General features: G+C 58.6%; 38 protein-coding genes, 1 tRNA gene and 1 pseudogene. 21 read left to right on the top strand and 19 right to left on the bottom strand.

Annotated features, from left to right (window positions below):
* From QLG10_RS23260 to QLG10_RS23235, 6 genes are all read left to right on the top strand, one after another.
* Positions 1–189: hypothetical protein (locus tag QLG10_RS23260; protein ID WP_282488114.1), on the top strand; the 189-nt coding region annotated here is incomplete at its 5' end.
* A 1,148-nt stretch (positions 190–1,337) separates the two neighbouring features.
* Complete coding sequence (locus QLG10_RS23255) at positions 1,338–1,721, top strand: hypothetical protein (protein ID WP_282488113.1); 384 nt, start codon at positions 1,338–1,340, stop codon at positions 1,719–1,721.
* A 16-nt stretch (positions 1,722–1,737) separates the two neighbouring features.
* Positions 1,738–2,286, top strand: coding sequence for a hypothetical protein (locus QLG10_RS23250; RefSeq protein WP_282488112.1), 549 nt, complete (start codon positions 1,738–1,740; stop codon positions 2,284–2,286).
* Positions 2,283–2,456 (top strand): hypothetical protein, encoded by a 174-nt coding sequence (locus QLG10_RS23245; RefSeq protein WP_282488111.1) that lies wholly within the window; start codon positions 2,283–2,285, stop codon positions 2,454–2,456. Before QLG10_RS23250 ends, QLG10_RS23245 begins: the two co-directional genes overlap by 4 nt.
* A 519-nt stretch (positions 2,457–2,975) precedes the next feature.
* Positions 2,976–3,599, top strand: coding sequence for a recombinase family protein (locus QLG10_RS23240; RefSeq protein WP_282488116.1), 624 nt, complete (start codon positions 2,976–2,978; stop codon positions 3,597–3,599).
* 546 nt (positions 3,600–4,145) lie between these two features.
* The gene (locus tag QLG10_RS23235) at positions 4,146–5,204 is read left to right on the top strand and encodes a diguanylate cyclase (RefSeq protein WP_282488110.1); all 1,059 of its coding nucleotides are present in this window, start codon (positions 4,146–4,148) and stop codon (positions 5,202–5,204) included.
* Positions 5,205–6,072: 868 nt separating this feature from the next.
* On the opposite strand, the gene QLG10_RS23230 is transcribed toward QLG10_RS23235, so the two are convergent.
* From QLG10_RS23230 to QLG10_RS23210, 5 genes are all read right to left on the bottom strand, one after another.
* Entirely contained in the window at positions 6,073–6,255 is a 183-nt protein-coding gene (locus QLG10_RS23230; protein ID WP_282488109.1) for a hypothetical protein, read from the bottom strand.
* A 122-nt stretch (positions 6,256–6,377) separates the two neighbouring features.
* Entirely contained in the window at positions 6,378–7,403 is a 1,026-nt protein-coding gene (locus QLG10_RS23225; RefSeq protein WP_282488108.1) for a HAMP domain-containing sensor histidine kinase, read from the bottom strand.
* Between the two features lie 10 nt (positions 7,404–7,413).
* Positions 7,414–8,874 carry an ATPase domain-containing protein gene (locus QLG10_RS23220; RefSeq protein WP_282488107.1) on the bottom strand — a complete coding sequence of 487 codons (1,461 nt, stop codon included), beginning with the start codon at positions 8,872–8,874 and terminating at the stop codon, positions 7,414–7,416.
* Positions 8,871–9,305 (bottom strand): hypothetical protein, encoded by a 435-nt coding sequence (locus tag QLG10_RS23215; protein ID WP_282488106.1) that lies wholly within the window; start codon positions 9,303–9,305, stop codon positions 8,871–8,873. Before QLG10_RS23215 ends, QLG10_RS23220 begins: the two co-directional genes overlap by 4 nt.
* 566 nt (positions 9,306–9,871) lie before the next feature.
* Positions 9,872–10,147 carry a hypothetical protein gene (locus tag QLG10_RS23210; protein WP_282488105.1) on the bottom strand — a complete coding sequence of 92 codons (276 nt, stop codon included), beginning with the start codon at positions 10,145–10,147 and terminating at the stop codon, positions 9,872–9,874.
* An 11-nt stretch (positions 10,148–10,158) separates the two neighbouring features.
* Between QLG10_RS23210 and QLG10_RS23205 the strand changes: the two genes are divergently transcribed.
* The gene (locus QLG10_RS23205) at positions 10,159–10,377 is read left to right on the top strand and encodes a hypothetical protein (protein ID WP_282488104.1); all 219 of its coding nucleotides are present in this window, start codon (positions 10,159–10,161) and stop codon (positions 10,375–10,377) included.
* A gap of 126 nt (positions 10,378–10,503) precedes the next feature.
* Here the strand turns inward: QLG10_RS23205 and QLG10_RS23200 are convergent, their stop codons facing one another.
* Entirely contained in the window at positions 10,504–10,830 is a 327-nt protein-coding gene (locus QLG10_RS23200; RefSeq protein ID WP_282488103.1) for a hypothetical protein, read from the bottom strand.
* A gap of 329 nt (positions 10,831–11,159) precedes the next feature.
* A tRNA-Val gene (locus QLG10_RS23195) sits at positions 11,160–11,236 on the bottom strand.
* Between the two features lie 183 nt (positions 11,237–11,419).
* Here QLG10_RS23195 and QLG10_RS23190 point away from each other — a divergent pair.
* The gene (locus QLG10_RS23190; RefSeq protein ID WP_110753898.1) at positions 11,420–12,703 is read left to right on the top strand and encodes an FAD-binding oxidoreductase; all 1,284 of its coding nucleotides are present in this window, start codon (positions 11,420–11,422) and stop codon (positions 12,701–12,703) included.
* Positions 12,704–12,765: 62 nt separating this feature from the next.
* On the opposite strand, the gene QLG10_RS23185 is transcribed toward QLG10_RS23190, so the two are convergent.
* Together QLG10_RS23185 and QLG10_RS23180 are read right to left on the bottom strand one after the other, a co-directional pair.
* Positions 12,766–13,200, bottom strand: coding sequence for a DoxX family protein (locus tag QLG10_RS23185; protein WP_020800379.1), 435 nt, complete (start codon positions 13,198–13,200; stop codon positions 12,766–12,768).
* Between the two features lie 103 nt (positions 13,201–13,303).
* A complete protein-coding gene (locus QLG10_RS23180; protein WP_110753900.1) occupies positions 13,304–14,725 on the bottom strand; it encodes a transglycosylase SLT domain-containing protein in 1,422 nt (473 codons plus the stop codon).
* Positions 14,726–14,961: 236 nt separating this feature from the next.
* Between QLG10_RS23180 and QLG10_RS23175 the strand changes: the two genes are divergently transcribed.
* Positions 14,962–15,768 carry a TatD family hydrolase gene (locus QLG10_RS23175; protein ID WP_188263583.1) on the top strand — a complete coding sequence of 269 codons (807 nt, stop codon included), beginning with the start codon at positions 14,962–14,964 and terminating at the stop codon, positions 15,766–15,768.
* Positions 15,769–15,804: 36 nt separating this feature from the next.
* Here the strand turns inward: QLG10_RS23175 and QLG10_RS23170 are convergent, their stop codons facing one another.
* Entirely contained in the window at positions 15,805–17,034 is a 1,230-nt protein-coding gene (locus QLG10_RS23170) for an acyl-CoA dehydrogenase (RefSeq protein WP_033041303.1), read from the bottom strand.
* A gap of 163 nt (positions 17,035–17,197) precedes the next feature.
* On the opposite strand from QLG10_RS23170, the gene QLG10_RS23165 reads away from it, so the two are divergent.
* From QLG10_RS23165 to QLG10_RS23155, 3 genes are all read left to right on the top strand, one after another.
* A complete protein-coding gene (locus tag QLG10_RS23165) occupies positions 17,198–18,127 on the top strand; it encodes a LysR family transcriptional regulator (protein WP_110753905.1) in 930 nt (309 codons plus the stop codon).
* A gap of 207 nt (positions 18,128–18,334) precedes the next feature.
* Positions 18,335–18,736 (top strand): MerR family DNA-binding transcriptional regulator, encoded by a 402-nt coding sequence (locus QLG10_RS23160; RefSeq protein WP_110753907.1) that lies wholly within the window; start codon positions 18,335–18,337, stop codon positions 18,734–18,736.
* 143 nt (positions 18,737–18,879) lie between these two features.
* Positions 18,880–19,779, top strand: a complete 900-nt coding sequence (locus QLG10_RS23155; protein WP_188263584.1) for a hydroxymethylglutaryl-CoA lyase — start codon at positions 18,880–18,882, stop codon at positions 19,777–19,779.
* 387 nt (positions 19,780–20,166) lie between these two features.
* Here the strand turns inward: QLG10_RS23155 and QLG10_RS23150 are convergent, their stop codons facing one another.
* Both QLG10_RS23150 and QLG10_RS23145 read right to left on the bottom strand, forming a co-directional pair.
* The gene (locus QLG10_RS23150; RefSeq protein WP_158539265.1) at positions 20,167–20,373 is read right to left on the bottom strand and encodes a hypothetical protein; all 207 of its coding nucleotides are present in this window, start codon (positions 20,371–20,373) and stop codon (positions 20,167–20,169) included.
* 22 nt (positions 20,374–20,395) lie between these two features.
* Positions 20,396–22,093: an AMP-binding protein gene (locus tag QLG10_RS23145; RefSeq protein ID WP_282488102.1), complete on the bottom strand. Its 1,698-nt coding sequence runs from the start codon at positions 22,091–22,093 to the stop codon at positions 20,396–20,398.
* Between the two features lie 212 nt (positions 22,094–22,305).
* Here QLG10_RS23145 and QLG10_RS23140 point away from each other — a divergent pair, with 212 nt between their 5' ends.
* The 4 genes from QLG10_RS23140 to QLG10_RS23125 all read left to right on the top strand — a co-directional run bounded on the left by QLG10_RS23140 (position 22,306) and on the right by QLG10_RS23125 (position 27,976).
* The gene (locus QLG10_RS23140) at positions 22,306–23,469 is read left to right on the top strand and encodes an isovaleryl-CoA dehydrogenase (RefSeq protein ID WP_008031893.1); all 1,164 of its coding nucleotides are present in this window, start codon (positions 22,306–22,308) and stop codon (positions 23,467–23,469) included.
* A gap of 12 nt (positions 23,470–23,481) precedes the next feature.
* Positions 23,482–25,089: a carboxyl transferase domain-containing protein gene (locus QLG10_RS23135; RefSeq protein ID WP_282488101.1), complete on the top strand. Its 1,608-nt coding sequence runs from the start codon at positions 23,482–23,484 to the stop codon at positions 25,087–25,089.
* Positions 25,090–25,205: 116 nt separating this feature from the next.
* A complete protein-coding gene (locus QLG10_RS23130; protein WP_282488100.1) occupies positions 25,206–26,021 on the top strand; it encodes a gamma-carboxygeranoyl-CoA hydratase in 816 nt (271 codons plus the stop codon).
* Entirely contained in the window at positions 26,021–27,976 is a 1,956-nt protein-coding gene (locus QLG10_RS23125) for an acetyl/propionyl/methylcrotonyl-CoA carboxylase subunit alpha (protein WP_110753921.1), read from the top strand. Before QLG10_RS23130 ends, QLG10_RS23125 begins: the two co-directional genes overlap by 1 nt.
* A gap of 38 nt (positions 27,977–28,014) precedes the next feature.
* On the opposite strand, the gene QLG10_RS23120 is transcribed toward QLG10_RS23125, so the two are convergent.
* Positions 28,015–28,653 (bottom strand): XRE family transcriptional regulator, encoded by a 639-nt coding sequence (locus QLG10_RS23120; RefSeq protein WP_188263587.1) that lies wholly within the window; start codon positions 28,651–28,653, stop codon positions 28,015–28,017.
* 129 nt (positions 28,654–28,782) lie between these two features.
* Between QLG10_RS23120 and QLG10_RS23115 the strand changes: the two genes are divergently transcribed.
* Complete coding sequence (locus tag QLG10_RS23115; RefSeq protein WP_282488115.1) at positions 28,783–29,124, top strand: DUF3077 domain-containing protein; 342 nt, start codon at positions 28,783–28,785, stop codon at positions 29,122–29,124.
* 419 nt (positions 29,125–29,543) lie between these two features.
* Here QLG10_RS23115 and QLG10_RS23110 read toward each other — a convergent pair.
* Positions 29,544–29,867 (bottom strand): annotated as a pseudogene (locus QLG10_RS23110) (gamma-glutamyltransferase); the annotation flags it as partial.
* 326 nt (positions 29,868–30,193) lie between these two features.
* Here QLG10_RS23110 and QLG10_RS23105 point away from each other — a divergent pair.
* Positions 30,194–31,345 carry a M14-type cytosolic carboxypeptidase gene (locus QLG10_RS23105; protein WP_110753925.1) on the top strand — a complete coding sequence of 384 codons (1,152 nt, stop codon included), beginning with the start codon at positions 30,194–30,196 and terminating at the stop codon, positions 31,343–31,345.
* Positions 31,346–31,488: 143 nt separating this feature from the next.
* Here QLG10_RS23105 and QLG10_RS23100 read toward each other — a convergent pair whose 3' ends face one another.
* Both QLG10_RS23100 and QLG10_RS23095 read right to left on the bottom strand, forming a co-directional pair.
* Positions 31,489–32,034 carry a cytochrome b gene (locus QLG10_RS23100; protein ID WP_282488099.1) on the bottom strand — a complete coding sequence of 182 codons (546 nt, stop codon included), beginning with the start codon at positions 32,032–32,034 and terminating at the stop codon, positions 31,489–31,491.
* Complete coding sequence (locus QLG10_RS23095; protein ID WP_282488098.1) at positions 32,031–33,107, bottom strand: catalase family peroxidase; 1,077 nt, start codon at positions 33,105–33,107, stop codon at positions 32,031–32,033. The genes QLG10_RS23100 and QLG10_RS23095 overlap by 4 nt, the downstream gene beginning before the upstream one ends.
* A 159-nt stretch (positions 33,108–33,266) precedes the next feature.
* Between QLG10_RS23095 and QLG10_RS23090 the strand changes: the two genes are divergently transcribed.
* Both QLG10_RS23090 and QLG10_RS23085 read left to right on the top strand, forming a co-directional pair.
* The gene (locus tag QLG10_RS23090) at positions 33,267–33,773 is read left to right on the top strand and encodes a sigma-70 family RNA polymerase sigma factor (protein WP_188263590.1); all 507 of its coding nucleotides are present in this window, start codon (positions 33,267–33,269) and stop codon (positions 33,771–33,773) included.
* On the top strand, positions 33,770–34,522 hold the full coding sequence (locus QLG10_RS23085) for an anti-sigma factor (RefSeq protein WP_110753934.1): 753 nt from the start codon (positions 33,770–33,772) through the stop codon (positions 34,520–34,522). The genes QLG10_RS23090 and QLG10_RS23085 overlap by 4 nt, the downstream gene beginning before the upstream one ends.
* A gap of 160 nt (positions 34,523–34,682) precedes the next feature.
* Here the strand turns inward: QLG10_RS23085 and QLG10_RS23080 are convergent, their stop codons facing one another.
* From QLG10_RS23080 to QLG10_RS23070, 3 genes are all read right to left on the bottom strand, one after another.
* Positions 34,683–38,357, bottom strand: a complete 3,675-nt coding sequence (locus tag QLG10_RS23080; RefSeq protein ID WP_282488097.1) for a translocation/assembly module TamB domain-containing protein — start codon at positions 38,355–38,357, stop codon at positions 34,683–34,685.
* Positions 38,354–40,081 (bottom strand): autotransporter assembly complex family protein, encoded by a 1,728-nt coding sequence (locus QLG10_RS23075; protein WP_110753938.1) that lies wholly within the window; start codon positions 40,079–40,081, stop codon positions 38,354–38,356. Before QLG10_RS23075 ends, QLG10_RS23080 begins: the two co-directional genes overlap by 4 nt.
* A 63-nt stretch (positions 40,082–40,144) precedes the next feature.
* Entirely contained in the window at positions 40,145–40,795 is a 651-nt protein-coding gene (locus QLG10_RS23070; protein WP_282488096.1) for a GNAT family N-acetyltransferase, read from the bottom strand.
* A 184-nt stretch (positions 40,796–40,979) separates the two neighbouring features.
* Here QLG10_RS23070 and xthA point away from each other — a divergent pair, with 184 nt between their 5' ends.
* A complete protein-coding gene (gene xthA, locus QLG10_RS23065; protein WP_110753940.1) occupies positions 40,980–41,792 on the top strand; it encodes an exodeoxyribonuclease III in 813 nt (270 codons plus the stop codon).
* Positions 41,793–41,924 lie beyond the last annotated feature (132 nt).

Raw genomic sequence — 41,924 nt, 5'->3', positions numbered from 1 at the left:
GCTCTTGCTCTTGCTCTTGCTCTTGCTCTTGCTCTTGCTCTTGCTCTTGCTCTTGATATTAACTGTGCAAAACACTGTAGAAGTTATTACTCTGTGGCGTATACGCCACAAGATATCCATGCACAATTCAGATCAAAGGCTTTTGGGACTTTTTGCCCTGCCCCACTTCATTCACCAACTCGCCGGTAGGCAGTATTACTACTTCTAGGCATGCACCATGCCGATAGGCATTGGATACCGCTCTATACGTTAATAAAATAGAGGGGCAAAAAGCCACTTGCTCTTGCTCTTGCTCTTACTCTTGCTCTAAACCTTGCAGATATACCTTGTGGCGTTAGCCACGATTAATGACTGCAGGAAGGTTAGCGGTGACATAGTCGCAGGATATAAGTCAGTGCCAATGGGCACAGCTTCCCTTGCACAGTACTAAGCAAGATTAGGGGATGGGTTCACCCCATCTTCTCCCTGTGCTATGTACAGTTGTTATTTCGTGCCCTGAAGCACAGACAGGGGCATTACAAGAGGTAGCCTTAGGGGCCAGAGTGTCTTTGACGTTGCCGTCATCGTATATGCTCCGATCAGATAAAAAGCTTGCAAGGCTAATTTTCCTAGTTCCACCTACCACCTAAAGGCTAGAGGCGGAATTGATGCAGTCAAACAAGTAAGCACAACTCACAAAGCCGAGATAAATGCAACTATTTTTCCATGAATGTATTGACAATATGCACTTTACATGATACTATTTACTAGTAAATCGAGATACCCGCCAATACCTCTCGCAACACTAAAAACATCCCCGACTGCTACGACTCTGTTAGGACCACTCCTTTCCCGACCGAGTTGTTTTGCTCTGTTTCCGATCCAGACGCAGATGATCGGAAGTTGCATTTGAAAAGCTGTACCGGATAGTAGGCTTCGATTGGTTTAGCCAACTTCATGGTAATCCCTGGCCAGGGGTGCAGCGTAAACTGGCCGCCAATCCACAGATTTGCTTCGCAATGGAGCAATATTGCACTGACCCATAACAGTGCAACTAGGCAGTACCACTACCCCGTAATCTCATCCCGAGAGACGGGGTTTATTTTCCCGCAACAAACTCAACCAAACATACTATAGGTAACTAACATGGTTAATAAACGCCGACCGCTACGCCTTCACACCTGCTCGTCTTGCAGCCGCAACTTCTACAGCCGCTCTCCCCTTAGCCGCTTCTGCTCAGTGCAGTGTCAGGTACGAACCTGGAGAGCCAACAACAAAGCCACTCAGCAGGAACTAGAGCAGCAGTTCATCTCCCAGGAGCTTGAGAAACCTAGCCTCCCAGAACAAGGAGCTGCTTGATGGATAACAGCACATTGTGGCTCGAAGTAAGCAAGAGCAACGGAGCGATTTTATCTTACGTCCTGGAGCAACCAACCACTGCATCCGACAAGGTGGATTATGTCCAAGCGACTAAGGACGAATTGACGTACTTATCAGCCCTTGAGGATGCCGTGTTCGCCCCAGGCATGGTGGCAACTGTACGTGATCTACAAGAGCATAGAGCCCGCGTAAATGCGGCCATAAAGGCGAAGGCAACACCACCTACCAAGTCCGCTTCTAAGGCCCCAGAACAGCCCACCAAGGGCGATAGCAAGACTAGCAGCACCAACCCAAAGACAAATAACGAAAACGCCAAGGCAAGCCTTATAAGCGCCCTACGCAAGTACCGCTCACGCAAGTAAACCAAGGAAAACCGATATGAATATTACACCGCAATATAACTATGGCACTGACGTTGTCGAGTTCTTCAAACACGATGATGAAGCTTTACAGAACCTCATCGCACAGCGAGAGGTGGATTACTTTCGCCGTAGCGAATCCTTGCTCCACCCACAGATCGGGGTCCAGGTAAGTTGGTCTAGTGATCAGCCAATGGGTGTGGCTCTTAAGGACCTAACAGTATTATTGTTGAAAGGCTATAAAGTAGTAACAGCCTACTCCAAGCCTCTTGACTTCAACGTGCAACTTCGTAAGCCAGATTCTCTTATTGATTTTGATCTAATTGAAATCGCAGACCAGGCGAAGGCTGACTACGACGAAGAGCGACATGCCCGGAATGTGGAAGAAACGAAGCGCCAGATTGCTTTTACTGTAGCTCGGGAGATGCGGGAAGCAGAGGCAACAGCAGCCAAAGCTGCAGCAGATAGGTTGGCTGCTATCCAGGATGTCGCGCTGGCTGAACTGCTACAAGCGTACGCGCAACCAGCCAAGCCTAAGACCAAGAAGGGGGAAGAGGTCGTAGCGTGAGCCAAGAGAATCCCACAAGGCTGCTGGGTGTGAACTTCACGGACGATGAGTTCCACCTACTTAACGGCCACGCTCGCAAGCACAAGATGCCCCTTCGTGACTTCGTAGAATACATGATCCGCTTCTACATCAACTCAATGCAAAAGCAACAACCGGTCAAGGTGAAGTAATCGAGTATCTATTCCTCCTAGTTGGCCCAGCAACATCTAAAGGCACTTTGTGGCACGTCAAAGCCCCTATTTTCGGGGGCTCAGCCGTGAAAGGATCAAACAAAGCTCCCTCGACACGCGGTTCCCGCAGTCATGGCAGATTTCCTCACACGGGAGCGATCACAGCCTCACGATTCGCCGGATCGGCCTGCACTACACCCTAGCGGACTACGCCACTCAACAGCTTGCACCACACCCGGCGACCTACACGCCACTTACACAGTCGTTACACACCACCTGATCGGTTACCACGGCATGGCCAGTGGCGGCAGTCCGACCAGGGCGAGTCACCAGGCACCAGAGCGGCGGCACGAACCCGCTCACTTGGTTGGTCAGCCAAGGGCGAACCTACCATTTATCTATAGCTATCCGAGATGGCGATAAATAGGCGTGCGATCATATCAATCACCAATTGATTGGTAGTTAAACGATAGGTTATCATTAGACTATTGCGAATCATGACAAAGGATAAAAACCATGATCAAGGCCCATCTCTACCTTCGTGCTTCGACTAACTATCAGGACGCAGAGCGAGCTAAACAGTCCCTGCTGGACTTTGCCCAGGGCAAGAGCCTGCAAGTGGCAGGGATCTATTCAGAGAACATCAGCGGCACCAAGCTGGAGCGTCCTGAGTTGTCTCGCCTGCTGGCCTTGGCCTCGGCTGGTGATTTGCTGCTGGTGGAGTCGGTAGACCGCCTATCTCGCCTGACGATGGCTGAGTGGGATTCTCTGAAATCCACGATCAAATCTAAGGGGCTGCGTCTGGTTGTTGCTGATATGCCGACCACTCACGAGATGCTTACTCTGAAAGATGATGGTGACATTGGCACCCGCATAATGCGGGTTATCAATGAGATGCTAGTGGATCTCATGGCGACGATGGCCCGCCTAGATCAAGAGAAGCGGGTAGAGCGTATCAAGCAGGGATTAGATAGTAAGCGTGCCCGTGGTGAGAAGGTCGGGGGCAAGGGCCGCAACCAGAAGAAGTGGGATCAGGTAGCCGACCTGCTCAAACGTAACGGTAACACTATGGAAGAGATAGCAAAGCTGGCTGATGTGGGTATCGCCACTGTGTACCGGATCAAGAAGGAAATAGCTCTGTAAGCTCCCTTGAGGCGATTGCAGCGATTTTAGGCTGACATCCTTTTATCCCGTGGATATTCTAGATTTCTACCGCCTATGCGGCCCTCGGGAGCTTATACGGATTAAGCAGCCCGCCACACTAAGCAGAGTTTCACCAATCGCCAGATACGGCCTGTGATATTCCCGGCAAGGATTCACGACCAGAAGTTGCACAGGACAAGCTGCCGAAAAAAATTTTCAAGGTATCAGCGGATTCCAAAAAGCAGCTTACGACCGATAGAGAACGGCAAAAACAGCCCGTCAGATGTGCCTATAAAACCAGCCAGAACCGATTCAGAAGTCGCTCTGCTGACGATTCAATCTTATGATCGAAAGGCCAGCGAGATTTGTACGATCGTGGAAGGCCAGGAGCCAGAGCGGCTTGCCTAAGCTTTGAGAGTGCTAGCAAGGTCGATCTTCACCCTCGCGTTAATATTGAAGAATGTTTATGCGAATTAAGCGATTAGCGGCGACTCCTGCAGTAGACAATAACGATCGAGGGATCGAAACATGGATGTTAATGGGATAATGGAAAATAAAGTTGGCAAAGGACTGTCTTTTGCCAAACGAATCTACCTGCCACGCGTTATTGGCCTGGGGATTGGCATGCTGAGCGTACTGGCCGCCATTGCGCCGCTGGGACTGCCGGGATGGGTATGGGTACTGTTGCTTTTCAACGGCTTGGTTTGGCCGCATCTGGCTTATCAATTGGCCGCCCGTGCTAATGAGCCGTACCAGGCAGAGCGCCGCAACCTGCTCTACGACTCAGTTATGGGCGGGTTCTGGACCGCGACCATGCAGTTCAATCCGTTGCCTGCCGTTACCATCCTTTCGATGATGACGATGAACAACGTAGCTGCAGGTGGCCAGCGTTTATTCGTACAAGGCGCGTTGGCCCAAGTTGTCGGAATTCTGCTTGCGATATCACTGTTCGGCCCGCAGGTGCAACTTACCGTAAGCCCCCTACAGATTTACGCCTGCTTGCCGATGCTGACGTTCTACCCATTAGCACTGGGCTGGGTCTGTTATTGCCTGGCCATTAAGCTCGCCGACCACAAACGCCGTCTTAGCGCCCTGAGCTGTACCGATAGCCTCACCGGCCTGCTAAATCATGGGGCGTGGAAGGATTTGCTTTACCTGCAGTTTTTCACCTGCCGGCAGGAGAGCCTCGAAACGGTGATCGCGATTATTGATGTCGATCACTTCAAACAGATCAACGACACTTACGGCCATCTCGTTGGCGACAGCGTGCTACGCCAGCTGAGCGCCGAACTGAAGAAAAACCTTCGCAAAGGTGACATAGCCGGTCGCTGTGGAGGAGACGAGTTCTGTGTGATCCTGCCCAACAGCCCACTGAGCCAGGCCGGCGAAATTATGGAGAGACTACGAGGGGCAATGGGCAACTACCGCAATGAGCAACTGCCTGAGCTGCGAGTCAGCGTGAGTATCGGCTTGGCATCGTGGTGCAGTGCAATGAACGATGCCGCAGATTGGCTCAACGAAGCCGACAAGGCGCTGTATGCGGCCAAGAACAGTGGCCGCGACAAGATCCATTTCACCTTAGGCGACATCGTCAACACACCTTGAATCATCCTTCACCGGCATGGCGGCAGCGGTGCCCTTCTGCGAGTATCAACAGCCAGGCCCTGAGGTCACCAAGGAGCTACCTAAACTGACCATCTAGCGAATCAAAGCACCCACCTGTCGATTCCAATTCCGAAAGGCTTGATGTACTGGCCATATGCCGCTAAACCTTGTAGCGACGATCAGCATTTAGGTGATGAAATGGTATCGAGATTCGTTGTTGTTCCTGGGATACCAAAGGAAACGGGATCAGTACGTAATGGCTCCCGCTTTTACTCCACCATGGCGCCGTGCGGATACAACATCTACGACAACAAGGAAAAGACTCGACTACCCGAGTCATTCCCAACACGAATGGAAGCTGAGGCTGAGTGCGAAGCGAAAAACTCAGAGCAGCTATTCCACTCAATGTCCTGACTGCCGCACCAGAGACGATTTCAGAACTATTTAAGTCTTGCCCAAGAGTTTCTGGAACCTTACCCGTTAGCAGCTACTCACTCTAGTAGGCCGTATGTCTGAAAAGGTGGATTATGACGGCGAGCGAGGATCTGATTGATTGGAACGGCCGCTGGAAAATCACTAACGGCGTCGTGTCTTGCCGATCCTGCCAAGCACAGCAGAAAGAAATTGATCGTAGTGAAGCGTTCGTCCATTCCTCAGCTTGTGGCTACTCGGGACAAAGGCGTAACCCGTGGGATGACTTGGACGCGATCTGCAAAAAGTTCGGTGGAACCAGCTAGACCTTCATCAGTAAGCAACGCTCTATGACTGGCATTGCAGTGACAGCTTTGGATCGTTTTCAGCCGGTTGCCACAGACAGAAAACGGCCAGAAGCGGTCAATCACATGCACCAGAATACGTCACTACAGGCTTACGATTCGGTGAAGCGCTGATATAGGACTTTCAGCGCCTTTTGATACTCATCTCCAGTAAATCTGTACCTGATTTTACCGATAGCATCCGCCGCATCAATTACCGCTTGTGCGTCGTCTTGATCATTCTTCGCCGCCCACTCTCTCGCTGCCCTGATGACGGACACTTCAGTAATTTCCATGATTGTACTCGGCATAATTTTTAAGTCTGACGTTGCTACCTGCCGAACAGTTCAGCAGAAAAATTCCGCTGATGCGCTAACCGAAAATTGACCGTTGTGGACGTACGAGACTGTAAGAAAAGCTAAGGATTCAAAAGCGGTATTTTCACCACGAACTCGCTTCCCTTGCCTTCCCCCGCACTCATGCCAGTTACTGTTCCGCCATGGGCTTCAACCAACTCGCGCACCACCGTCAGACCAATACCCAAGCCTGCGCCATTGAAACCCACCGCGTGAACATCCTGGACAAACGGCTCAAAGATGAAGGGCAGTGCCTTGGGGGTGATACCAATGCCGGAATCCCGGATGCAAATTTGCAGCAGATTGGCTTCAACAGAAACTGCAAGTGCGACCGTGCCGCCCTTCGGCGTGTACTTGGCCGCGTTACCCAGCAGGTTACCGAGAATTTGCGTCAGCCGCACAGGATCGCCGTTCACCGCTAAACGAGATTCCAAGAGTTCTGAGCTAAAATTTAAGCCGTGAGCGAGCATGACCGGGGTACAGATTTCAATTGCCTCATTAATGATGTCAGCCATGTAGGCAACTTGGCAATTGAGGCGAAATTTTCCGGTGGTAGCGCGAGCAATGTCGAGTAAATCTTCCACCAATCGGGACATCTGCTGCACTTGGCCTTCAATCAATAGCTGCATGCGTGGCAATTCTTCGCGAGGAACCCTTACTAGCCGGCCAGCAATCATGCTTATGGGCGTCAGTGGATTTCGCAGTTCGTGGGCCACTTTAGAGAGGACGTTGCGCTGCTGCTCCAGTGCCTGCTCAGCTGCAACTTGTAAATCTTGGGCGCTAAGCGCTGCTATCACCAATTGCTCGTTGGCTTCACGCATCTCCAAGTACAGATGCTGTTCTGCCTGGGCGTTTTTCTGATCTTCAACATCCGACTGCGCCGATAAAATTGCCAGCACCAACTGTTGATTGGCCTCAATGAGTTGCTCGACTTGTACGCTATCAACAAGCTGGTTGCTAGCGTGGCTGAGTTCCTTATGCAACGCCGCGAGTACCGCACGAGCCGCGACCGTTTTTCGGCCAAGGAGGAACAGTTCGCGTGCAGCAGTGGCTACAGCCTGCTCATTCTTGCCGTTGGCCTCACTCATTGTTTTTCGCTCATCCGTCGACGTTGCTCAAACGCTGCCTTGTCGGTCGCCCACCGAGCAAACCTTCTTGCTCCGGCAGCATGTCGCCGATGTGCAGCCCGTTATCGTCTATAGAGTACTGACGTAACTCGTCAGAGTGCGCACTGGCTCGGACCTTGACCACGGCCATGATCCGCAGCAACCGGCTCTCCACTTCAATATAGCGCTGGACGATGATCGCATCGGTCAAAAAAGCCGTCCCGTAAGGGCTGAAACGCAGATCGGTGTAACGATCTTCCAGTTCCGACGTCATCAACACACTGACCCCTGAATGGGTCAACGCTGTGACCATACGCGACAGCGACTCACGGAAGTCCTCACGGAAGGTCGGCGCCACCGCCAGTTCGAAGCCGGACAGCGAATCAATAACCACACGGGTGGCTTTCAAGCGGGTAATCTCGCCAAGCAGCATTTGGACAATCTCGTCAATCGACAGATCGGGAGCGCGACTGTCTACCAGGCCGACCTTACCACTGCGAATCAAATCCGACAGGGTGGCATTCTGCGAGTGATTGGGTCGTTGCTCGAACACCGCGATCACGCCGGTTTCGCCATTCCGCGCCCCTTCGGCGAGGAACGTCGCGGCCAAAATGCTTTTGCCGGACCCCGACGGCCCGGCCACCAGCAACGAATACCCCCGAGGCAGGCCGCCGCCGAGCATTTCGTCAAGCTGCGCTACCCCCATCTTCAGGCGATTGATCGGCAACGCCTGCGGTAATTCCGCTGGGCTGAGTACTACGGGTGCAAACACCTTGATCCCGGGCGTCGCGATGCGGAAGGTGTGCAGGCCCGGCAGCGTCGGTTGACCGCGCATCTTCATGATTTCCAGTTTGCGCACCATCGAGTTGCGTTGAACGCTCTGACGCAGCCAGATCAGTCCATCGGCCACTGTGAAAATTGGGTTTGTATCGGTTTCCGTGAAGTACTCGCCGATTAGGAAGGTCGTCGCCTGCCAGGTTGTCATCAACATCCCCAACTGCTGAACGAACTGCGGCAGGTTGTTGTTGGGGTTGTCCTGGGTCTGGCTGGCCAGCACCACAGAGCGGAACGAATCGACGAATACCAGCGCCGGCGAGTGCGTTTCGACCTCGCTGACGATGCGCCGCAAAACCTCATCTAGGTCCCCGGCCAGGGTGTCGTCGGCCAGGTTGATATAGCGGATCGAGTGGTTGATCGCCTCGCTGTCGAAGAAGTCGAATTGCTGCTGATAGCGCAGCATCTTCAGTGGCGGTTCACCGAGCACGGTAAAGAACAGCGCCGGGCGTTCGGGCGTCGCAAGGTTGAACATTATCTGATGTGCCAGTGTGGTCTTGCCGCAACCGGGCGGGCCGGCGATCAGATTGAACGAAAATTCCGGCAATCCTCCGCCTAGCACCTCGTCCAGTCCTGGCACGCCGGTGGCCAGGCGGTTGATAGTCACTTTGGTGCTCATGGCGAATTTTCCTGCAAGGGGGAGTCGCTCAAAGAAGGTTCCCACACGCCACTCAGCAAACGTGCGGTGAGCGAGGGTCCGATCAGCGTGGTCAGAAGCTCGTAGAGGGTGGTCAGCAACACTTCACCGAAAAACAGCGCATCGATGTCAGTCTGCTCGACGATTACGGATTTGAGGGCAATCAGGTCCATCGCGGCCGGCAGACTTTCATAGGTGCCGGCGAGGCGCGGATGGGCAGAGGCGCACAAATGCAAACTGCGCCGGTAAAGTGCGACAAACCCATGCTGGCCAATAATCGGCGTCAGGGCTGCGTCCATAGCCTGCAATATCGCAGCAATCGCTTCGGCGATGCTTGCAGTGTCAGCATTGGGACCAATACGGTGCGCCAGAGAAGCTACGATCCGGCGGCTCTCTTCGCTAAGCGTGGACATGGCTGGCTGATTTTGATGAGCAGAGTCTGATAGTACACCCTATAGCGAGCTATCTAGGTCTCATCTGGCGCAGGATTATCATTTCGGTCATTTGAGTCGCGGAATGGGCCTTTTGCAGAACAATCTGATTGGCTGCTTTGGGTCGTTTTCTGCCCGTCGCGAGGAGCAGAAAACGGCTAGGAGCCGCGGTCAGGATTGATCTCGGCTGGGTTGGTGACGGTGTCACCGTCACGAGCGAAAATAGGGGCCAGTCAGGCGCCGCCCTCCGCGACCGGGTACGGCAGCTTGTTGATTTTTCTCAAAGTTAGAGGCTCCAGATATCGTTTAATATCTGAGACGAACCAGAGAGCGGTGTCTGTAATGCTAGAAGTTGGCGCGTATACGCTGACGTGTCCAAATTGCGGCGCTGATCTTCAGCCTGCCGTGCATCGGTTCGCCTCGTTTAAAGATTTACTCAGATTGAAGTGTTTCGAGTGCGGACTGGATGTCACTGGCGACGAGATTCTTCAACTTTATGACTCTCTTGAGTATCAGCTCAGGCAATTCAGACCAAGGAAATAGGCACATCATGTATTACTGCTACCTGCATCAATCCCCGCCTTAGCGAGCTCATGGACCTGTCGCGACCATTTTTCAGTGACGACAATTTCAGGTCGCGACACATAGCTGCCACTAGCGAAAGGCAGCGATGGATCGTCTTCTGCCGTTGATCCAAAGGAGGCTTGCTGGTCGAATCGGTCCACAGAACTGGTCAGATCAATCGCAAGCAAGGCCCCTGAGCAATCACCCACCCAGCCCCAGCCAGCGGCAACATGATCTAGGCTTCCCGCATCATCACTCAAGGACGATACCTATGTCAGATAACCAAGATGCGAAGATCGCAACAGCGGATGCCCTGACGTTGCTCCTGCACAACCAGCACGCCATATGTGCGGCCATTGAAGAGATGACGAAGTGGCTAGCTGAGAATGGAATGGGGCTTGCCGCCGCCAACGCAATGGCGGCTATGGAAACGCTGGACACCAATGCTCAATGCATCACAGACGCCATCATGCGGATACGCCAGTCGTAGCCCCTCGCCTTCTAACAGAGCAAAGCGCTGGGCCTGATCTACTTTCCGCCAGCGAGTCTTGATCCCATCTAGAACTGCACCATTTTTGTGGTGGAGGTGGACTGAGTCCAGTGGAAAGCGGTTTGGTTAACCTTGGATGGGAATCTCGATAGCCATCTTGGTCGTACCTTTGAGGAATTCACGGTCCTCACAAATTATGTCGAAGCCGATGTATTCAATGCCCACCATTTGCTCGATAAGTTCCGATTGCGTCCGAACGTCTGTAACAACCGTGGCAGCACCCGTCCCTTGCAAGGCGGCTCGGAACCTTTCGTATCCGGTGTAAGCGCCATAACCATTCTTGGCGTTCAACTGTCCGCAGATATGCTGTTGTTGCCAATCAAGCCTCAAGTCTTTGAACAACACTGCGTCAGGGTCTTTGTACCTTGCAGCAATGCTCTTTTTTTGCCGCATTCGCCACCGTCAGTAAGCGTTGTTCTTCTGAGTCTTGGCATCCTGCGAGTGCTAGCAGGCAGGCAGAGATAGCGAAAACCGTTTTCATAGTCGCGTTCCGATGCGAGTTAAAGGCGGCATCCTACCGCGCGCTATGGCTGCTTGCCATCACTCCACACCCTTAATGTAGAGGAAGAGTTTCACCCCAGGAACGGACGCTTACGGCGTTCACATTGCCCAGTGTGAACGAACCCGTTATTTTGTGAACGTTCTGCATAAATCCTGGACAACAAAAAAGGGCCCACCTTTCGGTGAGCCCTTCCAGACCGCCCAGCAGAGCGGATTTTGTTTGGTAGGCGCGATTGGACTCGAACCAACGACCCCCACCATGTCAAGGTGGTGCTCTAACCAACTGAGCTACGTGCCTGCTGTGAGGCGGCATTCTACGGAATTCCGGGAGGGTGTCAACACCTTTTTTCGAGCTAACCCTATGAATATGCAAAATATTTAATTTTGCTGCGGCGAAGAAGATTTTCCGGTGGCTGGCGGCGGTTTTTCAACTCGGGTAGGATCGACGCAATCGTTAAATTTATTAAACAGAGGCTACAGGATGGCGAACACCCCTTACCCAGAGTCCTATTACGCCGCATCGGCCAATGCGGTGCCGCCGCGCCCGTCTTTGCAAGGCGAGGTCGAGACTGATGTCTGCGTGATCGGCGCCGGTTACACCGGACTGTCCTCGGCGTTGTTCCTACTGGAGCACGGTTTTCGGGTGACGGTGCTGGAAGCGGCCAAGGTGGGTTTCGGTGCGTCGGGGCGCAACGGTGGGCAAATCGTTAACAGCTACAGCCGCGATATCGATGTGATCGAGCGCAGTGTCGGCCCCCGGCAGGCCCAGATGCTGGGGCAGATGGCGTTCGAAGGTGGGCGGATCATTCGTGATCGGGTGGCCAGGTACAACATCCAATGCGATTTGAAGGACGGCGGCGTGTTTGCCGCCATCACCGCCAAACAGATGGGCCACCTGGAATCCCAGAAGCGTTTGTGGGAACGATTCGGGCACACGCAGTTGGAGTTGCTCGACCAGCGCCGCATTCGCGAGGTCGTGGCGTGCGATCAATACATCGGTGGCATGCTCGATATGAGTGGCGGGCACATCCATCCGCTCAACCTGGCGCTGGGCGAAGCGGCGGCCGTGGAGTCGTTGGGCGGCACCATTCATGAGCAGTCGCCGGCAGTGCGCATCGAACGCGGAGCCAGCCCGGTCGTCCACACGCCGCAGGGCAAAGTCAGGGCCAAGTTCATTATCGTGGCGGGCAACGCCTACCTGGGCAACCTGGTTCCGGAGCTGGCGGCCAAATCGATGCCTTGCGGCACCCAGGTGATTACCACCGAGCCCTTGGGCGAAGAGTTGGCGAAAAGCCTGCTGCCCCAGGACTATTGCGTCGAAGACTGCAACTACCTGCTCGACTATTACCGCCTCAGCGGCGACAAGCGCCTGATTTTCGGCGGCGGCGTGGTGTATGGCGCACGGGACCCGGCGAACATCGAAGCAATCATACGTCCGAAGATGCTCAAGGCGTTCCCGCAGCTCAAGGATGTGAAAATCGACTACGCCTGGACCGGAAATTTCCTGCTCACCCTGTCGCGTCTTCCTCAGGTCGGAAGACTGGGCGACAACATTTATTACTCCCAGGGCTGCAGCGGCCACGGCGTCACCTACACGCACCTGGCGGGCAAGGTCCTGGCCGAGGCATTGCGCGGTCAGGCGGAACGTTTCGACGCCTTTGCCGACCTGCCCCACTATCCGTTCCCGGGGGGACAACTGTTGCGCACCCCGTTTGCTGCGCTGGGTGCGTGGTACTACGGATTGCGCGACAAACTCGGGTTCTGATGCGCCCAAAAAAAATGCCCGTATCTGCTGATACGGGCATTTTTTATCTGCTCACAAAGCCGTTACCCAGCGATGGCGCGGTCCGCCGACAGTTTGCCAGCCCCTTCGATCAGCACCGCGATGCTGCCACCGAGCAACGCCAGGGCGAATTCATAGCCGTTGTTGGCCATGAACAGGCCGTTGCTGATATGAACCGTAAAGATCGCCACCAGTGAAAGGAAGGTCAGGCCCAATGCTGCCGGACGTACCAGCAAGCCGATGATCAATGCCAGGCCGCCGAAGAACTCGGTACCGCCCGCCAGCGTCGCCATCAGGTAGCCCGGTGTCAGGCCGATGCTTTCCATGTACTGCGCGGTGCCCGCCAGGCCATAGCCACCCAATGCCCCGAAGAGTTTTTGCGAACCGTGGGCGGCGAAGATGATGCCGACGACAATCCGCAAAACGGTCAGGCCGTAGCCAGCGCGGGTAAACAGTACCTTGTTGATCAGTGTGCTCATGCTGTGTCATCCCTAAAGAGTGTGTGTTGGTTGGCCGCTATATTAATCAGTAAATCTCATGTTAAAAGCGCAAAAAATCCGCCATAACAATCAGTTTATTCGATCATTTACGAAGGGCAACTTTTTGCCCCTGGGGCTCCAACGACTCCCGCTCCCGATCGAACGCCAGGTAATACTTGTTCACGCTATTAACATAGCTGACAGGTCCCATTCCCACCTGCTCCATGGCGATGCGCTCCACCTGGAAAAACCACTGGTTGGGGTTCAACCCGCGACGCCTGGCTTCCGCGCGCATCCCTTGCACCCGCTCCGGGCCGATGTTGTAGGCCGCCAGCACAAAGGCCATGCGCTCGCGCTCATTGAGCTTGGGACTGGCAAAGAACTTGCGGCGGATCATCGCCAGGTACTTGGCCCCGGCCTGCACATTGGCATCGAGTTCATGGATGTTGCTGACGCCCACCCGCTGCGCCGCTGACGGTGTGATCTGCATCAGGCCGGTTGGCGCACCGCCACTGCGTGCCGAAGGCTGCAGGCCGGACTCCTTGAACGCCAGCGCCGCCAGGTTCAGCCAGTCCATGTCCTGGGCGCTTGCATGTTTCTGCAACACCGGCCGCAGCTTTTCCAGGCGCTGGCGGTCAGCCTTGGCCAGGGGATAGTGGACCTGGTACTGGCGTCGATAGATCCGCAGGAACGCGGCATCCTGGTCCGACGGCTTTTTATAGCCTGCCAGGAAACGATCGATGCTGGCGCGCAGCATTGACGCATCGCGGCGCACGAACCAGAACTCTTCGCCTGGCTCGCTGATGAGCACCTGGCGATCGACCCGCAATTTCGGCAGGATCTTGCCCCAGCGCTCGGCGATTGGTTGCTCGACGATGGTCAGGTGAAATATCCCGCCCTGGACCATCTCCAGCACATCCTCGACCGCCAGGCTCGGGTCGACCCACTCGATCTTGACCGGCGGCAATTTGTGCAGCGCCAACTTCTGATTGATCTGGTTGATGGCGTCACCGGCGGCGCTGCCGTTGGGCAACGCCAGGGTTTTACCCGACAGTTGTTCAAGACGGGTATAGCGACGTTCGCCCTTGATCCCCACCAGCACCAACGGGATGTTACTGGCCACCGGCTCACTGCTGCTGACGGCGAAGCCTGGCTGCAAGTCCAGCAACTCGCCGGGAGCCACAAGGTCGCCCTCCCCACGCTGCAATGCGCCGAGCAGTTGATCCTTGGCTCTGGGAATGATCTTGAGGGTGATTTCCTGGCCGTCGCGGGCGTGACCGTTGAGGTATTGCTCGAAAGCACGCAAGCGATGGTATTCGACGCCGATGGCCTGGCCCTGGACTTCGCCGGAGCTGTTACGGCTCTGGTTGACCAGCACGCGCAGCACACGGCTGCTGCGGATGTCCGTCAGGTCACGCACCTTGGTCGCCGGTACGGCTTGCAGCGGCCCGGGCAGACGCGCAACCGCCGACATCGGCAGCAGCAGCGAGCAACACAGCAGTAGCAAAACCGAGGGACGAATCATCCACTCTCCGCAAAGAATTCAGGTCGACTGCATGAATGGCTTCACGCAATCAAGCGACAGAAACAGAGCGCCCTGAAGCGCTGGCAACGCGCGAAAGACTGGCTTAATGATGGCAGTGCCACCACCCAGACTTCTTCGCGGCATTAAGAGACAGCGATAACCTGTTGTAGTTCTTGGCTTTTCTTATAAATCCCGGGCTCTGGTATGCTTTGCGGCCCTGGGCCCGAGGTAGCACCATGCAACTCATCGATATCGGCGTCAACCTGACCAACCCCAGTTTTGCCGACAAGCACCAGGCTGTACTGGACCGCGCCTATGCCGCCGGGGTCTGCCAATTGGTGCTCACCGGCACCAGTGTCGAGGGCAGTGAGCAGGCACTGGAGTTGTGCCTGCAACTGGACGAAACAGCGCAACGGCTGTTCGCCACCGCCGGCGTTCATCCCCACGCGGCCAGCGACTGGAATGCCGACAGCGCGCGTCGCCTGCGCAGCCTGCTGAAGGAAGCGAACATCGTGGCGATCGGTGAATGCGGCCTGGATTTCAACCGCGATTTTTCACCGCGCGCACAACAGGAGAAAGTCCTCGAAGAACACCTGGCGCTGGCGGTAGAACTGCAAATGCCAGTGTTCCTGCACGAACGCGATGCGAGCCAGCGGCTGCTGGAGATCCTGCGCGACTACCGCGATCAATTGCCGGCCGCCGTGGTGCATTGCTTCACCGGCGAAAAGAAAGCCCTGTTCAGTTACCTGGACATGGATTTGCACATCGGCATCACCGGCTGGATTTGCGATGAGCGCCGGGGTACGCATTTGCACCCGCTGGTCAAGGAGATCACGCGTGGGCGGTTGATGCTGGAGAGCGATGCGCCATACCTGTTACCGCGCAGTCTTCGCCCCAAACCGAAAAACGGTCGCAACGAGCCGGCGTATTTGACGGAAGTCTTGCGTGAGGTGGCCTTGCACCGCGGGGAAAGCCAGGAAGACCTGGCCGCCCACAGTACGGCGTGCGCGCGGGCGTTCTACGGGCTGCCCAGCGTGGATTGAGTGCGGGCCCGAACCGGGCCCGCTTCAGATGCCGTCCTAGTGACTGCTGCGCAACATTTCCTTGGGCACGTACTTGCCGATCTCGAACTTGCCGATGGCCGCGCGGTGCACTTCATCCGGACCATCCGCCAGGCGCAGGGTGCGTTGCATGGCATACATATAGGCCAGCGGGAAATCGTTGGACACCCCTGCCCCGCCATGGATCTGGATAGCCCGGTCGATCACGCGCAACGCCACGTTTGGCGCCACTACTTTGATCTGCGCGATTTCACTCTTCGCCACTTTGTTGCCGACGGTGTCCATCATGTACGCCGCCTTGAGCGTCAGCAGGCGAGCCATGTCGATCTCCATCCGCGAATCGGCGATCTTGTCGATGTTGCCGCCAAGGCGCGCCAGGGGTTTGCCGAACGCGGTACGGTTCACCGAGCGTTTGCACATCAGCTCCAGCGCACGCTCCGCCATGCCGATAGAACGCATGCAGTGGTGAATCCGGCCCGGGCCAAGACGACCCTGGGCAATTTCGAAGCCGCGCCCTTCACCCAACAGGACGTTTTCGTACGGCACCCGGACATTTTCAAACAGCACTTCAGCATGGCCGTGAGGTGCATCGTCATAGCCGAACACGGGCAACGGACGCACGATCTTCACGCCAGGGGTGTCCACCGGAACCAGAATCATCGAGTGCTGCGCATGGCGCGGTGCGTCGGGGTTGCTCAGGCCCATGAAGATCAGGATCTTGCAACGCGGATCGCACGCGCCGGAGGTCCACCATTTCTTGCCGTTGATGACCCATTCGTCACCCTGGCGCTCGGCACGGGCGGCCATGTTGGTGGCGTCGGAGGACGCAACGTCTGGTTCGGTCATGGCGAACGCTGAGCGAATCTCACCGCGCAACAAGGGTTCGAGCCAGCGTTGTTTCTGTTCTTCGTTGGCGTAGCGCACCAGTACTTCCATGTTGCCAGTGTCTGGCGCCGAGCAGTTGAACGGCTCAGGCCCCAGCAGCGAACGCCCCATGATTTCCGCCAGCGGAGCGTATTCAAGGTTGGTCAGGCCAGCGCCGAGCTCGGACTCAGGCAGAAACAAATTCCACAGGCCTTGAGCCTTTGCCTTGAGTTTAAGTTCTTCCATGATCGCGGTCGGCTGCCAGCGGTCGCCCTCGGCGACCTGACGCTCGAATACCGCTTCGGCGGGATAGACATAGGTGTCCATGAACGCGGTCACGCGCTCACGCAGTTCTTGCACCTTGGGCGAATAAGCGAAATCCATGGGCAGCTACCTTCTTGCGGGAGGTTGTTTAGGTCATGCAATCGATGCTAGAACAGCCATGAAAATTTACCTAGCCTATTCTCGGCGTGTATAAACATTCATCACCGATATATGATCGACTGATAGCCAAGGCTACCGTCCACACAATAAGAGAGCCGCGTAAATGAATCTGAGCAAGGTCGACCTCAACCTTTTTATCGTCTTCGACGCGATCTACACCGAAGCCAACCTGACCCGTGCTGGCCAGATCGTCGGGATTACCCAACCTGCGGTGTCCAACGCGCTGGCCCGGCTGCGCGAGACCTTCAACGATCCATTGTTCGTGCGCACCGCCCAAGGCATGGTGCCAACACCCATGGCGCAAAACATTATCGGCCCGGTGCGCAACGCGCTGTCACTGCTGCGCGTTTCGGTACAGGAAAGCCGCATCTTCAATCCATTGCAGGCGGTCAAGACCTACCGCATCAGCATGACCGACCTCACTGAAGCCGTGATCCTTCCACCGCTGTTCCAGCGCCTGCGCCGCCTTGCGCCGACGGTCATCATCGAAAGCTTTTTGTCCAAGCGCCGCGAGACCACCAAGGAACTGGCCGCGGGCCGACTCGACTTCGCCGTGGATGCACCGCTCAACACCGACCCGCAGGTGCGTCACGTCAAGTTGATGGAGGATCGCTACGTGTGCGCCATGCGCAAAGGGCACCCGCTGGCGGGCAAGGAAAAATTCACCCTCGATGATTACCTGGGACTGACCCACATCCACATTTCCAGCCGTCGCAGCGGCCTGGGTTATGTCGACCTGGCCCTCGGCAAAATGGGCATCCAGCGCAAGATCGCCCTGCGCTCCCAGCATTACCTGATGGCCTCGCAGGTGCTGCAGCAGACCGACATGGTCATGACCGTGCCGGAACGCTTCGCGCGCCGCAACGATTTGCACGCCTTTTATCTGCCGGTCAACGATGTGCCCCCGGTGGAAACCCACCTTTACTGGCACGAAAGCACTGACCAGGACCCGGCGAACCGCTGGATGCGCGAGCAGATGATCGAGTTGTGCCAGCAGGTGACGGCGCAGGAGCGGAAGCTGGAGAAGGTGTAGGACGCTGGACCGCAGCGTCTTCTTCGCGAGCAGGCTCGCTCCCACATTGGATCTCCAGTGAACACAATAATTTGTGTCAGCCAGCGATCCCCTGTGGGAGCGAGCCTGCTCGCGATGGGGCCAGCAAGGACACTGGAAAACCCTGCCCCTTGACGTAAACGTCAACCTGCCATTAGCTTAGCGCCATGACCTTTTGCGAGCGCGCCCATGAGCAGCCAGACCTACAGCATTTCCGACCTCGCCCGTGAGCTCGACATCACCACCCGGGCCATTCGCTTCTATGAAGAACAAGGTTTGCTCAGCCCCGAGCGACGTGGCCAGGAACGCATCTACTCACCCCGCGACAAGGTCAGCCTGAAGTTGATCCTGCGGGGCAAGCGTATCGGCTTTTCCCTGGCCGAGTGCCGCGAGCTGATCGAGCTCTACGATCCTTCCAGCGGTAACACCAAGCAACTGCACAGCATGCTGGCGAAAATCACCGAGCGTCGAGAACAGTTGGAACAGCAGATGCTGGATATCGAGCAGATGAAGCTGGAGCTTGATACGGCTGAAGAGCGCTGTGTGCAGGCGCTGGAACAAACCCTCAAGAATCAGGAATCGGTTCAATAGATCCACACAAATCGAATGTGGGAGCGGGCTTGCTCGCGAATGCGATTTGTCATTCAACATTGATGTGGGCTGAACTGACGTATTCGCGAGCAAGCCCGCTCCCACATTAGCTCACCGCTCACCCAATACTTCAGGTGATTCTTATGTCCCTACCTACCCACGTACGCATTGTCGAAGTCGGCCCTCGCGACGGTTTGCAAAACGAAGCCCAACCCATCAGCGTTGCCGACAAGGTGCAGTTGGTCGACGCACTGACGGCGGCGGGCCTTGGCTATATAGAAGTCGGCAGTTTCGTCTCGCCCAAGTGGGTGCCGCAGATGGCGGGTTCCGCCGAGGTGTTCGCGCAGATCCAGCGTAAACCCGGCGTGACCTATGGCGCTCTCGCCCCCAACCTGCGCGGCTTTGAAGATGCCCTTGCCTGCGGGGTCAAGGAAGTCGCGGTGTTCGCCGCGGCGTCGGAAGCGTTTTCCCAGCGCAACATCAACTGCTCGATCAGTGAAAGCCTGGAGCGATTCGTCCCCATCATGGAGGCCGCCAAGCAGCATGGCGTCAGCGTGCGCGGCTACGTGTCCTGCGTGCTGGGCTGCCCCTATGAAGGTGACGTCGCACCCGAGCAAGTTGCACGGGTCGCACGGGAGCTCTATGCCATGGGCTGTTACGAGGTGTCGCTGGGCGACACCATCGGCACCGGCACCGCGGGCGCCACGCGCAAGATGTTCGACGTGGTGTCGGCCGATGTGCCACGGGACAAACTGGCCGGGCACTTCCACGACACCTACGGCCAGGCCATGGCCAATATCTACGCCAGCCTGCTGGAAGGCATCTCGGTGTTCGACAGCTCCATCGCTGGCCTCGGTGGCTGCCCATATGCCAAGGGCGCCAGCGGCAACGTCGCCACCGAGGACGTGGTTTACCTGCTTAACGGCCTCGGGATCGAAACCGGAATCGACCTGGATGCGCTGATCCAGGCGGGCCAGCAAATTTGTACCGTGCTGGGGCGCCCCACCGGCTCCCGTGTGGCGAAGGCGCGCAGCGCACAGTAAGTGTGCGGGTGTGTCGAGGTGTTACCGCAGACACGAAAGCGTGGGCACAAGCGAGTAACACGGAAACAAAATGTAGGGTTTTCCCTGAGGCCGAAAACCCTAGAAAAACCTAAGTTGCTGTTTTTAAAGGATTTTTAAAAGTTGGCACGGCTTCTGCTATATCTATCGCATAACAAGAATAAAAAAATTGCGGCAAACCCAATAAAAACAAGACGTAACGACTCTGACATAACAAAAACAACACGGCAGAGACGCAGCTAACAGATTTTTTTGGAGAGGATGTGCTTTTCAGGGTGCTTTTCGAAGTTACCCGCAACCGGGCAGAGAACAATAAAACTACCTTCAGGTAGCTCCCGAACTGGTTGGATCGCTAAGCGAAAAAGTAGATCAGCGCTCAAAAAAATACGTTTGCTCTTGATCCCGGATGGGGATCGACAAAAACAGCGGTAAAGGGCCACGGTTACCAAAAACAAAAACAAACCGCCCCTCAATAATAAAAAAAGAGCACGCGCAACGAAAATTAAAGGGGAGCTTCGGCTCCCCTTTGTGCTGTCTGGCATTCACGATTTCACCGCCCCTTGTAGGAGCGAGCATGCTCGCTCCTACAGGTTAATCATCAGCCCTGCTTGCTACGCAGCTCCTCGATGCTGATCTCGCGCATGCGGAATTTCTGGATCTTGCCGGTCACGGTCATTGGAAACTCGTCCACGAACTTGAAGTACCGCGGTGTCTTGAAGTGCGCGATGCGCTCCTTGCACCAGGCTTGCAGCTCCTGCTCGGTGGCACTATGGCCGGGGTGGAACTTGATCCAGGCAACGATCTCTTCGCCATAACGCGAACAAGGAATGCCGATCACCTGCACATCGGCCACCGCCGGGTGGGTGAAGAAGAACTCTTCCAGCTCGCGCGGATAAATGTTCTCGCCACCACGAATGATCATGTCCTTGTTGCGCCCGGCGATGCACACGTACCCCTCTTCATTCATGCTTGCCAGGTCACCGGTGTGCATCCAGCCGGCCTGGTCGATGGCTTCCGCCGTACCTTGCGGGTTGTTCCAGTAGCCGAGCATCACACTGTAGCCGCGAGTACAGAGCTCACCGATGGTGCCACGGGGCACCAGATTGCCCGCTTCGTCGATGATCTTGCTTTCCAGCTGTGGCTGGGTACGGCCGACAGTGGTCACACGCAACTCGAGGTCGTCCGAGGGACCTGTCTGCAAGGACACCGGGCTGGTTTCCGTCATGCCATAGGCAATCTGCACTTCGCTCATGTGCATTTCATTGATCACCCGGCGCATGACCTCGATAGGGCAGGTCGCCCCGGCCATGATCCCGGTGCGCAGGCTCGACAGGTCGAATTCGGCGCGTTGTGGCTGGTCGAGCATGGCGATGAACATGGTTGGCACACCGTAGAGCGCGGTGGCTTTTTCTTCGGCGACAGTGCGCAGGGTCAGCAGCGGGTCGAACGCGTCGTTGGGGTAAATCATGGTGCTGCCATGGGTGATGCAACCGAGGTTGCCCATGACCATGCCGAAGCAGTGGTACAACGGCACCGGGATCACCAGCCGGTCGACGGCGCTCAGGCCCAGGCTTTCGCCGACCATATAGCCATTATTGAGAATGTTGTAGTGGCTGAGGGTCGCGCCCTTGGGGAAGCCGGTCGTACCGGAGGTGTACTGGATGTTCACCGCCTGATCGAAGTGCAAGCTGACTTGGCGTTCATGCAATTGCTCGACCGATACGCTGTCCGCCAGCCCGATCAGTTGCGACCAGGGCAGGAAACCCTTCGGCGGCTGCGCGTCGAGGCTGATCACACCGCGCAGTTCCGGCAGGCGTTCACTGTGCAATTGGCCGACGACTTGCTCCGCCAGCTCCGGCACCAGGCCCTGCAGCATGGCGTGATAATCGGAGGTCTTGAAAGCCCCGGCGCTGACCAGCCATTGGCAACCGGACTGCTTCAACACGTATTCGAGTTCGGAACTGCGATAGGCTGGGTTGATGTTGACCAGGATCACGCCAATTTTCGCGGTGGCCACCTGTGTAATGCACCACTGGGCACAGTTAGGCGCCCAGATGCCGAGGCGGTCGCCGGCCTGCAGGCCCAGCGCCAATAACGCCCGGGCATGCAGGTCCACCGCATCGGCCAATTGTCGCCAGGTGTAGCGCAGCTGTTGATGGCGCACGACCAGCGCTTCCCCGTCGGGGTACTTTGCCACGGTGTTGTCGAACGCCTGGCCGATGGTCATCGCCAGCAAGGCTTTGTCCTGGGAACCACGGGTGTAACTGCGTTGCGGGCTTGCACTGGGTTGATCCATGACGACCCCTATTGTCTTTATTGATGGGCTACCGACGGATACCTGTAGGAGCGTCGACCGGCTGCTCCTACAGGAACCTGCCTCTACTCTCGCTCAAGTTGACGTTAACGTAAAGGGCGATTGACAGCCATTCGTCACAGGTTTACGTTAACGTAAAGGTGAGAGCCAAAGCACTGCCCTCCCCGCCCAACAAAAAAGCCAAAAGGTGACCCATGAGCTACCCATCCCTGAACTTTGCCCTCGGTGAAACCATCGACATGCTGCGCGATCAGGTCCAGTCCTTCGTCGCCAAGGAGATCGCCCCGCGCGCCGCTCAGATCGACATCGACAACCTGTTCCCCGCTGACCTGTGGCGTAAATTCGGCGACATGGGCCTGCTGGGCATTACCGTGCCGGAAGAGTACGGCGGTGCCGGCCTGGGCTACCTGGCGCACGTGGTTGCGATGGAAGAAATCAGCCGCGGCTCGGCCTCTGTAGCCCTGTCGTACGGCGCGCATTCCAACCTCTGCGTCAACCAGATCAACCGCAATGGCAACCACGAACAGAAATCCAAGTACCTGCCCAAACTGATCAGCGGCGAACACATCGGCGCCCTGGCCATGAGTGAGCCGAACGCCGGTTCCGACGTGGTCTCGATGAAGCTGCGTGCCGACAAGCGCGGCGATCACTACGTGCTCAACGGCAGCAAGACCTGGATCACCAACGGTCCGGACGCCAACACCTACGTGATCTACGCCAAGACCGACCTGGAAAAAGGCCCTCACGGCATCACCGCCTTCATCGTCGAGCGCGACTGGAAAGGCTTCAGCCGCAGCAACAAGTTTGACAAGCTCGGCATGCGCGGCTCCAACACCTGCGAGCTGTTCTTCGATGACGTCGAAGTGCCAGAAGAAAACATCCTCGGCGTACTTAACGGCGGCGTGAAGGTGCTGATGAGCGGCCTCGACTACGAACGCGTCGTGCTTTCAGGCGGCCCGACCGGGATCATGCAGGCCTGCATGGACCTGATCGTGCCGTACATCCACGACCGCAAGCAGTTCGGCCAGAGCATCGGCGAGTTCCAACTGATCCAGGGCAAGGTTGCCGACATGTACACCCAGCTCAACGCCAGTCGCGCCTATCTTTATGCCGTCGCCCAGGCCTGCGAGCGTGGCGAAACCACCCGCAAGGACGCCGCCGGCGTGATCCTCTACAGCGCCGAGCGCGCCACGCAAATGGCCCTCGACGCGATCCAGATTCTCGGAGGCAACGGCTATATCAACGAATTCCCGGCCGGTCGCCTGCTGCGTGACGCCAAGCTGTACGAAATCGGCGCGGGTACCAGTGAGATCCGCCGCATGCTGATCGGCCGCGAACTGTTCAACGAAACCCGCTAAACGGAGCTGTCCATGGCTATCCTGCATACCCAGCTCAACCCCCGTTCGGCGGAGTTCGCGACCAACAGCGCGGCGATGCTCAAACAGGTCGATGCCTTGCACACCCTGCTTGCCCAGGTGGCACAAGGTGGCGGCCCGAAAGCGCAAGAACGCCACACCTCCCGGGGCAAGCTGCTGCCGCGCGAGCGCATCAACCGCCTGCTCGACCCGGGTTCGCCGTTCCTGGAAATCAGCCAGTTGGCGGCCTACGAGGTGTACGGCGAAGACGTTCCCGCCGCTGGCGTGATTGCCGGGATCGGCCGCGTGGAAGGCGTCGAATGCATGATCGTCGCCAACGATGCCACGGTAAAAGGTGGCTCGTACTACCCGCTAACAGTGAAAAAGCACCTGCGCGCCCAGACGATCGCCCAGCAGAATCGCCTGCCGTGCATCTACCTGGTGGATTCCGGCGGCGCCAACCTGCCGCGCCAGGATGAAGTGTTTCCAGACCGTGAGCACTTCGGGCGGATCTTCTTCAACCAGGCCAACATGAGCGCCCAGGGCATCCCACAGATTGCCGTGGTCATGGGCTCCTGCACCGCGGGCGGTGCCTATGTGCCGGCCATGGCCGACGAGGCCATCATGGTGCGCGAACAAGCGACCATCTTCCTCGCCGGCCCACCGCTGGTCAAAGCCGCGACGGGCGAAGTGGTCAGCGCCGAAGACCTGGGCGGGGCCGATGTGCACTGCAAGATCTCCGGTGTGGCCGACCATTACGCCGAAAGCGACGAACATGCCCTGGCCATCGCCCGCCGCAGCGTTGCCAACCTCAACTGGCGCAAGCTGGGTGAAGTGCAGCAACGCGTACCGATCGCCCCGCTCTACGCCAGCGACGAGCTGTACGGCGTGGTCCCGTCGGACGCCAAGCAACCGTTCGACGTGCGTGAAGTGATTGCACGGCTGGTGGACGGCTCGGTGTTCGACGAATTCAAAGCGCTGTTCGGAACCACGCTGGTATGCGGTTTTGCCTACCTGCATGGTTACCCGATCGCCATCCTCGCCAACAACGGCATTCTCTTTGCCGAAGCTGCACAGAAAGGCGCGCACTTTATCGAGCTGGCTTGCCAGCGCGGCATCCCGCTGCTGTTCCTGCAGAACATCACCGGCTTCATGGTCGGCCAGAAATACGAAGCCGGCGGCATCGCCAAGCACGGCGCGAAACTGGTGACCGCCGTGGCCTGCGCCAAGGTGCCGAAGTTCACCGTGATCATCGGCGGCAGCTTCGGCGCCGGTAACTACGGCATGTGTGGTCGGGCCTACGATCCACGTTTCCTCTGGATGTGGCCGAACGCGCGCATCGGCGTGATGGGTGCCGAACAGGCAGCCGGCGTGTTGGTGCAGGTCAAGCGCGAGCAGGCCGAGCGTGGTGGTCATGGTTTCAGCGCCGAGCAGGAAGCCGAGATCAAGCAACCGATCCTCGACCAGTACGAAGAACAGGGCCACCCCTACTATTCCAGCGCTCGCCTGTGGGATGACGGCGTCATCGACCCGGCCCAGACCCGCGATGTCCTGGTACTGGCCTTGTCCGCGTCGTTGAACGCGCCAATCGAACCGAGCCGCTTCGGCGTGTTCCGGATGTGATTTTTTTGTAGGAACGGGCTTTTGTGGCGAGGGGATTTATCCCCGTTCGATTGCGCAGCAATCGCCACCAATCGTGAGCGAGCCCGCTCCCACAAAGACCGTGGAGACGGATGAATATGAGCGACTTCAACACCCTCGAACTGCTGACCGACCCCCGTGGCTTTGCCACGCTGTGGCTCAGTCGTGAAGAAAAGAACAACGCCTTCAACGCCGAAATGATCCGCGAACTGATCCTCGCCCTGGACAAGGTGGCCAGCGATGCCAACCTGCGTTTCCTGCTGGTGCGTGGTCGCGGCAAACACTTCAGCGCGGGGGCCGATCTGGCCTGGATGCAGCAATCGGCTGAGCTCGATTACGCCACCAACCTCGACGACGCCCGCGAGCTGGCAGAGTTGATGTACAACCTCGCCAAGCTGAAAATCCCGACCCTGGCCGTGGTGCAAGGCGCGGCGTTCGGCGGCGCCCTGGGCCTGATCAGTTGCTGCGACATGGCCATCGGCGCCGATGACGCGCAGTTCTGTCTGTCGGAAGTGCGTATCGGCCTGGCACCGGCCGTGATCAGCCCGTTCGTGGTACAAGCCATGGGTGAGCGCGCCACCCGACGCTATGCCTTGACCGCCGAGCGCTTCGGCGGGCAGCGGGCACGGGAGCTCGGCTTGTTGTCGGAGAGTTACCCGTCAGCCGAGCTGGAACAGAAAATCGAACAGTGGATCGACAACCTGCTGCTCAACAGCCCGGCGGCCATGCGCGCCAGCAAGGACCTGCTGCGTGAAGTCGGCGACGGCACCCTGACGCCGTCCCTGCGTCGCTACACCGAGAACGCCATTGCCCGCATTCGCGTCAGCCCGGAAGGCCAGGAAGGCCTGCGCGCCTTTCTGCAAAAACGTCCGCCGAGCTGGCAAGCCGCAACCACCACCAAGGAGCCGCGTTGATGAGCGCACCCGTCCTCACTACCCTGTTGGTGGCCAACCGCGGCGAAATCGCCTGTCGGGTAATGCGCACCGCCAAAGCCCTGGGCCTCACTACGGTGGCTGTGCACAGCGCCACCGACCGCGATGCCCGACACAGCCGTGAAGCCGATATCCGTGTCGACCTCGGCGGCAGCAAGGCCGCCGACAGTTACCTGCAAATCGACAAGTTGATTGCTGCCGCCAAGGCCAGCGGTGCCCAGGCGATCCATCCCGGCTACGGTTTCCTCTCCGAGAATGCCGGGTTCGCCCGCGCCATCGAAGCCGCTGGCCTGATCTTCCTCGGCCCGCCCGCCTCGGCCATCGACGCCATGGGCAGCAAATCCGCGGCCAAGGCCTTGATGGAAACCGCCGGCGTGCCGTTGGTACCGGGCTATCACGGTGAAGCCCAGGACCTCGAGACCTTCCGCGATGCCTGCGAACGCATCGGCTACCCGGTGCTGCTCAAAGCCACGGCCGGTGGCGGCGGCAAGGGCATGAAAGTGGTCGAGGACGTCAGCCAACTGGCCGAAGCCCTGGCCTCGGCGCAACGCGAAGCTCAATCGTCGTTCGGCGATTCGCGGATGCTGGTGGAGAAGTACCTGCTCAAACCCCGTCACGTTGAAATCCAGGTATTCGCCGATCAACACGGCAACTGCCTGTATCTCAACGAACGGGACTGCTCGATTCAGCGTCGGCACCAGAAAGTCGTCGAAGAAGCGCCGGCGCCCGGCCTGAGCCCGGAACTGCGCCGCGCCATGGGCGAAGCGGCCGTGCGTTCGGCACAGGCCATCGGTTATGTCGGTGCTGGCACGGTGGAATTCCTGCTGGATGCGCGCGGCGAGTTTTTCTTCATGGAGATGAACACCCGCCTGCAGGTCGAACACCCGGTAACCGAAGCCATCACCGGCCTCGACCTGGTGGCCTGGCAGATTCGTGTGGCCCGCGGCGAAGCCTTGCCGATGACCCAGGACCAGGTGCCGCTGAACGGTCACGCGATTGAAGTGCGCTTATACGCCGAAGATCCGGCCAACGACTTTTTGCCCGCTACCGGTCGCCTGGAACTGTATCGCGAATCCGCGCCAGGTGCGGGTCGCCGGGTGGACAGCGGCGTTGAAGAAGGCGATGAGATTTCGCCGTTCTACGACCCGATGCTCGGCAAGCTGATTGCCTGGGGTGAGGACCGTGAGCAGGCGCGCTTGCGACTGCTGGCCATGCTCGACGAATTCGCGATTGGCGGGCTCAAGACCAACATCAACTTCCTGCGGCGAATCATCGGCCATCCGGCGTTTGCCCAGGCCGAACTCGATACCGGGTTCATCCCCCGTTACCAGGAACAGCTATTGCCACAACCTGCGGCACTCAGCGACGCGTTCTGGCAAGCCGCCGCCCAGGCATTCGCCCAGAGCCTGCACAGCCCATCGCGCAGCGATGACCCAAGCTCGCCATGGGCTATTGGCAACGGTATGCGCGCCGGTTTGCCCGCGCAAATCACCCTGCACCTGAGTTGTGAGGGCCAGGATCGCGCGTTGACGCTGGGCAACCCCCAATCCCACAGCGCCCGACTCAAGGGCGAGCAGTTGCTGACCGAGCACGAAGGCGTACGTCGCCAGCACCGGGCAATCCGCCGTGGCGACTTTGTCTACCTGCAATGGGAAGGCGAACTGCGCCGCATCGAGACCTACGACCCGATCACCGCCGTTGAAGCCAGTCACGCCCATCACGGCGGGCTCACCGCCCCCATGAATGGCAGCATCGTGCGCGTGCTGGTAGAGGCCGGGCAATCGGTCGAGGCCGGGGCGCAACTGGTGGTGCTGGAGGCCATGAAGATGGAGCACAGCATCCGCGCACCCCACGCCGGCGTGATCAAGGCGCTGTATTGCCAGGAAGGCGAGATGGTCAGCGAAGGCAGTGCGCTGGTCGAACTGGAAGAAGCCTGACAGGCAGGCCGGCCCTGCGCATGACGCGGGCCGGCCGGCTAGAACTTCACGGTTGCCTGGACCACCACGCCGATGATTCGGCACTCGTCGGTGAACAGGCTTTTCGGGTAGGTCGGATTGAGCGGGACCAGGTAACGCTGCCCGCCCTCTTCGCTCAATTTACGAAAAATCGCCTCGCTGCTGTCGGGCCATTGCGCGATCACCAGCTTGCCCGGCACCGCGTCCACATCCGGGTCCACCAGGATCAACATACCCTCGGCAACGCTGGGGCCGCTGGGAGCGGTCATGGCATCGCCAACCACCGTCAGCCAGAACGCCGCGCCTCGAGCGTGGTAGTCAGACAGTTCGAAACGGTACGGCGCCCGCTCGCCATCGCGCACCCGCACGGTGTCCCGCCAGTCACTGACCGGGTAGCGAAAGTACGGGTTGTACTTTTGCGTCAGGCAGACCTCATCGTCCTGTTCCTGCCCAGGTTCGCGAATCACCAGCGTCACTTCGAGAAAATCCAGGCCCAGGGCCTGCAGCACACGATTCATGTCGTCGATGCCGGGCTGACGGCGTTTTGTCAGCCAATGACCGATGCCCCCCTGGGACATCCCGAGGCGGTCGGCGAGTATTTCCTGAGTGATCTTGAGTTCACTCATCTTGGCCTTGACCAAGGCTATCCATTTATCCATGTGCGGCACGATACGTGGCGCGACTCGCCCGACAAAACACAAAATGTAGTATTAATAAAATTGTCATAAATACATAACGTATTAGGATGAATGAACGGATCTGAATTTATCACGGAGTTCGCCTTGACCATGAACCTGCCCAGCAACGACTTGCCCGACATGCACATCGATACCTCCCTCCACTCACCCCAGGGATCTGCCGCCGCACAGCGAGCACTGGATTACTACTTGAAACCAGCTGTTTCAGAGGAGTCGTCACAGGAGCGTCTCTTCGACGTAAACCGCAACATCAGCATCGAGGAAGCCCTGGTGCATGCTTCGGGACTGCTACGGTGCGCTGCCGCCACCGCCTACGAGTCAGCCAATCACTTGCACGGGGCACATCGGGACCTGGCGCTCTCGACCGTGCACATGATCGATATGGCAAAGGCCATGGTGAACCGCTCCCTGGAGGGCGGCCAGAAAGGCTAGTTTGGAGGAGTATTGGGACAGAAGGACAGGAAAGAATTTTCCCGACGCGCAGTCAAAATCGTTTGACTTGCAAACGAGAATGATTATTATTGCACCAACTGATCGCGAGATCAGTCGATGGCCCAGGGACCTTAGGTCGGTCGCCTGGACTATCTCCTCATCAGGCTAATCACGGTTTTTGACCCGGCTTTTGCCGGGTCTTTTTTTGCCAGTTTTCTGGCTTATGGCTTCAGGCTAATGAAGTCTTGATGTGTCGCAAATTCGATGGCGCGGATCATATCAAGCAATATTAGTTGGCAAGGGAAGCCTTCTGTCGAGGAGGCAAACTAATGGCAAATAGCACTTGAGAATCAATCGCATAATCTCTAAGCTGCGACGGCGTCAAGGAAGACGCCCCCCTCAGCCTATCAATACACGGCTACTTCTTGCCCACGCCGTGCCAGTGCCGCCGCCATGTCTCGCGAAGCGTCCTGCTCGATGCCGACCTTCATTTCGCCCAACCACTGCCAGCGCGGGGCGTCCAGGGCCGCTTGCGGGTTAAGCCCGAAATCCACCAGGTTCATGACCATCTGCACATGCCCCTGGGGCTGCATGTAGCCACCCATCACGCCGAAAGGCCCCAGCGCTTCACCGTCCTTGCTGAGAAACCCGGGAATGATGGTGTGGAAGGTCTTTTTGCCGGGTGCCAGGCAACTGGCGTGACCTCGATCAAGACTGAATTCTTCACCGCGGTTTTGCAGGGCTGACCTTGATCGGCTCGACCCACTGGGCACGGTAGTCTTGCAGATCACTGGCGCATAGATAGCCGCCGGTGACGCGCGAATGGGCGTCCAACCATGCAACGGCATTTTTTCATGAACGGCCGCCTTCACCGCCTCGATGCTCAGGGCTTGCGGGGCGATTTGTCCCGACGGCCTCCAATAAGGTGCGCGTGGTAACACGGCTGATCGCGAACCAGTGAGAAAGCCGCGGAGCAAACCGCGACATGCCGGGTGAAACGTTTTATCCGCGCTGCTAACCCTCTAAGCTTGCGTGTAAAGTACCGCCATAAAAATCTCAATCAGGAACCCTGACCGTGGCCAAATCCTCACTCGACATCAGTGCCAATTTCGACAGCGGCAACATCCAGGTCATCGATGTCAGCGACCCGCTCAAACCCCTGCTGGCCATCCGTCCCGATAGCAAAAGCAACCATTTCCAATGGTTCCACTTCAAGGCCAGCGGCCTGCATGTCGGCCAGGACCATTGGTTTCGCCTGAACAATGCCAGCCAGTCCTCCTACAACAAGGCCTGGACCGGCTATCAGGCGGTGGCGTCCTACGACCACGTCAACTGGTTCCGTGTGCCGACCATTTTCGAGGGCGACTGCCTGCGTTTCAGCCTCGAAGCTGAACAGACCCACGCCTGGTTCGCCTACTTCGAACCCTACAGCCGTGGCCGCCACGACTGGTTGATCGAGCAGGCACTGACCAAGGCCGGCACCGAATTGCTGGCCACCGGCAAGAGTGTCGAAGGTCGCGACATCCAGCTGCTGCGCAAAGGCACTGGCGCCGAAGGCCAGCGCAAGGTGTGGATCATTGCCCAGCAACATCCCGGCGAACACATGGCCGAGTGGTTCATGGAAGGTGTGATCGAGCGCCTGGAGAAACACGACGACCCGGTGCTGAACAAACTGCTGGCCAGTGCCGACCTGTACCTGGTGCCGAACATGAACCCGGATGGAGCCTTCCACGGCCACCTGCGCACCAACGCCATGGGCCAGGACCTGAACCGCGCCTGGCAAAGCGCCAGCGAGGCGCTCAGCCCGGAAGTCTTTTTCGTCCAGCAGCAGATGGAAAAATACGGCGTCGACCTGTTCCTCGACATCCATGGCGACGAGGAAATCCCCCACGTGTTCACCGCTGGCTGCGAGGGCAATCCAGGCTACACGCCGCGGATCGCCGAACTGGAAGAACACTTCCGCAGCCATCTGAAACACACCACCAAGGACTTCCAGACCAAGCACGGCTACACCCGTGACGAACCGGGCCAAGCGAACATGACCCTGGCGTGCAACAGTGTCGGGCAGAAATACGATTGCCTGTCGCTGACCCTGGAAATGCCGTTCAAGGACCACGACGACCATCCGAACCCGTTGACCGGCTGGTCGGGGAAACGCTCGAAGCAATTGGGCAAGGATGTGTTGACGACGGTGGCGGATATGGTTGGCGTTTTGCGCTGATCTACCGCGCGGTACCTGTAGGAGCGAGCCTGCTCGCGATGGTCGCCAACGAAAACGCTGGCTGTCTGATGCCCCTCGGTGCTCGTGCTTCCATCGCGAGCAGGCTCGCTCCTACAGGTTTTAAGTGTCAATGCTGCCGGCGATCACCCGCGGTCTTTACCCCGCAACATACTGTCCAGCACCTCATCGCGGCGCACCCAACCGTGAAACAATGCTGCGGCCAGATGCAGCAGCACTGTCAGAAACAGCAGATACGCCAGATACCCATGCGCCTTGCGCAAGAACGCGAACACCTGCGCATTCGCCGGCACAATCGACGGCAACTGCAATGAGCTGCTGAGCATCACCGGTTCGCCCGATGCTGAAATCATTGCCCAGCCCAACAACGGCAGAACCAGCATCAGGGCGTATAGCAGCACATGGGACGCCTTGGCCGCCAGCGCTTGCCAACCCGGCAGGTCTGAGGGCAGCGTTGGCTGCTGCGTGGAGAAGCGCACGAACAATCGCACGATCACCAGCAACAGAATCGCCACGCCCAGGGGCTTGTGCAGGTGGATCAGCCATTCATGGCGCTCGGACACCGAGGCGACCATGCCTGCGCCAATGAACAGCATGGCGATGATCATCAGCGCCATCAGCCAGTGCAGCAGGCGCGCCAGGGGAGCGAAGTGGTTGGGTTGGTTGCTCATTGCTGGGCCTCCTGTTTGGCGGCGGGCAACTGGCTGACTTCGCTGGTGCGACGCAGGTAGGAATTGGCATAACCGGCTGAACGAGCGGCGAGCAGCGGGTCGTCGGAACCTTCGATGCCGGCAGGGAGCACCAGCGGGTCATAGTTGATATCGCGGCACTCACCGCTGAGTTGTGGCTGGGTGCTTTCAAGAACCAGGGTGCCTGCGTTCAACACCTTGCGCCCCTCGGGCCAGGCCTTGCTCGCGTCGTTGACCGGGTCGCCGGGGTTGGCCAGGATGATGTTCAACTGCCAACGCAGGGGCCCTGCGGCGATTCGCCGGAGCAGATCCTTCTCCAGAAAATCAGTCCCTTGCGTCGCCGTGTCCCCAGGCGCGTCCTGGGTTACCGGCACCATGCTCCAACGCACCGCCTGCCGTTGTCCTGCAGCGTTCACCAGGTAAAACGCGTTGACGCTGTTGTAGGTTTCAGTGACGTAACTGGCCGATGGCTTGGCCGTCTTGATCCAGGCCAGGAACGGTGCGGCTTCCGGGTGCGAGCCGAAAAACGCCGGCACCGCCGCCGGGTCCGGTTTGCCCGTCGCGGGAACCGGCGACTGGGCCTGTTGCAATTGATAGAACGCCTCGGGCGTGCCCACCGGGAACACCGGCATGCTGTTCATTCCGGTACGCCATTGCTGGCCGTTGGCCTGGGTGAAACGTAACGCCAGGCTGCGGATCGGTACCGCGCTGTCCGGCGCATAAGGGTTGCCCGCCGGCAAGGCAAAACGGCCAACCACCGGCGTGCGCGCCTCATTAAACACCTGTGCAGTGGAATAGCTACGTGCCTCGCCACTGCTCTCGAAATGGCCGATCACGCACACGCCTTTGGCGTGGTTACGGCGAAATCCCGGGTGCACGCCGTTGTTGGTTTCCAACACATTGACCAGCTTTTTCGGCGTCAGGCGCTGTGGGTCAAAGGTGCCATTGACGTAGGCAAACGCCCCAGCCACTGCAGCCACGACCACGGCAATGCCGGCCAGACGCAACATCAGGCTCGCGGCACTCAAGGGTGGCGGTGATGATCGATCTACCATCGAAAGACTCCAGGGCCATCGGCCACAAGTGAGAAGAATCAGGCAGACGAACCTGGCGGCTGTTTATTCCATCGACCGGTATTTATTTTTCCGGGTGTGGAATAACCTCCTACGCCAAGCGTCTTCCTGGTTCAAAGCGTAGTGAGTAACCAGAAATTCATGAACGATATCGACGAACAACTGCGAGAAATCATTCCCAGGTTGCGCCGCTTCGCCGTATCGCTGACGCGCAATGCCAGCAGCGCCGATGATCTGGTGCAGTCGTGCCTTGAGCGTGCGCTAACAAGCTGGGGCGACAAGCGCGTCGAGGGCGACTTGCGCGCCTGGTTGTTCTCGATTCTTTATCGACAGTTTCTCGATGCTCACCGTCGCTCCCGACGCTACGCGCGAATGCTTGAATTCTTTACCGGACGCGATGATGCGCAGCCTTCGGTGGAGCGGACCGTGATCGCTCAATCGACCCTCAATGCCTTCGATCAACTGCCAACCGAACAGCGTGCGCTGCTGTTGTGGGTGTCGGTTGAGGGGCTGAGTTACAAAGAGGTCGCCGAGATTCTCGACGTACCCACCGGCACCGTGATGTCCCGACTGTCTCGGGCTCGCCAAGCCCTGCGCCAACTCAGCGATGGCGAAATCAACCGCCCTGCCCTGCGGAGACTCAAATGATCAGCATGCCCCCCAGCGAGCGCGACCTGCACGCTTACGTCGACCATCAGCTGGACGAGGAAGACCGGCGCCTGGTGGAGGCTTTTCTGGCCAGTAACCCGCAAATCTCCGCACAAGTCCGCGCTTGGCAACAGGACGCCCAAAAACTGCGTGCCGCCCTGAGTGGCGCCTTGCAGCAACCGGCCAATCCGGACCTCGATCCGGCGCAGATCCGCCGACGCCTCAAAAGCCAGTCCCGACGCCACCTGGCCAGCGCCGCGGTATTGCTGATCGCCGTCAGCATCGGCGGGGTCAGCGGCTGGCAGGCTCGGGAAATGACCCTCCTCAGCGCAGCGCAACCGATGGCCGATGCGATGCAGGCTTACCGCCTGATAGCCGAGCAGGGGCTATTGCCGGCGGACTACAAGGCCGGGGACACCGGTGACATGCAGGGCTGGCTCGACCGTTATTTCACCCAGGCCAATCGCCTGCCTGATTTGTCAGGCGCAGGCTTCAAACCGGCCAGCGGGCGCTTGCTCAGCACCGAGCAAGGACCGGCGGCGATGGTGGTCTACGAGGATCGGAACGGGCAGAAAATCAGTTTTTATGTGCGCCCGCCGGGACCGAAGAACTTTTTGCTGCCCCGGGGTAGCCGCAGTGATGGCGGCTTACAGGCCGAATACTGGTCGGGTGGTGGCTACAACTATGCGATGGTCAGCCCGTCGAATACGCCGGCGGCGCAGATGCTCAGGCAGACCACGCAGTTCTGACAACACCACCACTCCCTGTAGGAGCTGGCTTGCCAGCGAAGGCGTCCTCCCTGTCGACAACAATGTTGCCTGGCCGACCGCTATCGCTGGCAAGCCAGCGCCTACAGGGTTCGCGTACGCCCTGACACCGCGAAGGCTGGCGCACGGGAATTACACCGGATCAGAAATCGCGCTTATAAAAGATATCCAACGAACTGGCCACGCCACCCGCGGCCTCAAGGTAGACCTTTTTGCTCAACTTGTAGCGCAAGGCAATGGTATTGGCCGGTTCGAACACGCCGACGCCATAACGCAGGCTGAGCTTCTCGGAAAGGTTGCCGCTGGCGACCACGCTGGTGGCGTTGCCACTGCCCTCGGTGTCGAGCTGGAAATCCTCGATGCCCAGATTCTTCGCCAGGCCGCCGGTCACCCCGGAGCTGCCCATCAGGCCCAGGCCGAGCGCAGCCTGGGCGAGCATGTTGTTGTCTTCACCGTTGCTGCTCAGCGGACGCCCCAGCACCAGGTAGGACAACGCCTGTTCCTGGGCCAGGGCCGGTTCCGAGAAAATCTGCGTGGTGGGTTGCTCGGCGCTGCCGCTCAAGCGGATGCCGGCGATCACGTCGTCGGTCTGGCGGATCGCCTCGATGTCCAGGTACGGCTGGTCGATCGGGCCTGCGAACAGCAACCGCGCCCGACGCACCGTAAGCCGCTGGCCGTAGGCTCGGTAACGGCCGTCGTTGAGCCATAGCTCACCACGGGTGTCCATGTTGTCACCGATGTGCACATGCCCCTGCACATTGGCGGTCAGGCCAAACCCTGCAAAGCTCAGCTTGTCTTCGCCGACCACCACATCGATGTCCATTTTCATCGCCAAGGGTGGTTTGCCCTCCTCGGTCTGCTGCCCGACGATCACCGTGTCACCGGATACCTTGACCGTCGAGGGCGGCAACTCTCGAATGGTGATGTCCCCTTTTGGTACCCGCACTTTGCCAGCGATGGCCAGCTCATCACCCTTCATCGAGATTTTCAGGTCCGGGGCCACTTCGACCTTGGCGTAGGGTTCGACGCTGACCGGCAACTGCGAGCCCTTGAGCGCCAGGTCCACCACCAGTGCCTGGCCCCAGGCGACATTGCCATTCAGGCTGCCCTGCCCGGTCTTGCCGCTTTTCCAGTCGCCATTGAGCTGCACGGATTCGCCGGCGATCAGCGCCTGCAATTGCAACGCTTGAATCTCCATCGGCAATTCGGCGCCGGAAACCTCACCGTCGCTGAGCAACAGATTGCCATTGACCTGCGGCGCCAGCAGGCCACCGGAAATCGTGCCGCTGCCATTCAAGCGACCGGACAGCTTCTCGACCATGGGCACAAAGGGGCGCGCCACCGACACGTCCAAGCCATTCAAACGGAACGTGCCGGTCATTGGCTTGTTCTTCGGCAACGGGTTGATCTGCGCCTGCACCCTCAATTCTCCAAGCTTGCCACCGACGAAATTCAGCTCGGTATCAATGCGCTTGGGCGTCAGCTGGCTCGTGAGTTTCAGCGTCTGGTACGGGAAGTCCAACCACTGCTCTTTCTCGCGAACGCGCAACGTGCCGCCGCTGGCATCGATGCTGATCACACCGTTCGGGCCGCTGGCCGGCAGGTCCAATTGCACGTCGGCGTTGAGCCGGCCCTGCCAGGCGAAATCCTTGGGCAACCACTGGGCGAGGCTGTCGATGGGGAATTGCTTGAGGTGGTAACGCAACTTCGGCTCGGGCATCAGGCGCTGGTCTTCACCGCACAAACTGGCCGGGCCGGACGCCCAGCAATGGGCGCCGAAATTGATTTTGCCGTCCGCTAGCCGTTCCAGTTTGGCCGGACCTTGCAACCTCCAGTCCTGGCCACCGGCCTGGATATCGCCGCTGGCCAGGCGTCCGCGCCAGTTGCCTTTGTCCAGTGCACCGTCGAGGCCGAGGGCGAGCTTGAGCTTGGGCCCTTGCAGGTCGAGGCTCAGTTTCTGGTTCTTGATGTCGCCCTGCCCGCTGGCAGTCAGCGTGCCCAGCGAGGTATCGCCCGTCTGGATGCCGCTGCCCTTGAGGTCGATTTTCGCCCGTTGCGCGCTGTCGAGTGTCGCATCGAGGTTCAGGCTTTGCAGGCGGTTGTCCTGGAAAGCCAATTGCGTGCCTTGCAGCCCGAGCTTGCCTTGCGGCGCCTTGAGCGTGCCGGCGACATCGACCCGGCCATTGATCTGGCCGCGCAATTGCGGCCAGAGCTGGGCCAGTCGCGCCAGCTTGATGTCGATCTGCCCGGTGAGTTTCTGCTGCAGGCTGCCCTTGCCATTGATGCTGTTGTCGCCGAGGCGAATCTGCAGGGCGTTCAAGTTCCATTGCTCGCCACTGCCATCGGCCTTGGCTTGCAGGACGGCTGGCTGGCCACGCAGCTTGCCCTTCAGGTCCAGGTCAGCGCTCAGGCTGAGCGTTCCGTTCTTCATCTCGCCTTTGCTGCGCAACGGTCCGGCCAGGGTGCCCGGCAGTTCCGCGACCCAGTACGCCGGGTCGATCGCGGAAAGATCCAGCGCTGTATCCCAGGCGATGCCGTCGGCGAATTGCAGGTTCAGGTGCCCTTCGGCCTTGCCCTGCCCGGCGACGAGCTGGATCTGTTGCAGGTAAATTTTCGTCAGGTCGCCGGCAAACGGGCTGGCCAGGCTGAAGGCCCCGGCCGGACCATCCAGAGCCGCATCGAAGTGCCCCAGGTATTTGCCGTCGGTGTAGGAGACGTCACCATTGAAGCTGCGCAAGGCCACTTGGGGCTCGTCGATCAGCGGGTAAAGACGGTGCCACGGGAAATCCAGCCAGGCGACTTTGGCATCAGCGCTCAGGCCCTTGCTCCAGTCCAGCTGGCCGGTAAGCTTGAGGCTTTGCTTGTCGTTGGCAGTCAGGTCCAGCGCGGCGATTTGCGCGCCGTTGGCGTCGACCTTGCCTTGCAGCGCCAGCCCGACCGGGCCTTGCTCGGCGGGCAACGTGGCCTTGCCGACTAATTGATAACCGTTTTTCAGGTCACCGGCGCCGGTCAGTTCAAGCTGATTGAGTTGCAGGGTGTCTGGCAAGTCGGCGCTGGGTTTGAAGCCGTCAGCGGTGATGCGCAAGGTGGCCGGCAGGTTTTCCACCAAAGGTTGCAGTTGGCCGGTCAGCTGCCCACTGAGATAGCCGCTGCTGTCGGCTTTCAGGTTCAGGGTCTTGAGCAGGTCACCGTCAATCTTCAGCGCCAGCGCCCAGGGTCCGCTACCGGGTGCGGGCAGGGTCAGCTTGCCCTCGGCCTTGAGCGGCCAGTTGCCGGTCGGTTGCAACAGGCCAGACAAGTGCAGGCTCAGCTCATCGCGCTGCAATTGCACCGAGTCGATCTGCAAGCCGTTGGCTGTCCAGTGTGCCGCCAGTTGCAAGCCCTTGAGTTGTTCGCTGCCATTGAACAGCAGACTGCCAACCTGGATATCCCCCAGCTCGAGCGCCAGGGGCAGTTTCAAGTCAGGAAGACTGATCGGCCCAGTGCTCTCCTCTTGCGCGCCGGGCGGCAATTGCAGGCTGACCCGATCAGCCTTTAATTGCCCGATGCACAAGGTCATGCGCGTCAGGCACAGCGGCGACCAGGCGAAGATGACCTTATCCAGTTCGACCCGGCTGGCGTCTTGCTGCCACAACACATGATCGGCGCTCCATTGCCCACCCAGGCGACCCTGGAAATTGTCCAGGCTCAAACCTGGCACGAACCCGAGCGCCCAGCGACTGCCCGTCGCCGTGCCCAGCACCGTGGCCAATGTCAAAACCACCAGCATCAGCAGCGCGAGAACGGCCAGCAGTGTTATTTTCAAACCACGCTTCACAACTCGGGCCCCATGGAAAAGTGCAATCGAATGCCGCCATCGTCGTCCAGCGCATGGGCGAGGTCGAGGCGAATCGGCCCCACCGGAGAAATCCAGCGCACGCCGATACCGACCCCGGTCTTGAGGTTTGGCAGCTCAAGTGTATTAAAGGAGTTGCCCTGATCGACGAAGGTCGCCACGCGCCATTTTTCCGCAACGGAATACTGGTATTCGGCGCTGGCGGTGACCATGTAGCGCCCACCAATGCGATCACCCTGATTGTTCTCCGGGGACAGGCTTTGATAGTCGTACCCCCGCACGCTCTGATCGCCACCGGCGAAAAAGCGCAATGAAGGCGGGATCGACTTGTAGCCGTTGGTGGCACTGCCGCCGACCTGCACCCGGCCGAGCAAGCGGTGCTTGTCGAACACCGTGGTCAGGCCTTTGACCAGCGCGGTGCCGTACAGCAAGTTGTTATCCGAACCCAGGCCTTCCTTGGCGACCTTGCTTTCGAACTGCAGGCGATAACCGTTGTGCGGGTCGATGCGGTTGTCGCTTTTGAGGTACGAGTAGCTCACACCGGGCATCAGTAGCGTACTGAGGCCGGAATCGTCGCCGAGTCGGTATTCCTCGCGCTGCCACTTGAGCGAAACCACCCGTTGCCAGCCGCTGGGCAACTTGCTGTGCCACTCAGGCCCCACAGTCAGCAATTTGCTGAGGCTGTCCTTGTCAGCGATTTCTTCGTTCTGATAACCACCGGCGAAGCGCAGTTTGTCGGTCAGCGGCGGGTCCAGGGGAATGTCGTAGAACACCCCGACGTTTTGCCGCGGCGCCGAGATTTCGGTCTCCCAGCCATAACTGTGACCCTGGGGGTTGACCCAGTGCCGGGTCCAGTTGGCCTTCACGCGCGGGCCGACGTCGGTGGAGTAGCCAAGGCCCAGGCCCATGGTGCGAGGCTTGCGGGTTTCGAGCTTGACGTCCACCGGGATCACATCGTCCTTGGACGCGGTCGGCGCCGCGTCGACCCGCACGCCTTCGAAATAGCCGCTCGATTGCAGCGCCTGGTTGAGTTCGGCGATCAGTTCGGAGTCATACGGCGTACCCGCCTTGAAGGGCACCATGCGCTGCAGCAGGTCTTCGTCGAACGGTGTATCGCCTTCGAAACTGACCTTGCCCAGCGAGTAGCGCGGGCCACTGTCGTAGACCAGCTCGATATCGGCCACGCCAGCGCGCGGGTCGACCGACAACTTCTGACGGGTGAAGTGGCCGCTGAAAAAGCCATAGCGCGAGGCCTGGTTCTGGATCAGGCGCTTGGCGTCCTCGTACTGACCGTGGTTGAGGACCGCACCGGTTTGCAGGGCATGGCTTTTGGGCACGCGAAAGGCCTTGAGGCTGGCCGCCGGGCCGTCGACGCGGATCGTGACGTTGCGCAAATGCACCGGCTCGCCGGGCTCGATGGTCAGCACCAGGCGCGGTGTCTTGCCAGCCTTCACTTCGCTGTCGATGTGCGGCTGGTAGTAACCCAAGGCCTGGGCAGCCTTGCGCGCCTGCTCCTCGGCACCACGACTGAAGCGCAGCAAGGCCTCTTCGTCACGATCGCCGAGACTGCCGATATAGCCCTCTATATTGGCCTTCAGTGCATCGTTGGACGGTTTGATCCGCACATCCAATTCACTTTGCGCCAGCGCCGCGCAGCTGGTAATCAGCATCAGCACGCCACTGGTAATTCTTCCTGGAAACTTCATAGGCGCGGATGCTATCACGAGCGTGGAGCGTGATAGAGCCTGGCGTGCACGGAAAGTTCGACCTCAAGCTGTTGCGGTATGTAATACCTGCGGATTGGCGTGAAAAAACACGTGCTCGCGAATCGGCCCCACGGCCACCTCGCCGATTTCTTCATAGCCCTGGCGCTTATAGAAGTCCAGGTAACGAAGATTGCCGGTGTCGAGAATCACACCTTGGGAATTTTCATCCACCGCGCACCAGTTATGCACCGCCTGCAGCAGCTGCTCACCAAAGTGCTTGCCCTGGAATTGTGGGTGAACCCCCAGCAACGGCAGCACGTGCACCGAGTCGTTCGGCACGCAGGCAGCGACGGCGTCGTGGTACTCAAGGTAGCGGCGGGTGCAGCGAAAACCGGTACTGAGCACCATGCGCAGGCGCCATGCCCAACTTTCAGTCACACCCAGGCGCCGTTGTGGTGGCGCGATCAGGGCAATGCCGATCAGCCGGTCATTGACCAGCAGGCCGATGGCCGGCAACTCCTGGAAAAAATGCTGCTTGACCAACTCGCGCACGGTGGCACGCACCCGTTGTTCATAGCCGGGGCGCTCGGCTTCGAACAGATAGCTGAACGTCGGCTCGTGACGATAGGCCTGGTACAACAGCGAGCGGGCTTCACGGGAGTAGCCACTGTCGAGCATGTGGATATCGGCGATGGCGGTGGAGGTTTCAGGCATGGCGGTCGTTCTCCCTGGCGCAGCTCGCACGGCTGCGCTCTTGATGTTACGAGCTCATTTGGGCTGACGCAGTTCCTTGCTGATCGCAAATCAGTGTAGGCAATGAAATCCCGTTCGTCCCACCGCGCACTGGCTCCCGTTGCCCATGTCAGCTAGCATCGCCTTTTTGCCAGGACTGCCGAGCATGAAGATCGTCTCCTTCAACATCAACGGGCTGCGCGCTCGCCCGCATCAGCTGGCGGCGCTGATCGAAAAGCATCAGCCCGATGTGATCGGGTTGCAGGAAACCAAGGTCCATGATGATCAGTTTCCACTCGATGAAATCAAGGCTCTGGGCTACCACGTGTATTTCCATGGGCAGAAGGGTCACTACGGCGTCGCCCTGCTCTCCCGTCAGGAACCACTGGCACTGTACAAGGGCTTTGCCACCGATGAAGACGATGCTCAGCGACGCTTTATCTGGGGCACCTTTGCCGACGCCAACGGCGTGCCCGTGACCATCATGAACGGTTACTTCCCACAAGGAGAAAGCCGCGACCACCCGACCAAGTTCCCGGCCAAGCAGCGCTTCTACAGCGACCTGCAGGCGCTGCTGGAAAGCCAGTTCAAGAACGACCAGCCACTGGTGGTGATGGGCGACGTGAATATTTCCCCGGAAGACTGCGACATCGGCATCGGCCCGGACAACATGAAACGCTGGCTGAAAACCGGTAAGTGCAGCTTCCTGCCGGAAGAGCGCGAGTGGATGCTCAGGCTGAAAAACTGGGGCCTGGTGGACAGCTTCCGCCACCTCAACCCGGATGTTGCCGATCGCTTCAGCTGGTTCGACTACCGCAGCCGTGGCTTCGAAGACGAGCCCAAGCGCGGGCTGCGCATCGACCTGATCCTGGCGTCCCACGGGCTGCTGCCACGGATCAAGGACGCAGGCGTGGACTATGAACTGCGCGGCATGGAAAAACCTTCGGATCATGCGCCGATCTGGTTGGAGTTGAGTTAAAAATCGCTGCCTGTTTGATCGTTCCCACGCTCTGCGTCACTAGTGTCCGGTAAAAACCAAAGGGGGAGCTTGCTCCCCCTTGCTGTTGGCGGCCGTCAGTCATAATCGGATTTTTCAGACTCGATTTTGGCT

The sequence above is a fragment of the Pseudomonas sp. V98_8 genome, assembly GCF_029967975.1.
Taxonomy (GTDB): Bacteria; Pseudomonadota; Gammaproteobacteria; order Pseudomonadales; family Pseudomonadaceae; genus Aquipseudomonas; species Aquipseudomonas umsongensis.
Note: the sequence above shows the minus strand (reverse complement) of the source record. Positions and strands in the feature narration are given on the sequence as shown.

Excerpts from the sequence above, each read along its gene's own strand:
- QLG10_RS23145 (WP_282488102.1), bottom strand. The coding sequence starts at position 22,093 with ATGGATCAACCCAGTGCAAGCCCGCAACGCAGTTACACCCGTGGTTCC.
- QLG10_RS23225 (WP_282488108.1), bottom strand. The coding sequence starts at position 7,403 with ATGAGTGAGGCCAACGGCAAGAATGAGCAGGCTGTAGCCACTGCTGCA.
- QLG10_RS23115 (WP_282488115.1), top strand. The coding sequence starts at position 28,783 with ATGAACCTGCCCAGCAACGACTTGCCCGACATGCACATCGATACCTCC.
- xthA (WP_110753940.1), top strand. The coding sequence starts at position 40,980 with ATGAAGATCGTCTCCTTCAACATCAACGGGCTGCGCGCTCGCCCGCAT.
- QLG10_RS23165 (WP_110753905.1), top strand. The coding sequence starts at position 17,198 with ATGAATCTGAGCAAGGTCGACCTCAACCTTTTTATCGTCTTCGACGCG.
- QLG10_RS23230 (WP_282488109.1), bottom strand. The coding sequence starts at position 6,255 with ATGGAAATTACTGAAGTGTCCGTCATCAGGGCAGCGAGAGAGTGGGCG.
- QLG10_RS23120 (WP_188263587.1), bottom strand. The coding sequence starts at position 28,653 with ATGGATAAATGGATAGCCTTGGTCAAGGCCAAGATGAGTGAACTCAAG.
- QLG10_RS23185 (WP_020800379.1), bottom strand. The coding sequence starts at position 13,200 with ATGAGCACACTGATCAACAAGGTACTGTTTACCCGCGCTGGCTACGGC.
- QLG10_RS23180 (WP_110753900.1), bottom strand. The coding sequence starts at position 14,725 with ATGATTCGTCCCTCGGTTTTGCTACTGCTGTGTTGCTCGCTGCTGCTG.
- QLG10_RS23085 (WP_110753934.1), top strand. The coding sequence starts at position 33,770 with ATGATCAGCATGCCCCCCAGCGAGCGCGACCTGCACGCTTACGTCGAC.
- QLG10_RS23125 (WP_110753921.1), top strand. The coding sequence starts at position 26,021 with ATGAGCGCACCCGTCCTCACTACCCTGTTGGTGGCCAACCGCGGCGAA.
- QLG10_RS23135 (WP_282488101.1), top strand. The coding sequence starts at position 23,482 with ATGGCTATCCTGCATACCCAGCTCAACCCCCGTTCGGCGGAGTTCGCG.
- QLG10_RS23235 (WP_282488110.1), top strand. The coding sequence starts at position 4,146 with ATGGAAAATAAAGTTGGCAAAGGACTGTCTTTTGCCAAACGAATCTAC.
- QLG10_RS23075 (WP_110753938.1), bottom strand. The coding sequence starts at position 40,081 with ATGAAGTTTCCAGGAAGAATTACCAGTGGCGTGCTGATGCTGATTACC.
- QLG10_RS23090 (WP_188263590.1), top strand. The coding sequence starts at position 33,267 with ATGAACGATATCGACGAACAACTGCGAGAAATCATTCCCAGGTTGCGC.
- QLG10_RS23255 (WP_282488113.1), top strand. The coding sequence starts at position 1,338 with ATGGATAACAGCACATTGTGGCTCGAAGTAAGCAAGAGCAACGGAGCG.
- QLG10_RS23100 (WP_282488099.1), bottom strand. The coding sequence starts at position 32,034 with ATGAGCAACCAACCCAACCACTTCGCTCCCCTGGCGCGCCTGCTGCAC.
- QLG10_RS23220 (WP_282488107.1), bottom strand. The coding sequence starts at position 8,874 with ATGAGCACCAAAGTGACTATCAACCGCCTGGCCACCGGCGTGCCAGGA.
- QLG10_RS23175 (WP_188263583.1), top strand. The coding sequence starts at position 14,962 with ATGCAACTCATCGATATCGGCGTCAACCTGACCAACCCCAGTTTTGCC.
- QLG10_RS23140 (WP_008031893.1), top strand. The coding sequence starts at position 22,306 with ATGAGCTACCCATCCCTGAACTTTGCCCTCGGTGAAACCATCGACATG.
- QLG10_RS23250 (WP_282488112.1), top strand. The coding sequence starts at position 1,738 with ATGAATATTACACCGCAATATAACTATGGCACTGACGTTGTCGAGTTC.
- QLG10_RS23170 (WP_033041303.1), bottom strand. The coding sequence starts at position 17,034 with ATGGATTTCGCTTATTCGCCCAAGGTGCAAGAACTGCGTGAGCGCGTG.
- QLG10_RS23190 (WP_110753898.1), top strand. The coding sequence starts at position 11,420 with ATGGCGAACACCCCTTACCCAGAGTCCTATTACGCCGCATCGGCCAAT.
- QLG10_RS23160 (WP_110753907.1), top strand. The coding sequence starts at position 18,335 with ATGAGCAGCCAGACCTACAGCATTTCCGACCTCGCCCGTGAGCTCGAC.
- QLG10_RS23215 (WP_282488106.1), bottom strand. The coding sequence starts at position 9,305 with ATGTCCACGCTTAGCGAAGAGAGCCGCCGGATCGTAGCTTCTCTGGCG.
- QLG10_RS23205 (WP_282488104.1), top strand. The coding sequence starts at position 10,159 with ATGTCAGATAACCAAGATGCGAAGATCGCAACAGCGGATGCCCTGACG.
- QLG10_RS23150 (WP_158539265.1), bottom strand. The coding sequence starts at position 20,373 with ATGCTCGCTCCTACAAGGGGCGGTGAAATCGTGAATGCCAGACAGCAC.
- QLG10_RS23130 (WP_282488100.1), top strand. The coding sequence starts at position 25,206 with ATGAGCGACTTCAACACCCTCGAACTGCTGACCGACCCCCGTGGCTTT.
- QLG10_RS23155 (WP_188263584.1), top strand. The coding sequence starts at position 18,880 with ATGTCCCTACCTACCCACGTACGCATTGTCGAAGTCGGCCCTCGCGAC.
- QLG10_RS23070 (WP_282488096.1), bottom strand. The coding sequence starts at position 40,795 with ATGCCTGAAACCTCCACCGCCATCGCCGATATCCACATGCTCGACAGT.
- QLG10_RS23095 (WP_282488098.1), bottom strand. The coding sequence starts at position 33,107 with ATGGTAGATCGATCATCACCGCCACCCTTGAGTGCCGCGAGCCTGATG.
- QLG10_RS23200 (WP_282488103.1), bottom strand. The coding sequence starts at position 10,830 with ATGCGGCAAAAAAAGAGCATTGCTGCAAGGTACAAAGACCCTGACGCA.